The sequence below is a fragment of the Orbus sasakiae genome (assembly GCF_039542345.1).
GTDB lineage: Bacteria > Pseudomonadota > Gammaproteobacteria > Enterobacterales > Orbaceae > Orbus > Orbus sasakiae.
In genome coordinates this window covers 1,787,818-1,845,488 of record NZ_BAABHY010000001.1, presented here as the reverse complement: position 1 = coordinate 1,845,488, position 57,671 = coordinate 1,787,818, and the positions used below count along the sequence as shown (strand labels likewise).

Here is a 57,671-nt window from a genome sequence, read left to right as displayed (position 1 = left end):
CAATTGCTGTAAATCTTTGGTCGCTTCAATATGTGATTCCGCGGTTAAATAATTGGTTAAACCGTAGCGGTAATTGCCACTCATTGCCAATTGGTTATAACGAAAATTTTCGACAGTGTATTTTTGCCGAATAAACCCAGCACTTAAGCTATAATCGACTAACCCTTTTTTTAATAAACTACTTGTCACATATAACGGAACGGTCGTTGAAACTTGACGCCCCAAAACATCAGTTGTGACAATCGTTGCTTCGCCGGCACCATTAATAAAAGGCACATTGTTTAATGTAAATGGTCCAGAATTGAGTGATGAACTTTCGACATTATAGCCATTAACCAATAAATCCACCGTTGATGGTAAATTATTCTCACCCGATAGGCTTGGTAGCGGATAGGTAATGATGTCAGGTCGAATTGCAAAATTTTGTGAAATTTGCAAACCACCCAAGCGAACTGGGTTACTCCAAGATAAGGTACGTGTTACAAAATCACCCGTTTCAAATGTTAGCATGTTTTCTTGGTCAGAATACTGCCAAGATGTATCATAGCGAAGGTAGCGATTAGCGTGTTGGTTGAATTGATGCCAATAGGATCCCGTTGATTGAATCGTGCCATAATCACTAAATATACGCAAATCTGTCCATACGGCGGTATACGCATCACCATTTTTAGGTCGACTCAAATATGTGTCATAGTTAAATAAAATACCGCTACTATTTTGAGCCGGATAGTATGTTTGTGCATCATTTAATAATGAGAGAACTTGATTAGGAAGCCAAGCTGCTGGGACAGAAAGCAGGAGTTGTTGATTTTCTTGTTGATAGACAGCTTGTAGATCTGTGATTTGGTTTATCGCAATTTTTCCATCGTTGCGCGGAGTTAATCGTTGCCAATGTTTGGCATCGATTCCTGTTATTGCTAAATCCTCGGGTAAAATATAAAAATTGGGTGGAATATAATCAATTGCAGCAATATGAGTAGTTGGAAAATGATTAATGACCAGTTCTAAATATAATTCCATTCCACTATCAACAGGATTATCTGATAGATCGATTGGTTGGGCATACACAAGCGGTATTGATGATTGCCACGTCGCCAGTGTAAGCACTAAAAAAAGCAATACTGTTTGCAATATCGTTTTGATTAACGTCATAACAATTCATTCAATGTTTAGCGAATCGACTGATACTACCGTTTTTTTACGGTATATGATTTTTGTCCATTAATCGTCATGGTGAGCTGGCTTGGTTCATTTAATGTGTTGTTCACTTTTAATCGGATGACCGAATGAGGTAAAACATACGTTGATAGCAGGCCGGCTGTTTTTTGATTCATATCAATATGGCTTAGGTGTAAATGTGTGTTACCTTGATTATTAAACTCTAACCACTTATTTCCTTTGCTATTAACAAAGCGCCAGCTCAAATCATTTTGTACATTTTCGTCAATCACGTTGTGTTTTAATCCTGCACCATAGATAAATAGAGGTAGGGAATAACGCATTTGGAAATTGACGCCTTGCTGTCCTTTCGGCTGAGTGGGTATTTCATCTAAAACCAAACGATAGGTTAGCTCTTCATTAGCCAGTGCGGTTTTTTTATTTATAATTCTAACAATTTGTTGGCTTCCAGAGGCAATGGTCATCATGGGTGGGCTACCAATGACATTTTGTTGTGGGAGCAGTTGTTCTTCACCATTAACCTGAGTCCATTGGTAAATTCGCATTTGTAATACCACGGGTTGATTACCACGATTTTCTAAACGCAAGATAACCGACTTTTCATTTTGTTCCATGACCAAATTTGTCGGCCAAATGACAATCGAAGCATTCAGTGATTGGCTGATAAAAAGGAGATGAAATAAACATCCCCATTTTATTAATTTCAATACATAGATTTTCCACGTCGTTACGTGATTAAAAAAATTGTGAAACATCGCATTTACTCCATCTTATCATTACCATGAAATGACCACCGTTAAAGTATCCGTGTAGTTACCCGGTGGTTGACTGTTATTGAGCTTAACGGCTGCATACACAGGCAAGGTAATATTATTACCACTGCTTGACGTGATTAATGTTATGGGTTGATCAATACCAATCGGATTATTTAAAGCCACATCTGAATACAGTTGATAAGGTTGCCGATAGCCGCCGGAACGACTCATATTACGACTGCCATCATAATAGAGACCGCGGTCAATACTGATTGTTAGATTTATGTTAGGTGTGCAGTTTAGGCTAATTGTTGAATCTAGCACTAAAGCACTGATCACCGTCTTTGAAGATAAACTTGCGACTTGACCAAAATTAATATCGCCCAACTTACTGGTGGTTGCCCCTGCAATTTGGCATCCTGGTAAAATAGCGGCTTGAACTAAGATTGGGCAACCGGCGGGTGAATTGGATAATTGACAATTTGTGGCACAATAGGCTGGTACTGCCAGTATTAGCAATACCAGTAAGCAATGACTTTTTATATAAAATGTTAAGCCATATTTTCTCATTGGCGCACTCAAAACATTGAAATACTTAGAAATCAATTTTTAGGGTGATAGTGTCTGTATATAAACCGACTGCTAATCCATTTGCCCCAACGGCTTTTGCATAGATCGCGACGGTTTCAGTTGAGCCATCATTGCGACTTGAAAAAAAGGCATCGTTAGGGTTTATCACACTAGTATAGCCAGAATCTTTATAAAGAGAGTAATTGATATAACTTGAACCATTTTTCATGGCATGATTATACGAAGATGTTGCACTTGCATCGTTGGCTCCGCTAATTAGCGTCATCGTTGGTGTACTACTTGAACCCGCATTACATTGAATGGTTAGCAATGAACCTCCGCTACTTTTGACGGTGGCACCTGCTGTATCAAATAAGCTGATTTGTGAACCAAAGTCTAAATTACCAAACGATCCACCATTCGATACTTGACCACCGTTAATTAAGCATGAGCCCGTAACATTCATTGTGACACCAACAGTCCCATTTACACTATCTGCAGCTAATGCCTGATGAGAGGTCATTGCAAATATACTAAACATTGCTATTGGTAAAACCGGTTTTTTTAAAAATTTCATGACGTTCCCCCATCAAGGACAAAAACTGTTTTACTAGGATAAAAATAATTAATTTTATGTGATTAATTATTATCAAATACACTATACCATGTATTACATAGTTTCAAGTATTAAACAGTTTTTAAAAATCAATTAGTTACACATTGGATTTGATTTAACGTAATGATTTGTAATGATATTTTAAGTTGTTAATATAATTTAATAAAAAGCACAATCTCATCTATAGGCTTTACCTATTTTAGTCAATAAAAAGACACAATGCTTACAGTGTCAGCATTGTGTCAATGTCTGATAAATTATCAGATGGACAAAATGAGCGATCAGCGGTTGATTGAACGAGCTATGCGTGCATAGGTGTGTCTTACCCCTCGAATTGCAACACTATACGTGAAAATGTTTTCTGGTAACGCAATCCCCATATAGCCAGTATCTCCAATATGATGTAAATCGGCTCCCGCCATTTTACTCATTAATGCAATTTGCCGGATTGTTTCTTTATCAGCGCCTTCTTGTGAAGTACCGATTGCGGTCATGGCTAAACAATTTTTATGGTGTATTGCCTGAACTAAATCAGACACTTTATCTAAACTCATACCTGGTATTGTCCCTGGTGCTGGAACAAGAATAATGTCAGCACCATTCTCAATAAATTGATGGATCTGTTGCTGGTTAATGATTGCATCACCATGTTCTTGCACGATCCCTGCACTGTGCATCTTGCCTGCGATAATGATCAATTCATTACCAACTGCTTGCTTGATGTCTTTAATTGCATGGTTGATTGCACTATTACTCACACCATTATTGGGGTTGCCCGTTATGACAACGAAACGGCCGCCCATTTCAACCAGTTTTTTCGCATTTTCTGCATTTGCCAAACGACCTTGCGTCATTTTCCAAATATCCTCATGCTGCAAATCAACGAGTGGATCGACTGCTTCAAGATTAATGCCAACCACACGACCGGTTAATGTCTGTAATGTTTTAATAATATGTTGGGGTTTGATATTAGCGGGTAAGCCTAGTAATACTGGGTTGATAACATCAAACATGTTGACTAATAATAAGTCGGCGCCTTGTGACGCAGCAAGCTCAGCATTGGTAATTGTGTTAAGGAGTGGACTGGTGATTGCAATTGTCTCGCTCAGCAAGACTCTTCCTTCACTGGCTTTAATTGCATAGATAAGATCATGTTTATTCATCTTTACTAAATCTGATGCATTACAATCAAGATAGCGTTTTAGCATATAAGTTCCTCAATATTGAATAATGTATAAACCAATTATATACCAATAAGATTAAATTTAGATCATATTAATGAAAATTTACTTTAGTCAAAACAAGATTAAAGATACAATATTGAGCTATATGTTATGGTAATAGAGCTAATGTAATTAAATATGACCAAAAAAATCAATTTGTTACAAATCGATTATTCCTCACCACAACCAATTTATATGCAGTTGATTACACAAATAAAATCAGCAATTTTGCAAGGGGAATGGTTAGCCGGTGAAGCCATACCTACTGAACGTGATTTAGCAAAATCGCTAGGTATTTCTCGAGGGACGGTACGAAAAGCATTACAGGAATTAATTACAGAGGGGTTGATTATTCAAGCACAAGGTTCAGGAACATTTATTGCGCCGAAACTTGTACCATCATTGCTTACATTGCAAAGTTTTAATGAGATTGCCAAAACACAAGATTATCAGCCCCAACATCATGTGTTAACCAATATTACACGTGTGCCCACGGCAATTGAAGCGCAGGTGCTGGGCATCGCTTTGACACAAGATATTTGTGAAATCGTACGTGTGCAATCAATCAATCAGGTGGTTGTGTCACTGCAAAAAGCAGTGCTGTCATTGCCCGACTCTTGCATCAATATGGCTGATCAAACTTCACTTTATCAGTATTTAGATGCGATCGGTTATACGGTGGCATATGCGACACAGTCATTTCGTGGTGCGGTTGCTGATGATTACTTAGCTTCACATCTTCATGTGGCGATAGGAACGCCTTTATTATTCGTCATCCGTAAAGGCTTTACACAACAAAATGTGGCGATTGAATATACTTATTCGTGGTATATCAATGATTATTGTGATTTCACGATTGAATTAAAAACGGATACAGCGCACTTTCATTAAGCTAGCGAGAATGGATTAACATTCTCGGCTATTTTTATTGATTAACGATTGACATCAACAATGATACGTCCGCGGATTTTTCCTTGCATTAATTGTGGAATTGTCGTGATGACATCACTCAGCGAAATTTCGGTTGAGATTTTATCAAGTAACGAGCTATCAAGTAAGTCAGATAAACGTTGCCATGCATCAATTCTATCAGCATAACAACGCATGACACTATCAATCCCGGCTAATGTGATGCCTCGTAGAATGAAGGGCGCAACGCTACTATTGAAATCCATACCTTGCGCAAGTCCGCATGCAGCGACGGTTCCACCATAGATTGTACTCGCGCAAGCATTCGCTAATGTATGACTACCCACACTATCAATGACGCCAGCCCAGCGCTCTTTTTGTAATGGTTTGCCTGGACTTGATAGTTCATTCCGATCTATGATTTCATTTGCCCCAAGTTGCATTAAATAGTCATGTTCTTGCACTCTACCAGTTGAAGCCGTGACTTGGTAACCCAGCTTAGCCAAAATTGCAATAGCAAAACTTCCAACACCACCATTTGCTCCTGTTACCAAAATTTTACCCGATTGAGGTGTTATGCCGTTTTTTTCCAATGCCATCACTGCAAGCATTGCGGTATAACCGGCTGTCCCAATCGCCATCGTCTGTTTTTCAGTAAATTTGACTGGCATCGGGATTAACCATTGACTATCAACGCTTGCAAATTGAGCAAGCCCACCCCAATGTCGTTCTCCAACCCCCCAACCATTAAGTAAAACGTTATCGCCTACTTTGTACTGAGCCGATTGACTTTGGATAATCGTACCGACAAAATCAATACCTGGAACCATTGGGAAGGACCTCACAACTGGACCTTTTCCACTAATAGCAAGTCCATCTTTATAATTTAATGAGGAATAACTGATCTTAACAGTCACATCACCAGAAGGAAGTTGTGTTTGGTTAAGTTGTGACAATTTGGCTTGGTATGTTTGATTATCATTGCTAATCAATATTGCTTTAAACATGCTGGCATCCTTTTATATGATGGGAATAAATGATATTGCAAGACCCATAAATCATAGCGCTGTTGGTGATAAAAAGACAGTATTTCATGTTGAATCGCTGATCATCACCACATGACGTTACTAATAACCAGCTTATCATTGCTATTTTATGACGCCGCCAATAAAAATTTTGAACTAGATCACAAAATTGATAGAAAGTTATTTTTATCATGATCTGACTTTTGCCAAATATTTCCGCTTGGTTTTTCCGTTTGCAAGTAAAAAACACTTTTAAATATCTTAACAGACTATTTGGTATTTTTTATCATAATTATTTGTTATTTATTGTTTTTTATATGATACTATAATCAAATCCTGTGCTTTATACCGCGTTAATCCATTTTATCCCCAGTATAAAAACTGAACTTTATTAAAAAATTTCCTCTTGGTAGCGGAAAAAATCGCTATCAACATTGATTATTGGTTGAATTACGCTTATGACATCAATAAAGGCAAAAGAGAAATCGTAACTATGACACAAGCGCAATTTCGAATGATCGAAGACAACTTAGATCCCGAAGTAATTACTGAAAAAACCATTGATATTATTAATACATGGTTAATTGAAGAGCAAATTAAACAAAATGATGTGCAAAAAGCCATGATGTTGTCTCATGTCAAAGCAATGGTTAACCGTTCTAAAACATTAGAACAATTACCAGAAGTCGATCCAAGTATGTTTGATGAATTATCACAAGAGTCAATGGCGCTTGCGCGTCGAACCGTTGCGCTGTTTGATAATCTACCAATTGAAGAAGCTTACTTATTAGCAGTTCATTATGAAGTTGCTAGAGCGAATGAAGAATAATTATTTTTAATGATGATAAAAGGAGTAAATGTTATGTCTGAAGTTGTTATTGTAATCGGCGATAGAATGGGTAAAGGCCAAAAAGTTGCAGCAGGAATTGATTCAGTTGCAGGTTGTCGTGCCATTGTTGTTCCTGGAATGGCAGCGGATATGAAATTAGGTGATGTTATGCACAAAGAAAATGCAGATCTTGGTATTTCTTTTTGTGGTAGCGGTGGTGCTGGCGCATTAACAGCAAAAAATAAATATGGTTATTCTGAGCGTCACGGTATGCGTTCACCAGAAGAAGGTGAAACCGCAATTGCTGATGGATGTAAAGTATTAGGGTTTGGCTTCATGGATACAGAAGAACTTGGTCGTCGTATTGCTACCGCATACCTTAAGAAAAATCCACGCTAATAACAACAAAATAATAGAGTAGGATTAAATGAAAAATAATCAACAAATGACAGTTAGAGTAAAAGGCGCTGGCAATTCAAAGCAAAAGGCTTTCGCAACTGCTTTAGGTCAAGTTCAGCGTGAAGTACTCAAAAATAGCAGCAATATTATTTTGCGCATTGAACCACTGGATGTCAGTGTTGTTTCAGCGTTTGCAGATATCTCGACTGAAAAATTTCTATTTTTCTTTTTACCACGTAAAAAAGAATTTTATGAAATCACATTAGATGTAGTGATTGATGTGACATTTGTTGATATGAGTAATATTGAGTTTATCTCTAAATAATTTAAATAAGAGAGTTTTTATGGAAATTTTAATTATAGCTTTAAAGTCTATTATCATTGGTGGACTTTGTGGCTTTGGTGTTGGCGCAGGGGCAGCAAGAATGTTTCACGCACCAACTTCTCAAGGAATGGGGGCATTTCGTACATTAGGTGAACTTAACTCGTGTGAAGGTGACCCAGCAGCGCACTTCTCATTTGGTTTAGGTTTCTTCTTTAATGCGTGGGCATCATCAGTTGCAACCGGTGCATTTACACAAGACGTTGATCACCGAATCATTCCAAACTGGGGTGCAGCACTTCTTATGTTTAAAAACCGGAATGTTGCAGAAACGTTACATGATCCCCGTAAAATGGCGATTGCATGTACCATTATCGGTATGATCGTCGTGTTATTTTTAAACACAACAACTTCTGCTATTCCTGATTCATTAAAAACAACAGCAACAGCGGTACTTGTTCCCGCTGCAAACTTATTGGTTGCAATGGTGATGCCTGTCATTTTCTGGCTTGCAGCATTAGACGCAGGTCGTCGTAGTGGATTTTGGGGCACATTGTTCGGTGGTTTAGCGCAATTAATCATGGGTAATGCGGTACCTGGTTTAGTATTAGGTATTTTGATCGGTAAAGGCGTTGATGACAGCGGTTGGAACCGAGTGATGAAAGTGATGTTAGTTGCAGTGATTGTTTTATTTGTCCTAAGCGGATATTTCCGTGGATTTGATATGAAAGTGATCAATTCTTTTAGAGACGGCCTTGCATATTGGTTTAAATAGTAGCATTACAGAATAATTAGGACAGAGATTATGAATACAGAAACAGTAGTGAATAAAAGTTTTTGGTTTGCCGACTGGTCATTCCCAATTCTATGCGGAATTTTATCAGCAGGTATTTTTGCCGGGACTCACACATTTTATGTGTATGGTGTTGGTGCATTTAATGAAATCGCTTTCGTTGCGATGTTAAAGTCAGGTATGTCAACAGGTGATTACGGTGCTATTGCAGCATTTGGTGCAAGTTTCCTTTTTGCGCGAGTAATTGAAGGTTCATTGGTCGGTATTTTAGATATTGGTGGTGCGCTACAAACGGGTATTGGCCTCGGTGTACCAGCGTTACTTCTCGCTGGTGGTTATACGTTCCCTGTTGAAAACTTTATTGCTGCAATAGTGACCGGTTTAATTCTTGGTGTTGCAATTGGTTTGATCATTATCATGATCCGTAAATTTACCATCAACAGTGGTGGTGGTTCTACTTTCGGTGCGGATGTGATGATGGGTGCTGGTAATGCATCAGGCCGTTTCTTAGGGCCAATGATTATTTTATCTGCAATGGCTGCATCGATTCCTATCGGATTAGGGTCTTTACTCGGCGCATTACTATTCTATGTTTGGCGCAAACCAATTACTGGTGGTGCTATTTTAGGTGCAATGGCGTTTGGTGGAATTTTCCCTATCGTTTAGTCATCTAAGACATGGTGATTTATAACAAGACAACTGGGTATTGATTCAGTTGTCTTATCAAAAGCAGAGACATGATTATGTATGATTTAATCCTAAAAAATGCCAAGCTTATTGACGGTAGCATTGTTGATATTGCAATAGAAGCAGGCAAAATTGCTGAACTTGGTCAGATTGATGCTGCGGCTCAAAAAACAATTGATTTAAAAGGTCTGCATTACGTTAGTGCAGGGTGGATTGATTCTCATACCCATTGTTTTGCTCGATCACCTATATATCATGATGAACCTGATTTAATCGGTGTTCATGCAGGTGTTACTGCCGTTGTCGATGCCGGTAGTGTTGGGGCTTTAGATGCTGATGAGTTTTATCATCTCGCACAACAGTCAAAGACAAATGTGTATTCATTCTTAAATATTTCTAAAATTGGTCTTATCAGACAAAGTGAATTGTCCGATATGAATGACATTGATGTGCCATTATTTGATCAAGCTTTAGCAAAATATCCTGATTTTATTATTGGTATCAAAGTAAGAATGAGTCGCAGTGTGGTGGGTGAGAATGGTATCAAACCTCTTGTTCAAGCAAAAGAGATGCAAAAGAAAAGTGGTTTACCTTTAATGATTCATGTTGGTAATAATCCACCAGAACTTGATGAAGTTGCGGATTTACTGACAAAAGGTGACATTATTACTCACTGTTTTAATGGCAAACCTAACAAAATTTTTGATAAAGAAAATAACTTACGTGACTCAATCAAACGTGCTATTGAACGTGGTGTTATTTTAGATATTGGACATGGTGGTGAAAGCTTCAGCTTTGCTGTCGCTGAGCGAGCAAAATGTCTGGATATCTACCCTAATACGATTAGCTCAGATATTTATTCAAAAAATCGTCTGCAAGGGCCTGTATTTAGTCTTGCAAATGTGATGACTAAATTTATCTGTCTGGGATACAGCCTTAAACGTATTATTGATAGCGTTACTTGCAATGCAGCTGAGATTTTACACCTTAAAAATAAAGGTGAATTAGCAGTCGGGTACGATGCAGATATTACTATTTTTGATTTAAAACAAGAAAAAATAGCATTATCAGATGCTGAAGGTGAAGTTCGGGAAAGTAACGAACGGTTTGTACCATTAGCGTGTATTGTTTCAGGTCAAACAGAAATAACAGAAGAAGGACGTAAAAATGGGCTCAATGACTAACGATGATGTCTATTCAAAATATAATCTAAAAAAGGTAATTAATGCCTCTGGTCGTATGACTATTTTAGGTGTATCAACGCCAAGACCACAAGTTACTGAAACGGTTGCTCATGGTTTAAATGAATATTTTGAGATGAAAGATTTAGTTGATAAAACTGGTCAATATATTGCTAAACTTCTTAATGCAGAGAATGCGGCTGTAATTTCATGTGCTTCAGCAGGGATTGTGCAATCTGTAGCCGCGTTTATTGTTAAAGATGACAAAGAACTGCTTTATGATCTGCACTCATCAGATAAATATGTACCACGTGAAATTATTTTACCAAAAGGTCACAACGTGAATTTTGGTGCACCAGTAGGCACCATGGTGTCATTAGGTGGGGGCGTTGTTGTTGAAGCAGGCTATGCTAATGAGTGTAAGCCTGAACATATTGAAGCAATGATCAATGCAGATACCGCGGCGATTTTATATGTTAAGTCACATCACTGTGTCCAAAAAAGCATATTATCGGTCAGCGAAACAGCAGCAATTGCTAAAAAGCATGGCATTCCATTAATTGTTGATGCTGCAGCTGAAGAAGATCTCCAAGCTTATTACAATATGGGTGCTGACATTGTCATTTACAGCGGTGCAAAAGCCATTGAAGGCCCAACGAGTGGTCTGGTTGTTGGTCGCCATCAAGCGATTGAATGGGTCAAACAACAATCTAATGGTATTGGTCGCCCAATGAAAGTTGGTAAAGAAGGCATTTTGGGCCTGACGAAAGCAATCGAATTGTATATGACTGAGCCTGCAGGTGAAACGGGTCAACAAATGGTTGATAAAATGACACCATTTATTAATCAACTCAATGCATTAAATGGTATTTCAGCAAAAGTTGTTTGGGATGGCGCAGGCCGAGACATTGCACGTGCTGAAATCAGTTTTGATGAAAAAGTGATTGGCAAAAATGCAGTCGAGATGATCAAGTTGATGAAACAGGGCGATACAGCGGTTTATTTCCGTGAATATAAAGCCAATGAAGGTAAAGTCGATGCCGATGTGCGTAGTGTTTCAGCCGCGCAATTAGATGTAATTTATCACAAGATTAAAGCGATTATCGAAGTATAGTCGTCGAAAGGAGTAAAAGAATGTCAAAATGTTTACCTAATTATTTACATGACCGCGTATGTTTAAACGTCCTTGCTAACTCAATTGAGAATGCAAAAGAAGTCTATGATGCGGCACAAACTTATGTTGTTGTTGGCGTATTATCAAAAAATTACCCAGACAATCAATCTGCCATTGAAGACATGAAAAAATATGCATTAGCGATTGATAATGCGATTTCAGTTGGTCTTGGTGCTGGTGATCCAAATCAATCAAAAATGGTATCTGAAATTTCTGCTGTATTACAACCACAACATGTGAATCAAGTCTTTACAGGTGTTGCAACAAGCCGTGCATTATTGGGCCAAAACGATACCGTCATCAACGGTTTAGTGTCACCAACGGGTAAAGTGGGCTTAGTTAAAATTTCAACAGGTCCATTAAGTTCTAAAGCACCAGATGGTGTGGTGCCAGTTGAAACGGCGATTGAGCTATTAAAAGATATGGGCGGTAGCTCAATTAAATACTTCCCAATGGGTGGCTTAAAACATAAAGATGAATTTGAGTATGTTGCTAAATGCTGTGCAGAACTTGATTTTTATCTTGAACCAACCGGCGGTATTGATTTAGATAACTACGAAGCAATTTTGAAAATTGCCTTAGATGCAGGGGTGAAAAAAGTGATTCCTCACATTTACACTTCAATCATTGACCCGGTGTCAGGAAAAACCCGACCGGAAGATGTGAAAACCCTATTATCTATCACAGAAAAACTACTTAAATAGGTCAATTTGATGGCATTATTTCCTTATCAACGTCTTGCATATCTTTATGATGCAATTAAAAATGAAACCCTACCTCAGCAAGAGTTAGCGAATCGTTTTGATGTGTCTGCAAGAACGATTCGGACTGATGTCATCACGCTTAACGAAATTTTAAGTTTATATGGTGCCCAGATTGATTATAAAAAAAATGTGGGTTACCAATTAGTGATTTTCGATAGCCAACGTTATGAAACGTTGCCACTTGAAGAAAACCAACTTAAACCACTGCCAAGAAGTAGCCGTGAGCGAGTTCTTGATCTCTTGATCCGCTTTTTAACTCAAGTCAAAGCCGTTAAACTGGATGATATTGCGGACAGTTGGTTTATTAGTCGTAGCACAATCCAAAGTGACATTGCCGAAGTTAAAGATTATTTAGATAAATACGGTTTGTTGTTAGAAAAAAAACCGTATCAAGGCATGCGATTATTGGGTGAAGAGCCTGCGATTCGCACCTGTTTGACAGATATTTTATGGCAGATTTATACGGCTGAAGATCATCGCACAATGGCACGGCTTCAACAAACCGTTTTGCATGATATTGATTTACATTATTTAGAAAAAATCCTGCAAAATCAATTTGAACGTTTTGATTTGAAACTTACCGCAGAAGGTCAGGGTTATCTGTTATATAGCTGCGCAGTTTCCATTTCACGTATTACGATGGGGCAAGAGTTGATTCAGTATCAAACGGATCAATTAGACAGTAACATTATTGCTGCCGCTGCTGAAATTGCCGAAGGATTTGCTTATTTCCTCGGTTCATCGCTGTCAGAAGCTGAGTTTAATTACCTTTGTGTTCAAATTGCGTCCCGTTCTCGGGGCGATGCATCATCGTTATCCAATGCAATACAAGAAAAAAGCGATGGTTTAATTGAACATATTTTAAATTACATCAATGACCATTATAAATATGATATGCGTCATGATGAAAAATTGAAGAAAGATCTGTTTGTGCATATTTCATCTATGCTATCTCGTGTTAAGTATCAAATTCATTCAACAAACCCATTACTTAACGAAATCAAACAATACTATCCATTTGCCTACGATATTACGTTGTCTGCGGTAAATAACACTGAAAAGTATACGGAATTTACATTAACTGAGGATGAAATCAGTTATCTTGCAGTACATATTGGCGTAGCATTAGAAAGAAACTACAGTGTTGAATATGAAAGGCACCCTAGAGTGCTTTTAGTTAGTGAATTGGGTAACTCAACACTGCGTATGATTGAATCAAAAATCAAACGTGATTTTCCGCAAATACAAATTTCTCGACCTTTGTCTTATCGGGAGTATGAGCAGCTTAGTTCTGTTGAAGAGGATTTTATTGTCACAACGGTTAGGCTGACCGAAAAAGATAAACCGATTGTGAAAATTGCGCCTTTTCCAACACCTTATCAATTAGAACAATTAGGGCGTTTAGCGATGGTTGATCGCACGATGCCATATATTTTAGAGCGTTTTTTTGATGAACGTTTGTTCATGGTAATTAATAAACCGATCACTCAGCAAGAGCTGTTTAAAATGGTGTGTAAAAAACTGGAAGCCGGCGGATATGTTGATCCTGATTTTTACCCTTCTTTAATTGAGCGTGAAGCGATTGTTTCAACATTATTAGGTGAAAATATTGCGATTCCCCATTCTGTTGGTTTATTAGCTAAAAAAACCAAAGTGGTCACCATATTGGCACCACAGGGCATCGTCTGGGATAAAAACAAAAATGAAGTTGCCAACGTTATCTTTTTATTAGCCATCAGTAAAGATGAGTATGAAGATGCGATGAGTATCTATAATTTGTTTGTTAATTTCGTGAAAGAAAAATCCACTAAACGTTTATTAAACAGCCGAACTTTTAGTGAATTCCAAGCAATTGTCAAAGACAGCTTCGGGCGAATTTCATAAGATTGACATCCTAATTTTAAAGTCACCTTTTATGGTATAAAAAGCACCATTTTGATGATGGTGCTTAATGTCATTACAGTCATTTAAATAAAAATGGTAATAACACTACCCACCACAATTAATGCTAATCCAACTAATGTACTTTTTAATTCTTTTGGCGTTTTTCGTTCTTTTAGAATAACTAAACTACCGATTGTAGCAACCACCACATTTAACTGTGTAATGATAAACGCCGTTGCCACCCCAGTGAGTTTCGCCGCAAAAATATAAGCTAATGCTGATAAGCTAAATATAATACCCACTACGGCCGTTTGCCATGTTTTGCTTTCAGTAATGGATTTAGGATGTTTAAATAAAATATAGACTAATGCGCCTAAAAAGATACCTAACATTTGTGGAAAGAAAATGGATAGGGCGGGGGCATTAACCATTTTCGGTAAAACATTATAAATCCAATAACCTGCGCTGGTATAAAATAATATCATTACACCGAGTTTTAATGACCGCACATCTGCTTTCTTTTCACTCACTGATGTCATGGCTACACCAATAATCAGTAAAATAATCGCGGCTAATCCGATCAGTTTAAATGTCAAGCCAGGCCATTCATTAAAGGCAATGACACTAATTATCGATGTACCAATAAGTTGCAGTGCAGTACTGACGGGAATGGTTTTTGAAACACCCATAATATCTAATGCATGGTATTGACCTGTTTGACCAATAACCCAAAATACACCAGAAGCTAAACTGATTAAAAATATGGTTAAGGAGATACTATCAGGGGAGGACGAAAATTGGACAATTAAACCAACAATAATTGCGCCAATACCTGTTCCTAGTATTTGATTTGTAGGCTTACCACCTAATTTTTTCAATATAAGCGGCTGTATACCCCAACCCAATGCAGGTAACAGTGCAATTAAAATTTCCATTTATAAACCCTTTTGTTCTCGATAACATGCTGATGAGATAACCCACCAGCTCGTAATGTTTAACCACGCCCACCTTGGAATGATGGGTAGAGCGTCATTCCCCCATCAACAAATAATGTTATCCCCGTTACATAACTCGATTGGTCTGATGCTAACCAAGCTGCAACAGCAGCAACTTCAGCGGGATCACCAATCCGTTGCATTGGTACCATGCTGGTGGTCATTTCTAATTGTTTTGGATCAGCAAATTTTTTGGCATTAATTGGCGTGTTAATCGCACCAGGGCCGATACTATTGACTCGAATATTATGCGGCGCATATTCCATCGCGATTGTTTGGGTAAATAATTTCACGCCGCCTTTTGATGCTGCATAATGCGCAAAAGTCGGCCATGGAATTTGTTCATGGACGGAGGACATATTAATAATATTGCCTTTTTTACCATTTTTAACAAAATAATTGAGTGCAGTACGTGAACCTAAAAAGACGCCAGTTAAATTGATGTTAATGACTTTTTCCCACTCAGCAAGCGGAAGCTCATGAGTATTGTATTGGTTTTCCATTCCGGCATTGTTAACCCAAATATCAAGACCTCCAAATGTGTTGATGGCTTGTTCAAGCAAATGCAGATTACCGTCTTCACTTCCGACATCCGCTTTGACTGCAATTGCATTACCGCCGGCTTTTTTTATGAGATTAACGGCTTCTTCTGCGCCGCTTGCATCTGAATTATAGTTAACAACAACGTTCATTTTTTCTTCACCAAAGCGATAACATATCGCATTACCGATACCTTTTGAACCGCCAGTTATCACTGCAACTTTATTTTGTAATTCAGGATACATAATAAAACTTCTTTTCGTGTTGTATAAAACCATTATGTTATAAACGAAGACTTGAAATTAAAGTCGATCAACTTCACATGCAGGGTTATAACATCAATTTTGCCTAATGATAAAACCAAAAAATAGTTTAACATCATTTAGTTATAGTCAAAACTAAAGATAAAATTAAAATACTAATAAGAAATAGTCAACCTATTTGAGATATAGTAAGAGATGAACTTTAATTAAAATAAGTGGTCGGTAACACACAAAAAAGGGCAATAAAATTGTTGCAACGATGTCATGGATAAGAATAATCTAAACGGCGATATCGACCAATTGAGCATTGACTATTTTGGCAAGATCCTGAGGGGCTATTTCTATTTCAAGTCCACGTCGACCACCAGAAACAAACATGGTCTTAAATTGTGTGGCACTCATATCAATCAATGTCGGGAGCTGTTTTTTTTGGCCAAGCGGGCTAATGCCACCGACTAAATAGCCTGTGATTTTTTGGGCAAGGGTTGGGTCAGCTAAGTCCACTTTTTTGCTATGCAGTGCTTTAGCTGCTTTTTTTAAATCTAAGTGATCATCAACCGGTATCACGCACACCGCTAATTCCTTGCTGTTACCATTAAGGCTTATTACAAGCGTTTTGAATACTTGCTCTGCCACCACATTCAAGCTAGGATCCAGCTTTTCAACAGCCTCTTTGCCAAATTGTGTTTCATGTGGATCGTGTTCATATTGGTGAATATTGAACACGATTTTTAATTTTTTTAATAAATTAATTGCGGGCGTCATAAGGTAACATATTGTTAGATAATGAATAAAGACGATAGAGATAACATACCGTCAGGAAGCTTAACAACAATTTAAATACACTAAAAATCGTTTCCACAATAAAATTATTATCCGCTAACATGCCTGCCATTGCTTTTAATAAAAATGATGCCAAGAGCCAAATTGCAACCATAGGTAGTATTAAGCGCATTTCACGTCTCAAAAAATGCAGCGTGATTTTCAATTTATAGATAAAACCTGCATAGGGCATCGGATCAATAATCACAGCAAGAAAAACAATATACGCGGCCATATAGAATACAGCGGCTAACATGCCAAGCGGCGCAGCAATCGGTGCTAATACCGATGCAACCAGTGATAAAATAATAAAACCAGGTATCGCCAACAGCATAAAAAATAGAATTTGTGGGGCTATTTTTATCAGGCTTTGTAACAGATTATTTAACGAGAATTGCTGTGCTGAAATGGTATAAATCGTGGCAAGGACGCAACTCATTGCAATCAAGTTAGTGACTAAAAATACCAAACCGACTTTAAATAAAAAACTCATTGCAACGGGAACCAGTTGTTGCTTTTGTTGTTCGGAAAGTGAATTGAGTGTATTTGTTAGCGCTTCAGCAGATAATTCACCATATTGTTGTATTGTCTGTTCGAGTATGGATTTAATTGGACTAATCGTTTCAATACTTGGGGAAAGAAGCACATTAATCATTTGCGTGATGATCGATAAAATCACAACAATAGTGACGATTATAGTAAAGTTATTACTTATAAAATTACGAGCATCAGATAATACCGAAGAAAACGACAACAAAACAAACTCCTTTTTGAATAAATGGTAACCGAATTGACATGATTAATGCCAATTCGGTTTAGTGTAGTATCGTTATTGTAATAACGAAATATCAGCAACTTTTAAGAATAAGCTTTGTAATTTACTCAATAATGCGAGTCGATTGAGTCTAACTTGCTGATCATCGGCCATGACCATCACGGCAACAAAAAAGTTATCAACGGGCTCTTTTAATGAGGCGAGTTCAATCAGTGCTTCTTGATATCGTCCTTGATTGAAGTAAGGTTCGAGCTTATCCGTCAACACGGCAATCTGTTTCGCCAATTCTCCTTCAGCACCATCCTCAAGTAATGAGGCATTGACTTTTTCTGGAATAGCAATTCCCGCTTTAGATAAAATATTCGATACACGCTTATTGGCTTCAGCTAATGATACCGCAGCAGGTAAGGTTCTAAAGTGAGTAACGGCTTTAACGCGGGCATCAAAATCAGCCGGTTTTGTTGGATTGCGGGCAAGGACAGATTGAATGGTATCGATTGCAAAGCCTTGTTCTTGATACCATGCACGGAAACGTCCCTGCATAAAGCTCACAATGTCTTCAACCACATTTTTATTGGTTAACTTATCGCCATACAATGAAACCGCATGGTGAGTTAAGTCAACTAAATCAATGGATAATGATTTTTCAACAATAATGCGTAAAATACCAATCGCAGCGCGGCGTAATGCAAACGGGTCTTTATCGCCTTTCGGATGTTGACCAATGCCAAAAATCCCTGCTAGCGTATCCATTTTCTCGGCAATCGATACGGCACTGGCAACCAATGTGCTTGGCAGCGCATCTCCAGAAAAACGCGGTTTATACTGTTCTTCAATGGCGATGGCAACATCAATGTCTTCGTTATCTTTTATTGCTAAGTAACGCCCCATAATGCCTTGAGTTTCTGGAAACTCAAACACTGTATTGGTCACTAAATCACATTTCGATAATAAACCAGCACGTTTAGCCTGTTTGACATCACAATGGATGTGATGCGCAATAAAGCCAGCTAACTCTTCAAGACGTAATACTTTATCTTTTACGGTCCCCAGTTGTTGCTGGAATAACACCGTTTCAAGGCGTGGTAAGCGATCGGCTAATGTTTGTTTCAAATCGGTTTTATAAAAGAATTCTGCGTCAGCCAGACGTGGTCGAACCACTTTTTCATTACCCGAAATGACCACTTGTGGGTCTTTGGACTCAATATTGGCCACAAAAATAAAATTAGGCAGCAATTTGGCTTGTTTATCGTAGACTGGAAAATATTTTTGATCGCCTTTCATGGTATAAACCAGTGCTTCTGCCGGCACATCAAGGAATTTTTCTTCAAATTTTGCTGTTAATACAACGGGCCATTCGACTAATGAAGTCACTTCTTCCAGTAGGCTTTCAGTTAAGTCTGCTTTACCACCCAATTTTTCGGCTGCCAGTTCGGCTTGCTGTTTGATGATTGATTTACGTTTATCATAGTCTGCAATCACTTTACCACGTTGTTCTAAAATTTGTGGATACTGATCAGCACTATCAATCGTAAATTCTTGTTCACCCATAAAACGGTGACCTCGAATGACACGATCTGATTCAATGTCTAAAATTGTGCCAGGGACAACATCATCACCATAAAGCATGGTGAGCGTATGACTTGGACGAACAAATTCTACTTGTTTTGCTGCCCAGCGCATTGGTTTTGGAATAGGTAGCTTGCTAAGTGCCGTTTTAACCATCTCACACAATAAGTTAACAACAGGTTGCCCTTGTTGATTTAACGTATAAGATAGCCACTCACCTTTATCGGTTTGTACACGATCGGCTTGATCAACGGTAATTCCGCAACCGCGAGCCCAGCCTTCAGCGGCTTTAGTGGGATTACCATTTGCATCAAATGCGGCACTGACTGCCGGACCACGTTTAACGATTTGGGTATCGGGTTGGGTATCATTTAGGTTTAGCACTTTTAAAGCTAAGCGACGTGGTGAAGCATACCAAATCACTTCACCATGTTTGAGATTGGCATTATCAAGCTGTTCAATAAAATTCGCCGCAAAGCTTTCAGCAAAGGTACGCAGTGATTTTGGTGGTAACTCTTCAGTACCCAGTTCAACTAAAAATGTGTTTTGCATGATATTCATTCCTTACTTTGACGCAGTTTCATTTTGACGTTGGCACATAGGGAATCCTAAGGCTTCGCGCGATGCATAATAAGCTTCAGCCACCATTTTGGTTAATGTTCTGATTCTTAAAATATAGCGTTGGCGCTCAGTAACTGAAATGGCTTTACGCGCATCAAGTAAGTTAAAACAATGTGCTGCTTTTAAAATTCGTTCATAAGCCGGTAGTGGTAATGGTTTTTCCAGCTCAAGTAAGTAACGCGCTTCTTTTTCATGTTGATCAAAACAATAAAATAGAAAATCGGTATTGGCATACTCAAAATTATACGTTGATTGTTCGACTTCATTTTGATGGAAAACATCCCCATAGGTTGTTTTACCAAATACGCCATCACTCCAGATAAGATCGTAGACGCTATCAACACCTTGGATATACATAGCTAAACGTTCAAGGCCATAAGTGATTTCACCTGTGACGGGTTTACATTCGAGTCCGCCAACTTGTTGAAAGTAAGTAAACTGCGTGACTTCCATACCGTTAAGCCAAACTTCCCAACCTAGTCCCCAAGCACCAAGTGTTGGGTTTTCCCAGTTGTCTTCGACAAAACGAATATCATTAACTGTTGGATCTAAGCCTAATTCTTTTAATGAACCCAAGTAGAGTTCTTGAATATTTTCAGGAGACGGCTTTAAAATAACTTGAAATTGATAATAATGCTGTAATCGGTTCGGGTTTTCACCATAACGTCCGTCCGTTGGACGACGTGATGGCTGCACGTAAGCAGCATTAATCGGTTCAGGCCCGAGTGCTCGTAGACACGTCATTGGGTGAGAAGTCCCCGCACCAACTTCCATATCAAGAGGCTGAATAACGGTACAGCCTTGATTCGCCCAATAATCCTGTAATGTCAGAATTAACCCTTGAAAGGTTTTTACATTAAACTTTTGCATGATGTTATCTTTTTATCAAGTTGTATAAAATGATTTAAATAATTGGCTATTTTATACTGTTTATTAATCATTGTGGAAGTGTTAATCTTAACAAATTATGGCTAAATTTACTAAGAATACATTCATCTAAATCAGGAAAAAAGTATGGCGAAACAATTAATACGTTGTGGCTGGGTGAATAATGATCCGTTATATATTGATTATCACGATAATGAATGGGGTAAACCGCAACATGATAGCTTAAAATTGTTTGAAAAAATTTGCCTTGAAGGGCAGCAGGCAGGCTTATCATGGATCACCGTACTGAAAAAGCGAGCCGAGTATCGACGTTGTTTCTTTAATTTTGACCCTCAAAAAATTATCACAATAAATCAAAATGATATTGAGGTATTAATGCAAAATACGGGTTTAATCCGTAATCGATTAAAATTAAATGCAATTGTGAAAAATGCACAGGCCTATTTAGTTATGCAAGAAAACGGTGAAGATTTTGCACAGTTTATATGGTCTTTTGTCGATGGACAGACAGTGATTAATCATTACCAAAACCTATCACAAGTACCCGCAAGTACGGCGGTTTCAGATCAGATGTCAAAAGCGCTCAAAAAACGCGGCTTTACCTTCGTCGGTTCAACAATTTGCTATGCTTTTATGCAATCAATGGGATTAGTCGATGATCATTTTGTCGATTGTTTTTGCCGGAGTCATTCATGATGAAAATTGGGCAATTAGCTAACGCTGCTGGATGCACGACTGAAACCATTCGTTTTTATGAAAAAATCGGTTTATTTCCGCAAGCTGATCGAACCGAGAGTAATTATCGTGTTTACAGTAAAAAGCATTTGGATCGTTTGATATTTATCCGTAACTGCCGTGCACTTGAAATGAGTCATAATGAGATTAGAACTTTGATTATGATTGCTGATGATCCAGCTAATCGATCTGAACATGAAAGTGCACATGCTTTATTACAAAGTCACTTACAGCATATTGATGAACGTATTGAAGAGCTAAAGTCACTTCGCTCACAATTAGTTGAGCTGCAAAACCATTGCCACCCAACCGATGATACTTGTGGAATATTACAAGAACTTGCAGAAATGGAAGTTGACGTTAAACCCGCTAAAAGTCATGTCTAATATTCTGTAAATAAGACATGTTAATAAAATAATAATAAAAGTATTGAAAACAAGGAAAGATAATGAGTAGGATACTTGAACATAACAATAACTTAAATAAGCTTCAATTTAGCCAAAATGCAACAGTGACGCCAACTGCCACATGTTTATATATCGGTGTTAGTTTTTTTAGCGCCTTTTTATTCCCTAACCATGCAGTAGCCACACTGTTAGCAACGACTGCACACACCATTCAAGGTGAGGCACCTTATTTACAATTAACTGATGGTACGTTAGTCACGACAACAGAACAATTAGTCAGCTTTAGTATGCCTGATGGTAAAGGTGGGATGGTTTATATCGGGCCTTCTCAAACCGATACGATTATTGCACCTAAAGGAATGAAATACAACGATGTGCAGGCATTAGTGCTGGCTGATGGTAAAGCAAACAGTCTCTCTGCATCGTTGCAAATTGACCCAGATGGCGATCTCGGTACGCCAAGTGGTACTATTACGGCTAGCTGGATTACTGACAGTAAACAAGTGACGAATCTGGCGCTACCCTTATCGGTATGTGGTGGTCCTTATTTACTCTATATTCGTGCTGATGATGTAAAAGCCCAAACACGTTTTGGTGATCCTAGCACGACAACTTACGGCAGTTATCCGGGAAAAACCTACCGATTTATGGCAAGTGGTCCAAATATCTGCTATATCAAGCCTGCAAGCACTGAGGTGTATACAGGACGAAATTCGACGGAAACTAAATATCCTTATCAATCAGCGGCAAATCCGGGCGGCTATAATCCAACTGTGTGGGACTATGATAACAGCTTACCAACAAAGCGTGCCCATCTTGGTTTTTCATATTCAAAAATGGGGATTGCGGGTGTTACATTCCCAACCGTTGCATTTGAAAATGCGGCATTTAGTTTAATTGGTTCGGGCAGTGATCAAAGTATTTATCGCTGTAGTACCAATAGTCCATATGTCACCTTATCAGGTAGCGCAAGTAGCGAGTTAGGTCAAAACTGTATGGTGACTTATGGTGCAACCAAGCCGACCTCATCGATAATAATTAATATGGAATACACATTAGATAGTGGCTCAACTTGGCAACCAGTTGATCGTTATACGATTGCACCGCCAATAAAATGGGCAACGTCGCCTAAAAGCATGCTCGCGTATAACACCGCAAGTGATTTTAGTGGTACCTACCTTGCAGCAATTGCGTGTGGGGCAGATGAAAATTTAGCAGGTTCGGCTAATCAAAGTATTGCATCGCGTTATCTGTTTAAACGTGATGAGTTTACAAATAGTCCCATTGCGAATGAACCTTTACCGACCACCTCACGTGGTGGCGCCTATTCTCGCGATGTTGATAGTACATTCATGGGGGAGTGGGGAAATGTGTATACTTATGCTAATTCGCCTTGGACTGCAAGAGAGTATTATTGGACTGCAGATAAAGCCGATGATACCAATCAATTTTATGTTGTTAAAGGATCGGTGGGCTATAGCAATCCAACGACGAATGTCTTAGCCGTGATTTGTCGTGGATAATAATAATTAGTGCAAGGATAATGAAATCATGCATCACATGCTTAGTACGCATGCGATGCATCAGCATTACGCTTCTTTAGCGCGCCAGCCAAATTTTGCGAGTGGCCAGAATCCAACCAGAGCAGCCAAAATGGCGACAAACGAGATATAAATACCTGCGCCCATATAGAAATATTCACCTAAAATATGATTTGGGTTAAGTAAATATAAGGTTAATGTTGGTGTAATGGCACTAAACACCGCATAAGCAAGATTATAAGAAAATGATAATCCTGAATAGCGAATTGATGGTGGAAACGCGCGAGTACCAACGATTGGTGTCGTTGCAATTGCACCAGTAAATAAACCGAATAAGCCATAATTAAAATACAGCATTGATAGGCTCATATCGGGTGTTAACGAGGCATAAAAATACAAACTGGTAACGGCCAATCCACCCCATGCAATCATCATATTGACGGTTGTACCGATCTTATCTTCTAACCAACCAAATAAAATACAGCCAACGGTTAACATTAACGCAACAACACAGCCCGCAACACGGCAATCAATTGGCTGCACATGATACATACCACCAAGAATTTTACCTGGTGTAATCAAGACGCCGACCATAATCGTGGTTGATAGTGACCATGTGACTAATGCCACTAGTAAGCATGCCATTTTGTGATTTTTGATAACGGAGACAACGGGAATACTTTTCTCGAGTGCTTTACGTGCCGCTAATTCTTTGAAAATAGGCGTTTCCGATAAGAAACGACGTAAATAAACAGAGATAACACCAAAGATACCACCAATAATAAACGGGATACGCCATGCAAAATCTAAAACTTCACCACGGCTAAAGAACATATCGATCACAATAGTGATTAAGAAACCAAGTAAGATACCACCAGTAATACCAGATGTTAACGTACCGACACCAAAACCATAACGTTGTTTTGGTGTATGTTCTGCAATAAATACCCAAGCGCCAGGCATTTCACCACCAATTGCGGCACCTTGTAACATGCGCATTAATAAAAGTAAAATGGGTGCTAGCATCCCAATAGAGCTATACGTAGGTAAGATACCAATAATGAATGTTGGCAAAGCCATCATTGCAACACTGAGGGTAAACATTTGTTTACGTCCAACTTTATCACCAAAATGCGCCATAATGATTCCACCGACAGGTCTAATTAAATAACCTGCGGCAAAAATTCCCCATGCAAATAGCTCTTTTGTAAAAGGACTCAGTGAATCAGGGAAAAACAGTGGGGCAACAATCAGATCAACATATAATGCATAGATAACAAAATCATAAAACTCAAGGGTTCCCCCTAGTGATGAAAGCACTAAGGTTTTTAAATCTTTTCGATTCAATGGTCGAGCACTCGGCCGCCATTCTGCTGTCATGTCAGAATTACTCATGAAAATACCTTATTTATTCGATTGTATTATTAACTGACTTATCCGGTTGAGAGGGATTAATAGGATTTCATATCAACTTTTATGAAAAATTTATGCAAATAATGACTCAAAAAAAGGATAAGGTGGATGATTATGGCACAAAAAAATGCATTTCCACATAGCTAAGACAAAATTTAATATTATAAAATTTAATATAACTGATTTTTATGGTCATGATATGATTATACCTATTGAATAAACGGTGATATAAACAGATAACATGAATTTAGATACTATTGTTGCACAAGCGACACCACCCGGCCGGGGTGGTGTGGGCATTTTACGTATTTCGGGTAATCAGGCAAAGGCAGTCGCTCAAACAATATTGGGTAAAGTACCCAAAGCCCGTTATGCACAATATTTACCTTTTTTAAATGAAGATGGTTCGGTATTAGATCAAGGTATTGCATTATTCTTTCCTAATCCGCATTCATTCACTGGTGAAGATGTCCTTGAATTACAAGGCCATGGTGGGCCTGTTATTCTTGATTTACTGTTAAAACGTATTTTAACTGTTGCCCATGTTCGCATTGCAAAACCGGGTGAGTTTTCTGAACGTGCTTTTTTAAATGACAAGCTGGATCTTGCACAAGCAGAAGCGATCGCTGACTTAATTGATGCCAGTTCTGAACAGGCTGCAAAATCGGCAATGTCTTCATTGCAAGGGGTATTTTCTAACAAAGTTAATCATTTAGTTAATCAGTTAATTCATTTACGGATTTTTGTTGAAGCCGCAATTGATTTTCCAGAAGAAGAGATCGATTTTCTTTCTGATGGTAAAATTGAAGCACAACTTAATGATGTCGTCGCACAATTGAATGATGTTCGCAAAGAAGCCAAACAAGGATCATTATTGCGTGAAGGGATGAAAGTGGTGATTGCAGGGCGGCCCAATGCGGGTAAGTCAAGCTTACTTAATGCGTTAGCTGGACGCGATGCTGCGATCGTAACAGATATTGCCGGCACCACGCGCGATGTATTGCGCGAGCATATTCATATTGATGGCATGCCACTACATATTATCGATACGGCCGGATTACGTGAAGCCAGTGATGAAGTTGAACGTATCGGCATTGAACGTGCTTGGTGTGAAATTGAACAAGCAGATCGCGTACTGTTTATGGTTGATGGCACGACAACGGATGAAACCGATCCGGAAAAATTGTGGCCTGATTTTATGCAGCGTTTACCCTCTAACGTCCCGGTGACAGTGATCCGTAACAAAGTTGATTTAACGGCAGAAACACTTGGTTACAGTGAAGTCAATCATTACTCACTTATCCGACTTTCCGCAAGAACTAATGCGGGCATTGAGTTACTACGTGAACATTTAAAAGAAACGATGGGATTTTCAGCGACGTCAGAAGGTGGATTTTTAGCTCGTCGGCGCCATTTACAAGCGTTAGAAACAGCGGCTAAGCACTTGGCACTAGGTCAAGAGCAATTAACGGTTTACCATGCCGGAGAATTATTAGCGGAAGAACTTCGCCTTGCGCAAGATGCCTTATCTCAAATCACCGGTGCTTTCACCTCCGATGATTTACTGGGTAAGATTTTTGGTTCATTTTGTATTGGTAAGTAATTACTGATATCAACCCGTTGTTAATGATTAAGATGCCCTTTATCGGGCATTTTTTATGCGGTGGCTCAAGGTTGACCTTTTTCGAGACATCAATCAACAACATTTAATTTATAGCGTGTTTTACACTTCATATAATCTTCATAAAGCGACATTATTCTGCCATCATTTTATACAACAACGATAACACAACAATGAAAACAATTATCTATTACTTACGCCGTTTAGTCATCGCCATCATACTGTATTTTATTTTTTGCAATGTCATTATTTACCTCTATTCACTTAAAGAGCCACAAGCAGGGGCGGATACCATGGTGATTTTAGGTGCACAGGTGATAGGTGATCCAGCTAGGCCAAATATCACTTTACAAGAAAGATTAGACACGGCGTTGATCTATTTACAGCAAAATCCTGATACTGTTGTGATTGTCTGTGGTGGGCAGGGTAAAGATGAATCAGCAACCGAAGCCAGTGTGATGAAAAACTATCTGATTGAACATGGTATAAAGGCCACACAAATTTACGAAGAAGATCAATCCACACGTACCGCGCAACAATTTCGTTATGCCAATAATCTTTATCCATTGGGTAAAACAGTTGTGGTAACGAATGAATTTCATATGCTACGTTCAATTATGTTAGCAAAGCGCTCAGGATTTCATGATGTATCGGCGTTATCCGCAAATACCCACTTTGATAATAAAGATAAATATAATGGTGTATGGCGGGAACCGCTGGCTTTGATCAATTCGTATTTATTTGATCATCAACGTTAAGTGTGTACTCGCAGATCGCATAATATGGTGTTTTTACACTATAATTATAGGTTATGACAATAATTTAACGAAAAATGCAGTTGGCAATCTGATATCAGTGGCTTGATAAATATAAATCAATATAATTGGTTGAAATTAGCGAATATGAGCTTATAGTATCTTGATAATGTTTTTTCATATCTAGGAAATCTTAATGTCATCCGTCGCTGCGCTAGAGTTAGTTGCGCTCAAAAAAACCTATAAAAATGGTGTTGAAGCATTAAAAGGTATCAATTTAACCGTCCAAGCAGGTGATTTTTATGCCTTACTTGGCCCCAATGGTGCGGGCAAATCGACCACCATTGGCATTATCAGTTCACTTGTCACAAAAACATCGGGCCAGGTCCAGATTTTTGGTCATGATTTAGATCACGATGTCGTGAATGCAAAACGCCAGTTAGGCCTTGTGCCACAAGAATTTAATTTTAATCCTTTTGAAACTGTTTTTCAGATTGTTGCCAATCAAGGTGGTTACTATGGGTTACCACGTAAGCTCGCGATGGAGCGTGCGGAAAAATACTTGCGTATTTTAGAGTTGTGGGATAAACGCAATAGCCGAGCGCGTATGTTGTCAGGGGGAATGAAGCGTCGTTTAATGATCGCAAGGGCATTAGTCCACGAACCTCGTTTACTGATTTTAGATGAACCCACTGCTGGGGTTGATATTGAAGTTCGCCGCTCAATGTGGGAATTTCTACGGCAAATTAATCAGCAAGGCATTACCATTATTTTAACAACGCACTATTTGGAAGAGGCCGAAATGTTATGTCGAAATATTGGTATCATCCAACATGGCGAATTAATCGCTAATACCTCAATGAAAGCGTTATTAGCGAATTCTAAATCAGAAACGATTGTGTTTGATTATGTACCAGTAGATAAACAGCCGACGCTACCCGATTATTACTTTAAAATGAATGAACCAGGATCGTTTGAAGTTGAAGTGAATAAAGGGCAAGGATTAAACCACCTATTTTCATTATTTGCAGAACAGGGCATTAATATCGTCAGTATGCATAATAAAACCAACCGCTTGGAAGAGTTATTTATCGATCTTGTTCATGAGTCACAAGGGCAAGGAGGTGAAAATGAATAGTTTATATTGGATTGCGTTAAAAAGTCTTTGGCGTAAAGAAGTGACGCGTTTTCTGCGTATTTGGGTTCAAACATTAATTCCACCTGTTGTCACCATGTCGCTCTATTTTGTTATTTTTGGTAATTTGATTGGTTCACGCGTAGGGGAGATGGGTGGCTTTAGTTATATGCAGTTTATTGTACCGGGCTTAATTATGATGTCGGTCATTACTAACTCATATACGAATGTCTGTTCGTCATTTTTTAGCGCTAAATTTCAACATAATATTGAAGAACTGTTAGTGGCGCCGGTACCCACCCACATTATTATTTGGGGATATGTGGGCGGCGGCGTAGCGAGAGGGATCTGTACTGGCATATTAGTGACAATTATCTCAATGTTATTTGTGAGTTACGATGTGCACTCTTGGGCGATCATTGTATGTACGTTATTGTTAACATCAATATTGTTTTCGTTAGCCGGTCTATTAAATGCGGTTTTTGCAAAGTCTTTTGATGACATTAGTATTATTCCGACTTTTGTGTTAACTCCATTAACCTATTTAGGTGGTGTGTTTTACTCGTTAACCTTATTACCACAAGTGTGGCAATGGATCTCAAAACTTAATCCGATTGTTTATATGATTAATGGTTTTCGCTATGGATTTTTAGGTATTTCAGACGTCTCTTTAACGGTCACATTTTCAATGTTAATTTTGTTTGTGGTTGTGATGTACGCGATTGCTTGGAAAATTATCGAAAGTGGTCGAGGATTAAGAAGTTAAATCAATGTAAAATCAGCAGGCTAACCTGCTGATTGCCTATGCGATTATTGTGCACCTGCAATGGCTTGTTTTGCCAGTTCAGTAATTTTTGCAAAATCCCCTTTCGCTATCGCATCAGTCGGGATAAACCATGTCCCACCAACACAAAGTACATTACTTAATGCAAGGTACTCACGATAGTTTTGCGGATTAACACCACCAGTTGGGCAAAACTTCATATAACCACATGGACCCGCAAAGGCTTTGAGTGCTGCTACGCCACCATTAATTTCTGCTGGGAAGAATTTTAATGCGGTCAGACCGTACTCTTGAGCAGTTAATAATTCTGATATTGTGGCGATACCGGGTATGACTGGAACCGGTCCCGAAACGGCTGCTTTTAAAATCGAATCAGTAATACCTGGAGTAATAATAAATTCAACGCCTGCATCTGTGACTTGCTTAAGTTGTTCAACTGTGGTCACTGTTCCTGCGCCGACAACAGCTTCTGGGACTTCTTTAATGATCTTCTTAATGGCGTCAAGCGCACAGGGTGTTCTTAACGTGACTTCCAACACTTTTACTCCGCCAGCAATCAATGCTTTTGCAAGCGGTACCGCTTCTTCAATTCGTTCGATAACTATAACAGGCACAACAGGGCCAATAGTTAAAATGTCTTCAGCACTTCTTTTCCAGTTTTTCATAGTCTCTACTCGTTTTAAAATGTGAATAAAAATCGGTCTCTCACATTATATATAAATATCACGCATTAAATAAGACCATTTGTGACAAAAATAGGCACCGACCGGTGCCTATTCATATGCGTTTTTTATGATGTAACCGTTTGTTGATTATCAGGCTCTTTTTTTTCTCGAATAAATGTCCATAAGACAATAGCCCCAATAATGTCAAAAAAAGCAAGGGCAATAAAGAATGGTCCAAAACCAACGATGCCGACAAAAGCACCGATAAACAGGTTAAAGATTAATTGACCAGTCCAAGCACAAGCACCTGCCATGCCTACTGCGGTGGCGACTTCATTTTTCTTAAATAAGTCACCACCAAGTGTCGAGGCGACCGTTGAAAGTAATTGGTGTGAAAACCCGCCCAAACTAATTAGGAACACGGCAAGATAAGGATTTTCAACAATACTGACTAAACCTATCGTCATCATAATTACCGCACCAATCGTAAAGGTGATCAGTCTCGAATTAATTAATGAAATGCCACGATCATTAAAGAATTTAGCAACAAAACCACTGGCTAAACAACCTAAGTCAGCCATTAAGAACGGTAACCAAACAAACATTGCGATCTCTTTTAGGCTAAAATGCAAGGTTTCAACAAAGAAAATAGGTACCCAGAAGTTAATGGTTCCCCAAGCGGGATCGGCTAAGAAACGCGCAATACCGATTCCCCAAAAGTTTCGTTGTGTCAAAATAACTTTAAATGACACTTTTTCTTTTTTACCCGTATCTAAATACTTTTCTTGTCCAGACTCAATATATTGGCGCTCTTGCTCTGATAGATATTTAGAATCTTTTGGATCGCGATAGAAGATAAACCATACCACTGCTGCAACCAGTGCTAATGCACCCGATACCACAAAAGCAAATTGCCAACTGTGAAAAATAATACACCAGGCAATTAACGGCGGCGCAAGCATCGCACCAAAAGAGGTGCCCATATTAAAGACACCTGCGGCAATACCACGTTCTTTTGCTGGAAACCACGTTGATGCGGTTTTGATACCTGCAGGGATGGCTGATGCTTCACTAAAGCCCATGATAGCGCGCATAACTGCTAAACCTTGCCATGTCCCTGTTAGGGCATGCCCCATGGTGGCGAGCCCCCAAATGACTGCACAGATAGCAAAGCCTGCTCTTAAACCTATGGTATCAATAAAAAATCCCATAATCGGTTGCCCGAGTGTATAGGCAAATTGGAATGCGCTGACAATCCACGAATACTGCTCTTTTGTAATCCCTGTGGTTTCTAAAATTGTTGGCGCAGCAACCCCTAATGCAGTTCTATCTAAATAGTTAATGATGGTAATTGCACAAACCAGTAAAATCATATACCAACGAAAGTGTTTAATTTTTTTCATATTGACTTATTCCTGTGTATTTTATGTTTTATTGTTCAAGCACACCGATTTTTTATTGTTTATCATTTTTGGATTAACCCGTGCGCTTGATGCATTTATATCATCGATCATTGAGCGCTATACTGTGTGTGAAAAATAGCGATGAGCATTGTTGTAGCAAATATCACTAACCATCTTCCCAACGAGTGAGTAGTCGCTAGGAATTTCACCATTTTCAATCCAGTGACCGACCATATTGCATAGAATGCGTCGAAAGTATTCGTGGCGAGTAAATGATAAAAAGCTCCGTGAATCGGTGAGCATACCGACAAATAACGAGAGTAATCCCATTTGTGATAGCTGCATAATTTGGCGCTCCATACCATCTTTTTGATCGTTGAACCACCAACCCGAGCCAAATTGAATCTTGCCGGCAATACCGCCACCTTGGAAGTTACCGATCATGGTGGCTAATACTTCGTTATCGCGTGGGTTTAAACAGTACAAGATGGTTTTAGGAAGTTGGTCGGTCAAATCCAATTGACCTAACAATGCTGAAAGCGGTTCGGCGATAGGGCGATCACCGATTGAATCGAATCCACTATCTGGCCCTAATAGCTTAAACATTCTTTGATTATTATTACGTAGCGCACCAAGATGAAGTTGCATGACCCAATTGCGTTTATGGTATTGTTGACCCAGCCAGATCAATACGGCTGTTGAAAATTCTGCGATTTCTTCTTCACTTAATGTTTGATTATTCAGTCGCTTAGTCAATATATTATCGAGCGTTTTTTCACTCGGTACTGCAGCGTAGCGTAAAATTTCAATGCCATGATCAGAAGCTTGGCAACCATGGCGTTGAAAGTGATCAAGCTGTTTTGTTAATGCGGTTAATAAATCGTCAAAACGGACAATGTTAATATCAGTGACTTGGCCTAATTGTTGAATGTAATCATTAAAGCTGGCTAACTCAATTTTAAAGACTTTGTCGGGACGCCAACTAGGCCTAACAGCCGTTTTGAAGGTTGCATCTGCCGCGATTTGTTGGTGGTATTGTAATGAATCAATCGGATCATCGGTTGTCCCAATTGCTTTGACGTTCATTTCGGCTAAAATGCCACGCGTAGAAAATTGTGGAGTGGCCAGTTTTTGATTTGCTTCATGCCAGATATGATCCGCGGTTTTGTCATTAAAAACGATATTTTTAAAACCAAAAGGGCGTCGTAATTCAAGATGAGTCCAATGGTAGACGGGATTACCTAAGGTTAAAGGCACGGTTTTTGCCCAAGCTTGGTATTTTTCATAATCGCTTGCTCCACCCGTAATAAAATGTTCATCTATACCGGCTGTACGTAATACTCGCCATTTATAATGATCACCCGCTAACCAAATTTCAGCTAAATTGCCAAAATTTTTATTTTCGGCGATATCTTTTGGTGGCAGATGACAATGATAATCGTAAATCGGTTGCTGTTGTGCATACTCGAAATATAAACGTTGAGCAGCATCCGTTTGTAATAAGAAATTGTCATCAAGAAACTGTTTCATCATTCAATTCCCCTTAATTAAAGCGTTAAGTGTTTAATGGTGTGTTTTGCACCCTGTGTCATTAAAGCCAGATAATGCTGAGTAACAGTTTGCTTAAATAGGTGGTCATTTGATAAATCGTCACCAAAAACACGGGTTAAACTGAGTAAGTGATTAACGCGTTCCTCGCCATCTTTACTCGTATTGATTTGCTGTTTGATCTCATCGAGCATCGGATCCCTAACCTCGATCGGTTGATTGTTATCATCAAATCCACTGACATAACGCATCCAACCGGCAACGCCTAATGCTAATAGTGAGTAATCCGAATGATGTTTAATATGCCAACGAATTGAGTCGAGAAGCCGTTGTGGTAATTTTTGTGTCCCATCCATCGCGATTTGCCATGTTTTATGTTTTAGTGATGGGTTACTAAAGCGTTCTATTAATTTATCGGCATAACGGTGTAAATCGACATGAGCAGGGACATTTAAAGTGGGTGCTTGTTGCTTTATCATTAATGTTTTAGTGGCATTTTTGTAATCATTATCATTCATGCAGTCATTAATGTGTTGGTAACCCGCTAAGTAGCCCAAATAGGCCAAAAATGAGTGGCTACCATTGAGCATGCGTAATTTCATTTCTTCATATGGCACGACGTTATCAACAAATTCAGCGCCAACTTCATCCCAATTAGGACGCTGTGTAACAAAATTATCCTCAATAACCCATTGGATAAAAGGTTCACAGGCAATGCCACAAGGATCATACATTCCGCCCAATTCCTGCTGTATTTCAGTCAGTGTTTCGTCAGTTGCGGCAGGGACTATACGATCAACCATTGTACATGGGAAGGTTGTATTGGCTTCAATCCACTGTGCTAATTTGGGGTCACGTGCTTTTGCTAAATCCAATATGGCTTTTTTAAGTACATGACCATTTTCTGGAATGTTATCGCAAGATAGGGCTGTAAATGATGAAATGCCTCGCTGCATTCTTCTGGCAAGGGCTTCCACAATAACACCTGGCGCTGATTTAGGTTCACATGGATTGGCAAGGTCAGCTTCAATTAAAGCATTATTGAGATCCAGTCCTCTACCGCCGGGGAGCATGCAATACCCTTTTTCGGTAACAGTTAATGATACAATTTCAACAATTGGACTTGCCATTCTTTCAAGTATCAATTCAATACCATCAACGGTCGCCAGTAGTGATTCTTTTACACTACCAATAATAAAAAGCGCTTTTGATTGCGCGCCTTTTTCCAGCACACTATAGAGGTGATGTTGTTTACGAATATCTTCAATCAGCTGCTCACCACCCACAATGTTGACTTCACAAATTGCCCAGTCGCTTTTGCCACTATTGAGTAATCGATCTGTAAGTAAAGCTTGATGAGCGCGATGAAATGCACCAAACCCTAAATGAACGATACGCGCTTGCATGCGCTCCCTATCATATGTAGGGCGATTTGTTACTGATTGAGGTAAGTCAGAAATATTAAGCATGTTCTTCACCTTGTCATGTGTTTCATATCTATCCTATTTTGGTTGGACATATTTTCATTTATATGTGATGTTTTCATCTCAATTTTTTATTAAATGTGATTTAAATCACATAAATTGGTTTATTTCTACTTAATCTTTGACAAGGATCATGTTTTAAATTTAAATATTGGTATACCAATTTAATGGGTAACGAAGAAATTTGTTAGATATCATTATAAAATGCTCTGATAGCGCCGATAATTAACGTATAATTTGTGTCATTAATCGGTTTATCACGAAGGTTATATTGGCATGCTTGCACCTAATCGCCTCTATCAAGAAATTGGCAACGAATTAAAATTTTTATTAAAAATCGGTACTTACAAAATTGGCGATAGATTACCGCCAGAAAGGGATATCGCCGAAACATATAATGTAAGTCGAACCGTCGTTCGTGAAGCATTAATTATGCTTGAACTGGAAAATCTTGTGACAGTAAAAAAAGGTTCTGGTGTTTATGTGATTGGTTTACCAGATGACGAATTATCTGAACACGATAAGCAACTTGAAGACAGTGATTTTGGACCTTTTGAACTTTTACAGGCTCGACAGTTAATTGAAAGTAATATTGCGGCATTTGCTGCGACGCAAATTGTAAAATCAGAAGTACTGGAATTACGTGCCATTTTAGAACAAGAACGCCAAATCTTGGCAGACGGTATTTTAGATGATTACAGTGCTGATGAAATGTTTCATATTGCGATAGCAAGAGCAACAAAAAATTCTGTATTAGAAAGCTTATTGACGGATTTTTGGCAAAAACGGTATGCCAGTAAAATGTGGAATAAATTGCATAGCCGTATTCAAGATCATAGTTACCGTAAAAAATGGCTTTTTGATCATGAAAAGATTTTACATGCACTACAAATCCGAGATGCAAAAGCAGCGCGTCAGGCAATGTGGCAGCATTTAGAAAATGTGAAACAGACTCTTATGACTGTTTCAGACAGTGAAGATCCAAACTTTGATGGTTATTTATTTGATTCGATACCGGTCGGCATTATTGTTAACGAATAGTACCTACGCATAGTCTGTTTCTTCACCTCAAATAGGAATAGTTAAAAGCAACATTGAGGAGACCTAAATGGAACAAACAATGCGATGGTTCGGAACCAATGATCCGGTATCATTAGATGATATTCGACAAGCGGGCGCAACTGGAATTGTGACTGCACTTCATCATATTCCAAATGGTGAGGTTTGGTCAGTTGAAGAAATTTTACAACGCAAAAAAATCATTGAACAGAAAGGATTAACCTGGTCTGTGGTCGAAAGTATTCCCGTTCATGAAGAGATTAAAACCCATTCAGGTCAGTTCGAACAATATATCAAAAACTACCAACAGTCGATTCGTAACTTAGCGACTTGTGGTATCGATACTGTCTGTTATAACTTTATGCCAGTGCTTGATTGGACAAGAACTGATCTGGCTTACTCATTACCAGATGGGTCAAAAGCTTTGCGTTTTGATCAAATTGAATTTGCTGCATTTGATATTTTTATCTTGCAGCGGCCCCATGCTGAACAAGATTATTCCAGTACAGATGTGGCTGAAGCCAAACACTATTTTTTAACCGCAAGTGATGAGCAAAAAGCCAAACTTGTAAAAAATATTATTGCAGGATTACCAGGGGCTGAAGAGGGCTACTCTCTTGAACAGTTCAGAGCACATCTTGCAAGTTATGATGGGATTGACAAAGCTCAATTACGTCAAAACTATGCCTATTTTTTAAAAGCGATTGTCCCGGTTGCTGAAGAGGTTGGGGTGGTATTAACCGTTCATCCAGATGATCCTCCGCGGCCTATTTTAGGTTTACCGCGTATTGTATCAACGATTGACGATATGCAATGGATAAAAGATACCGTTGATAGTTTGCATAATGGCTTTTGTTTTTGTACAGGATCATATGGAGTACGTAGCGATAATGATTTAGCTAAAATGGTGACCACATTTGCTGATCGTGTTTATTTTATTCATTTACGTGCAACAGTCCGTGAAGGAAATCCATTATCGTTCCACGAGGGGGATCATTTGGCGGGTGATGTTGATATGTATGCAGTAATTAAAGCGTTAGTTACTGAAGAAGAACGTCGTAAAAAACACGGTATTAAACGAGCCATACCTGTTCGACCTGATCATGGGCATCAAATGTTAGATGATTTGAAGAAAACCACTAATCCTGGCTATTCGGCAATCGGACGTTTACGCGGATTAGCTGAAATTCGTGGCGTTGAATACGCGATTCGACGTGCTTTTTTTAGTCACGAACAGTAATGTTACTATCATATTGTGCTCATTTTTGATGGGCACATCATGCCATCATAGTCATTGATGGGGGAAACTAACTGGCTTTAAAACTATGTAATCGGTTCATTGCAGCTTCTGGACTTTGTTTTACTAGGATCTCAGAGCAACGTGCTGCTTCATCAATGGCTTGATCAATCCGATCTTGCTCAGATTGAGGCGGTTTATTTAGGACAAAGCCAACGACTTTATTTTTGTCGCCCGGGTGACCAATACCGATGCGTAAACGGTAAAAATTAGGGTTATTACCCAATTTATTAATAATGTCTTTTAAACCATTATGTCCACCATGACCACCACCTAACTTCAGCTTAGCAATACCTGGATTTAAATCCAATTCATCATGAGCAACTAAGATTTCTTCAGGTTTAATTTGATAGAACGTCGCCATGGCTTGTACCGCTTTGCCACTTAAATTCATATAAGTAGTCGGGACCAATAGGCGAATATCATGCCCATCGATGTTAATCCGTGCCGTGTAACCAAAAAATTTTGGCTCATTTTTTAGCGATTGATTGAAGCGTTCAGCCAATAAATCCACATACCAAGCACCAGCATTATGGCGCGTCTGTGCGTATTCATTTCCGGGATTGGCAAGACCAACGATAAGTTTGATTGATGTCATAGTGATATAAAATTAAGACCAATAACGAATTATTGGTCTTATTAAGTAACGGTTAATGCTTAGTAATGAAACATAGCAGAAATTGACTCTTCATTGCTGATTCGTCTAATGGCTTCTGCAAGCATTCCTGATAATGTTAATTGACGAACATTTTTTAACGCTCTGACTTCTGCACTAAGTGGAATGGTATCGCACACAACGACTTCATCAATTTTTGAATGTTTGATATTTTCAACCGCTTTACCAGAGAAGATAGGATGCGTTGCATAGGCAAATACGCGTTTTGCTCCACGTGCTTTAAGGGCATCCGCTGCTTTACATAAGGTACCGGCTGTATCAATCATATCGTCAACTAAAATACAGTCACGATCAGCAACATCACCAATAATATTCATCACTTCAGCTTCATTAGCTCGTTGACGACGTTTATCAATGATTGCCATATCTGTATCATTTAGTAATTTTGCAATGGCTCTTGCACGTACCACACCACCAATATCTGGCGACACAACGATAGGACGTTCAAAGTCTCTTTGCAACATATCTTCCAAAATAATCGGGCTACCAAACACGTTATCAACTGGAACATCAAAGAAACCTTGAATTTGTTCTGCGTGAAGATCAACGGTTAACACTCTGTCTACACCAACTGTTGATAAAAAGTCAGCAACAACTTTTGCAGTAATTGGCACACGAGCAGAACGTACACGACGATCTTGTCTTGCATAACCAAAATAAGGGATAACGGCAGTAATACGACCCGCTGATGCTCGGCGCATCGCATCGATCATTACCAAAAGTTCCATCAAATTATCATTGGTTGGCGCACAAGTCGACTGGATAATAAAAACGTCTTCACCACGGACATTTTCATTAATTTGGACATTCACTTCTCCATCGCTAAAACGACCTACAACAATATCACCTAGCGATGTGTAAAGACGATTTGCTACATGTTTTGCTAGCTCAGGTGTTGCATTACCAGCAAAAAGCTTCATATCAGGCACGAGTAAACCTCAAGCATGTATATAATGATTACTTATCTGTAATCGGTTAAATCGGAACTCCAATTATATAATTAATTAGGGATAATCCTCAACTATAATGTGGAAATTTATTATAACTATTTTATTTTTATAAAGAATTTTTTAATAATTAAGACTGATTATAAAATAACACGTTTTAATTCAAGTCGTTGATTAAAGTTTGCTTTTGTGGCTGAGTGGCAATTTAGCGTTAGTCTTTATAGCCGATTAGCATTTCACGTTTTTTCCCGTAGCCTTTACGTTTTGATACACTAAAACCAGCATTTAATAAGTGTCGTTTTACCTGACCTGCTGCAGTAAATGTTGCAAATGTTGCTTGTTTATTGGTGTGTTTATACAGTTCACTAAATAGCTCATTTGACCACATTGCCGGATTTTTGGCTGGCGAAAAGCCATCAAAAAACCAAGCATCAATGCCACTTTTAAAATGATTAAGATGTGAAGTAAATTCTGAAATATCAGCAAATAAAACATGTAATCGTACTGAATTAAATTGGTATGCTGTACTCGGCCATTGTTGTTGAAGTTGATGAGCGAGTTCCATTAACAGTGGTTGTTTAATAATGGCATGATGAATTGATATTAATTCGTTTGTTGATAACGGATATTTTTCAATACTAATAAATTGCAGTTGTTGTAAAGGATGAGTTGGATTGTGTTGTCTAAATTGTAAAAATTGTTGCCAAGCGATTAAGAAATTAAGTCCTGAACCAAATCCCGTTTCCCCAATGGTAAATAAGTGGCCTTCGTGAGCTAAAAAACGCTCATTTAAGTGGTTACCGTCAATAAATACATACTGTGTTTCTGCAATAGCATCATCATTGCTGAAATAGACATCATCAAAATGTGTCGAAATGGGTGTGTTGTTTTCATTCCAAACAATATTGTCTGTCTTCATTTAACTGTTTCTCTAATTCGTATAGTTGCATATAATAGCTGATAATAATTTGAGAGGTAAATTATGATTTTTCTTTTTAGAATGGTTTTTGGGATTATCTTAGCCATATTGATTTGTATTTTTGGGGTGATTTTTTGTTTATTCAGTCCTCGTAACCCAAATCATGTTGCGCGTTTTGCTCATATTTTTGGGAGTGTCCTGACACCATTATTTGGTTTGAAACTGGTATTACGGCAATACCCTGATATCAATAAAGCCGGTAATTGCGTTTTTATTGCTAATCACCAAAATAACTATGATATTTTGGTTGCTGGGCAGATTGTTCAACCCGGCACGGTCACGGTGGGGAAAAAAAGTTTAGTATGGATTCCTTTTTTTGGTCCTCTCTATTGGCTTAGTGGTAATATTTTATTAGATCGGGATAATAAATCAAAAGCACGAGATACCCTATCGCAAGTTGTTAATGAGATTAAAACAAAAGCGTTGTCGATTTGGATGTTCCCTGAGGGAACACGTAGCCGAGGACGTGGTTTACTCCCTTTTAAAACGGGTGCATTTCGCGCTGCAATTGCAGCTGGCGTACCTGTCGTGCCAATCTGCGTATCGAATACGAACAATATTAAATTAAACCGTTTTAATAATGGTCATATGATCGTTGAAATGCTTGAGCCGATTGATACAAAGGATATGAAAAAAGAAGATGCAAAAGCATTGATGGAACGTTGTTATCAATTAATGTCGGATAAGATTGCTCAATTAGATCAAGAAGCGGCGATATTAGACAAAAAGAAAGCATAAGATGATGAATGCAGATCGTAATTTTGACGATATTACCGGTAAATTTTCAAAAAATATCTACGGAACAACGAAGGGTAAAATTCGAGAAGTCATTGTCTGGCAAGACATTGAAAATATTTTAAATCGATGGCCAAGTCATCAGAAGCTGACGATTTTAGATGCCGGTGGCGGTCAGGGGCAAATAGCGTATAAACTTGCGGCCCTTGGACATGATGTGACCATGTGTGATATTTCGCAGCAAATGCTCGATATTGCAAAACATAATGCCGAATCAGCGGGTCTCTCTTTACACTATTATCACTGTTCAATTCAACAGCTTGCACAATGTGTTGATCATCCATTTGATATTGTCATTTGTCATGCTGTTTTAGAATGGGTTAATGATCCTCAGCACGTTTTAGCCACGCTTAAAGCGCACCTCAAACCCAATGGATACTTATCATTGATGTTTTATAATTATCATGGTTTATTATTTAGAACAGTGACATTAGGTAATTTTGGCTATGTACAGGCTGGCTTAACAAAACGTAAAAAGAAAACCTTGTCTCCTGATTATCCACGGATGCCAAATGATGTTTACCAATGGTTGAATGATCTGAATTTTACGATTACTCAAAAAACGGGTATTCGTGTATTTCATGATTATTTAATTGATAAACAAAAGCAGCAAACCCGTTTTGATGAACTGCTTGAAATGGAAAAACAGTTTTGCCGACAAGAACCTTATATTCATTTAGCCAGATATATCCATATTACAGCTAAACTATAGTATCGATTGAATTAATGAATCAACGAGCAGGTTTGCCATTTCGGTATTATGCCATTGAGTCATTTATATAAAATGATTACTCGAAAATAAGCCTTTAAATCGGTATGATATAAAGTAATTAATCGAGTATTTTTAAAAGAAGGTAAATAATATGATCGTAGTAACAGGTGGGGCGGGCTTTATTGGTTGTAATATTGTTAAAGGATTAAATGCGCTAGGCCGTAAAGATATTCTAGTGGTTGATGACTTAACTGATGGCACAAAATTTACTAACCTTGTGGATCTTGATATTGCCGATTATATGGATAAAGATGAATTTATTGCGCTAATTGTGTCGGGTGAAGATCTGGATATTGACGTGATTTTCCATCAAGGTGCTTGTTCATCGACCACTGAGTGGGATGGTAAGTTTATGATGGAGAATAATTACAGTTATTCAAAAGATTTACTTCACTATTGTCTTGATTTCAACATTCCATTTATCTACGCTTCATCTGCGGCAACTTACGGTGGGCGTAGTGATAACTTTATCGAAGAACGCCAATATGAAAAACCGTTAAATGTTTATGGTTATTCTAAGTTTTTATTCGATCAATATGTCCGTGAAATTTTACCAGAAGCAAAATCACAAGTTTGTGGTTTCCGCTATTTTAACGTTTATGGGCCAAAAGAGAATCATAAAGGTAGTATGGCAAGTGTGGCATATCATTTAAATAGTCAAATCAGTCAAGGTGAAAAACCGAAATTATTTGAAGGTAGTGATAACTTTAAACGTGATTTTATTTATGTTGAAGATGTGGTTGCGGTCAATTTATGGTTCTGGCAAAATCAAAAATCAGGTATTTTTAATTGTGGAACAGGTCGTGCTGAGTCTTTCCAAGCTGTTGCTGATGCAGTGCTTGCATATCATCAAACTGGACAAATCGAATACATTCCGTTCCCTGAGCATTTAAAAGGTCGTTATCAATCGTTTACTCAGGCCGATTTAACTAAATTTAGGCAAGCAGGTTGCCCTATTGAATTTAAAACAGTTGCACAAGGCACTACCGAATATATGAAATGGTTGAATAATCAATAAGTGACTGTTTGACTTTTCATAACTGGGAATTTTTATGAAAACATTGATTATTGGACCATCTTGGGTGGGTGACATGATGATGTCACAAAGCCTTTATCGTACATTGAAAATGACTCATCCTGAGATAGAAATTGACGTAATGGCACCGGCATGGTGTCGTGCGTTATTAAATAAAATGCCAGAGGTCAATCAAACCATTGCAATGCCAATTGGTCATGGTCGACTCGCATTATCAGAACGGTATCAGTTGGGTAAACAATTACGCAGTGACAGTTATGATCATGCCATTGTCTTACCGAATTCATTTAAATCTGCCTTAATTCCTTTTTTTGCCAAAATACCATTGCGCACAGGCTGGAAAGGTGAAGCGCGTTATGGTTTATTAAATGATCGACGTACGCTTGATAAATACGCTTTTCCTTTGATGGTTGAGCGTTACATTGCGCTAGCCTATCCAAAAGGTGATATTCAAGCCGCAACGGATTTACCACAGCCCTTATTATACCCACAACTGGTTGTTGACTCATTAGAAGCGCGTGAAACAAAAGCTGAATTTGATTTACCGGATGATTTGCCGTTGATTGGTTTTTGCCCTGGTGCTGAATTTGGCCCAGCTAAACGTTGGCCTGATTACCATTATGCCGCTTTAGCAGATATGCTAGCAAAACAAGAAGCGAAGATCGTGATTTTTGGCTCAGAAAAAGATCGCGCGGTAGGGGAATCGATTATCAGTAAAATGGCATTTGCAGATAAGTGTATTAATCTGGCAGGATTAACATCGCTAGAGAAAGCCGTTAATTTAATTTCATGTTGTAAAGCCGTTGTGACTAATGACTCAGGATTGATGCATATTGCTGCTGCGCTAGACAGGCCACTCATTGCGCTTTATGGGCCAAGTAGTCCTGATTTTACGCCGCCTTTATCTGAGAAGGCAGAAGTGATACGTTTAATTAGTGGTTATCATAAAGTTCGTAAGGGTGATGCACAAGAGGGCTATCATCAAAGTTTAATCGATATTAAACCTGAGCTTGTTTTTGATAAGCTAATGACTCTGTTGAACCGATTGCAAAAAAGTTCAGAAAAGGAATCTGCTAAATGACACTGAGAGTGCTGATAGTTAAGACGTCTTCGATGGGAGATGTTTTACATACTTTACCAGCCTTAACGGATGCATGTCAGGCTTTAGGAGATGTCCGTTTTGATTGGGTAGTAGAAGAAAACTTTGCTCAGATTCCGTCTTGGCATTTTGCCGTTGATCGTGTGATCCCTGTTGCAATTCGACGTTGGCGAAAAAATTGGTTTTCTAATGCAATAAGGCAAGAACGAAAAGCTTTCATTCGGCAGTTAAGATTGCAGCAATATGATTATGTGATTGATGCTCAAGGGCTGATTAAAAGTGCCTTTTTGATTACACGTAAAGCTGACGGCGTGAAACATGGCTTAGATAAACGCAGTGCTCGTGAGCCTATAGCCAGTTGGTTTTACGATGTGAAACATTATGTTGCTAAAGATCTGCATGCGGTAGAACGTATTAGACAGCTATTTGCTAAAAGTCTACAGTATTCACTCAGTCGTGACGTTGGTGATTATGCTATTGCCAAACACTTTGTTACTCATTTGCCACAAGATCACGGTCAGTATCTGGTTTTTTTACATTCCACTACGCGTGATAATAAGCATTGGACTGAAGATGCATGGCGTGAATTAATCGCATTAGTTGAATCCACTGGATTGAAAGTAAAACTCCCTTGGGGAAGTCAGCTCGAGCATGAACGTTCATTGCGTTTAGCTCAAGGATTTAGTCATGTCGATGTTTTACCTAAATTGTCGCTAGCTGAAGTCGCCTCAGTCTTAGCTGGTGCAAAAGCGGTTGTATCGGTTGATACAGGATTAAGTCACTTAGCTGCCGCATTAGATAAGCCTAACATAACCCTATATGGTCCAACTGATCCGCAATTGATTGGCGGATATGGTTCAAATCAAAATAGTTTGATTTCAGCACAAAAAAATATGCAATCTATCCTTGCTGATGATGTTTTCTGTCAATTATCATCATTAATTCACGGTTAATCATCTAGATTGGTTAGTGTGATCATTTTTAGGTTTATCTTTTGCTAAAAAAATCCCGATAATCAATACGGATTATCGGGAAAGAACTACAGTAGGAATACAACTCGAGATGAATAGTAGCAAAATCGATTAAGCATATCAATAGTTTATACACGAATTCGTAGTGGTTTTTTGTAAAGTAAAATATAAAAAACAAAGAATTACCGATTTGAACAGGGTTCATCATGGTATAAAGAATTGGTGTTGTTCGTATAAAAGTCAAAAAAAAAGCCCAATAAGAAAATTCATACTGGGCAACATGATGAAAATAAGGGAATAGGAAGTTCCCGAAAAACATAATAGCAAAATCGATTCAGTTTTTATAATCGGTTTAATGTATCCATTCGATAGCCTAAAATTTGCTTTTGCCATGCAGAATCAAGACTTTATCATTTGTCCCCAATCGGTTTTTACAAAAGTAATAAATTTAAAATTATAAGCATGATTTCTTTACTTTTTTAGTGATTGAAAGCGGAATATATTTTCTTACGTCTCACTGGCTTGGTGAACGGAGGTAATTACGTAGACAAACATAAAAGTTCAGGCGATGAATTGATTCTTACTTATTTCACTGTGAGATTAATTTTTTGAGCTAGTTAACAGATTTTCATTTTATCAATTGATAAAAACTTAACGGGTTATTTAGAATGAAAAGGTTGGTGAATATTCAATGGACTACTTTTTACCTGTTAAATAAGGAAACGCAATGTTTTTAAAAACAAAATTATTATTATGCTGTGCATTAATCTGTTCTTTTATACCCTATAGCTCAGCGGAGCAAGTTGAAGTCTCAATTTTAGCGACTTCTGATGTACATGGCCGGATGGTACCTTGGGATTACGGTACTGATACCGAAAATTTTTCGGGCTCATATTCACAGATTTCATCATTTATTAACCACTATAAAGTGGATCATCCTAATGTCATCGTTGTTGATGCTGGTGATATCATTCAGGATAACCAAATTGAGCTATTCTATAATGTGGATAAACATCCTGCTATCGAAGCACTGAATGCCATGCATTATGATGTCATTGCGTTAGGTAATCATGAGTTCAATTTTGGGATACCTGCGCTCAATCATATTTTAGCGGGTTTTAAAGGGCAGGTTTTGGCTGCAAACATTTATTACAAAGCCGATAGTAAGCGTTATTTCCCTGCTGCCACAATTATTGAACAATCTGGCATTAAAATCGGTATTATTGGCGTAACCACACCGTTTGTCCCTGAATTTGAAGCGAAAACAGGTCATGTTGATCACATGCTATTTACCATGCCGATTCCTGAAATTAAAGCGCAAGTTGAACAACTGCAAAAACAATCCGTTGATGCGATTGTGCTGGTTGCACATATGGGGCTTGAAAATGAAAACAATAAGCCCGGCACTGGCGTTGTGGATATTGCGAAACAGGTCAATGGGATCGATGTGATTATTGCCGGCCACAATCACCAAAATATTAGCCAAGAAATTATTAATAATACCGTGATTACAGAGCCACATCGTTATGGTACTGTCGTTTCTGTGATTAATTTGACCTTTGATGTGAAGCAGGATCAAGTAAGTTTAATCAATAAACAATCAACCACTCAATCAGTGCAGTCTTATCCAGCCGATCCTCAAATAGTAAAAATTTATGAGCCTTATCATAATAAATTGCGTAGTATAGCTAATGAGATTATTGGCAAAACAGATCAAGATTTAGTACCACATTCCCCCGTCAAAGGACTACCCGCCGTCTATATGGTTGATACAGGTTTAACAGCATTATTTAATAATGCGCAGCTATATTATAGTGATGCCGATGTGGTTTCTATTTTAATCAATAATCAAAATGTCATGTTAGACAAAGGCAATATTACCCGTAAAGATATAGCTAACAGTTACCAATATACCGCTGGTGAAACGAGCATATATCCAATTAGTGGTAAAGATCTTAAAGATTATATGGAATGGTCTGCCGGTTATTTTGCGCAGCTTTCACCTGGCGATACACAGTACCATTATGACCCAATAAGACGTGCTTCAAAATACATGACTTATGACATGTTCGGTGGGGTAAAATATCATATTGATTTACGAGAGCCCGTTGGTCAGCGAATAAAACATCTGACATTGACCGATGGCACGGTTATTACTGAAGACATGACCATTAAAATGGGAATGAATGCTTATCGTTATGAAATGCTCGTGAAAGAAGGGGGGCCATTAGCAGGTAGACGCATTGAACCTATTTGGAATTCTAGAACGGCGTTTGGCAGTGAAGCTGGGACGATTCGTAACATGGTGATCAAATATATTGTGGAAGCTAAACACGGAGATATAACCGATGAGTCAAAGCATAATTGGCAAGTCGTTGGAATTGATGATAAATAATGTTATTTGATAAAAGTGGCTGGGGTACAAGGATTCGAACCTTGGAGTGGCGGAATCAGAATCCGCTGCCTTACCGCTTGGCTATACCCCAACGCTAAATATTTACCACATTTATGCTATGCGAATAATGACAGTTAAATCGCATTATTTAGGAAAATTTTTTGAATTTATACATTTACACGTTCAGTTGTATCTGCCTTTCGGCAACAATATTAGTTAATTTTACTATTATTGACAACTTGAACTGTAAAAAGATGGCTGGGGTACCAGGATTCGAACCTGGGAGTGGCGGGATCAAAACCCGCTGCCTTACCGCTTGGCTATACCCCAATTAAGGAATAAATTAAGATTAAATGGTGCGGGTGGAGAGACTTGAACTCACACACCTTGCGGCGCCAGAACCTAAATCTGGTGCGTCTACCAATTTCGCCACACCCGCACGGATACTTCTTTAATCTTAATGGTGGCTACGACGGGATTCGAACCTGTGACCCCATCATTATGAGTGATGTGCTCTAACCAGCTGAGCTACGTAGCCATTCATTCGCAACGTCATAACCAACACTGCGAGGCGCATTATGCTTGTCTTAAACTAAATCGTCAACACTTTTTTTTCGATAAATTAAAATTTTTGATTGATTGTTTATGATGTAATCAAAAATTAGTGTTTTTCCAATCATCCAAGGCTTTTATTCGACGATTTAGTAATTCTTGTTGAATTGCTGAACCTTGAATTCCTGATTTAATGATTTCCTGAATCGATACGGATTTGGCAATAAAATAAGCATTTTGTAAAAAAATTGCTTGAGGATACGGTTTATCTTCAAAACCTTGCCGCCCACGAAAATCTGCTAAACTGCTCAAAATCAGTTTTTCGAGATGATCTGGGTTACGCCATACATCAATATGATTAAGGAGTAATACAATATCCATTGAGGGTTGTGTTTCAATATGGTGTACTTCGTCATGATAGCGGCAGACAAATGTGGCAACTTTTTTATAGTGATTAGGCACTCTTAATCTTTCGCTAAGCTGCGCAAGTAATTCAACCCCATGCTCTCCATGCTGCCTGTGGTGAGGCCACTGTGCGGGTGGTGTCAGTCCTTTACCAACATCATGGCATAGCACAGCAAAGCGAACATCTAATGCTGTTGTGAGTTTTGCTGATTGTTTTAATGCTAATAACGTATGGATACCGCAATCAATTTCAGGATGCCATTTTGGCGGTTGTGGAATACCAAATAAACGGTCCAATTCAGGAAAAAGTATACTTAGAGCCCCACAATGTCTAAGTACCTCAAAATAGATTTGTGGATCATCTGTTGCTAAGGCTTTTTCTGTCTCTTTCCAAACTCGTTCGGCGGTTAAATAGTCAATTTCACCCAATTTAACAATATTCGTCATCAATAACAGTGTTTCGGGGGCAATTGTAAATCCTAAATGATGAAAGCGGGCTGCAAATCTTGCAACACGCAATACCCGAAGAGGATCTTCTTGGAAAGCTGGAGAAACATGCCTGAGCAGTTTGTTATTGAGATCATCAATGCCACCAAAGGGATCAATGAAATTATTTTGATCATCCATGGCAATCGCATTGATGGTTAAATCCCGGCGTTCTAAATCTTGTTCAAGGGTGATGGTATTATTAAAGTCACAAACAAAACCAGCGTAACCTTGACCTGATTTACGTTCTGTTCGAGCTAAAGCATATTCTTCTTTTGTTTTTGGGTGCAAAAAAACAGGAAAATCATTACCGACTTGGGTATACCCTTGAGCTAAAAGTTCTTGTGGTGTCGCGCCGACAATGACCCAATCTGAATCAGTAATGGGATGTTTAAGTAGAAAGTCTCTAACGGCACCACCAACAAGATACTTTTTCATCAAAACTAACTCATCCAACGATCTTTTTTACGTCGACGAGGAATGACTAACGGTAAAATTAAACCTAAGATTAAGCCAATTCCTGCCACTAATCCACCGCGTGTAAACCACGTTAACATTAAACTTTGGCGTCTTTCATCGAGTTGATTATTCAGTGACTCAATCTGTGATACTTGTTCTTTGGTTTGCGTTTGCAAGACGTTATTTTGCTTTTCAAGCTCTGCGATCTTTTGGTTGGCAATCGTTAATTGACTCGTATAATCATCAATTAAGGTCTGTTTATCTTGTGTTGCACTGCTCTCTTTTTCTTGCAAAATAGCAATTTGCTGTTCAAGCGCAGGAAGTTGCTCTTTTAAACTCGGTGAGTTAGTCAACAATTCTGATTCAACCCATGATATACGATTACGATCATCCTTGATACGGGTGTATTTACCATCGCTACTGGTTTCTAACTCAGTGACTTTGTCACCTGATTTTAATGAGCCAATTAAGCCATATTGTGTTCCAGGACCGCGTCTTAAATACACTGAAAGATCATCAGTAATGTATTTATCTGCCGCAAAAGCAGCAAAACTAATCATGGCAAGTGAAGCAAGGAACAGGATAAATACCAGTAATAATTTCTTTTTATACATATTGTTATTTCTTTTTTATTTCATGACCTAAGAAGGGCGATTATATCATAAAAAATGTGTATGACAGAGTTTGTTATTGCTGGTGTTAAGAATCTATTCTCAATATTCAATAAATTTGTTATCTTAACCTCAAATTTTTCTAAGAGTTTTTGCGATGTCACATTCTACAGATCAAAAAAATCATGCGCATTTTAGTCACATTAATGCTCAAGGTGAGGCTCATATGGTTGATGTTACTCACAAAAAAGAAACCATGCGAGAAGCGATTGCTGAAGCATTTGTCTCTATGCATCCCCATACTTTAGCAATGATTCTTGATGGAAAACATCACAAAGGCGATGTGTTTGCGACAGCAAGAATTGCGGGTATTCAAGCGGCTAAACGCACATGGGAACTGATTCCTCTTTGCCACCCTTTAATGCTGACTAAAATTGAAATTAAGATTGAACCTGATGAGGCGCATTCTCAAGTCAGAATCGAATCTCTTTGCCGGTTATCTGGTCAAACAGGGGTTGAAATGGAAGCGTTGGTTGCTGCATCAACAGCGGCCTTAACAATTTATGATATGTGTAAAGCAGTTCAAAAAGATATGGTGATTTCACAAGTCAGATTGCTATCAAAAACCGGTGGTAAATCAGGAGATTTTAAAGTTAGCTATGATTAAAATATTATTTTTTGCACAAACCCGTGAATTAATTGGTGAATCAGCCATCACGCTTGATATTTCACCAATGACTGTTGCTGAGTTAATTAACTTACTCAGTCAAAGAGGCGATAAATGGTTTTATGCGTTAAGTGAAAAAAAACCATTGTGCGCAGTCAATAAACAATTGGTTGATGAAAGTTACATCGTGACTCACCATGACGAAGTGGCATTTTTTCCACCGGTAACAGGCGGCTAACAATATGAATGATAAAAGTATTATTATTGTTGATGGGCTTTCAATTGATATTGATAAATATTATCAATGGTTATCTCAATCGGCTGAAGATGGTGCAATTGTCAGTTTTACCGGAAAAGTCAGGTCTGTTGCTAATCAAACGTCTGCCTTGTATCTTGAACACTATCAAGGTATGACTGAAGCTGTTTTACAAAAAATCATCGATGCAGCGCGCCATCGTTGGTCTCTCAATCGGGTTGTCATCATTCATCGTGTGGGTGAAATTTTGGCAAATGATAATATTGTGTATGTTGGTGTGAGCAGTACCCATCGAAAAGATTCTTTTGCCGCAGCAGAATTCATTATGGATGTCTTAAAAAATGAAGCACCATTTTGGAAAAAAGAAAAAACCGTACACAGCGATAGTTGGGTTGAAGCGAAAAAATCCGATAAAGATGCCTTGAAAAAATGGTATTAAAGCCCAATTTAGTTATAATAATAAAAGTAATAAACATTTTTTTACAATCCCCTTTAATAAGAGGTTATTAGATGAATAATTATTCTCCAAACGGTTCAATTATTGAACAAGCTGGCAGTCGAGTCCAAACCTATATGAGTCATGTATATGGCTGGATGAGTGTTGGTCTTTTACTAACAGGTTTAGTTGCTTGGTATGCATCAGGCAATATGGCTTTATTAAGTTTACTGTACAAAGGAATGTGGGTTCTATTAATTGCACAATTAGGTTTGGTGTTTGTTCTTTCAGGTATGATTAACCGTTTATCTGGTACTGTTGCAACAGCACTGTTTATGCTTTATTCGGTATTAATGGGACTGACGTTTTCTATTTATTTCCTTGTGTATACAGGTGAATCCATTGCAAGCACATTCTTTATTACGACAGGTATGTTTGCTGCTTTGAGTATTTTTGGTTATACAACTAAACGGGACTTATCTGGTTTAGGTCGTTTTCTATTTATGGGACTCATTGGTATTGTTTTAGCATCACTCGTTAATATTTTCTTAAAAAGTGAACCACTAATGTGGGCCATTACCTATATCGGTGTTTTTGTCTTTGCTGGTTTAACCGCTTATGATACTCAAAAATTAAAAGAATTTGGTGAACAACTATCAACGGATAACAGCAGTGAGTTTAGACGTTACGCTATTCTTGGTGCATTAACGTTATACCTTGATTTCATCAACTTATTTATTATGTTGTTACGAATTCTTGGCGATCGTCGATAATGTAGTGTGTGTTATTTGAACAATAAAAAAGGGCTAACAAGCCCTTTTTTATTGTTTGTCGAATAAGGTATTAATTACCTAAAGCATTATCCGCTTGTCGATTTTCAATCAATTCAATTTTATAACCATCTGGATCTTCAACAAACGCAATAACCGTGGTACCACCTTTAACAGGTCCAGCTTCACGTGTTACCTTACCACCAGCTTGTTTGATATCATGACACGTTTTTGCAACATCATCGACACCAATCGCGATATGGCCAAATGCATTACCATGATCGTAACTTTCCGTACCCCAGTTATACGTTAACTCAATGACTGCTGCTTGGCTTTCATTATCATAGCCAACAAATGCTAATGAATATTGATATTCAGGGTTTTCACTAGCACGAAGTAATTTCATACCCATGACTTTAGTATAAAAATCGACAGAGCGTTTTAAATTACCAACTCGAATCATTGTATGTAATATTCGCATGTTTATATCCTTATTGATGTATTTAACGAGGTGACGCGTTGATTTGTTTACCATTGGTGACTAAGCGGACTTGTTGACCGACCTGAAATTGGTTTGCCGTGGCTTTTTGAACTAACACGATGGTTGAACCACTTTCTTGTCTAATTTCGAGTTCAACAGCATTTGTTTGACTCGCTGCATCTTGAATTTCACCGCCAACAAGGGCACCACCTATTGCACCACCAGCGATAGCCAGTTTATTTCCTGTCCCACCACCAATCGTGTTCCCGATGAAACCACCAAGCACTGCACCTGCAAGTGAACCGACTACATTATTAGAAGAACCATTTGATGCATTAGTTTGAATTTTCACTGGGCGAACAGATAATACCGTACCATAACTCACATGCTGTACTTGTTTCGCTTGATCTGCGGTATAAACGTCGCCAGAATAGATATCACTATTTTGACAGCCCGCGGCTAAAGTTGCTAAGCAGGCTAATACGATTATTTTTTTCATATGTTTCATCCTCTTGAATACCGAGTTATCACTATTTTATTATTTTTAATATAAAATATTAAGCATTTAGCCATTATCTTATCAAATCTTTATAAATATGATCGTTATTTTATTGTAAATAATCAGTGATTAGGCATTTATAGATAAAATGTGTTAAATATGAATAAAATAGATTCTGGCAGTATGCCAAGCGCGTAATAAGATAACAATCAGCTTTTTATTATTTTAATAATTGGTGATACAATTTAGTCATACTATTTGTAGGTAATAAATAACAAGGTGCTATAGTGAAATCTTCATTAATCAAAATGATTTTTGGTATTATGGTGATGTTGATTCTTGGTGGCTGTGATCATTCTGTTTCATCGACAAATCAGCTAAAAAATGAAACAGATAATGGTGCATTAATGCAGACTTCTGTTGAGTCAGACGGCTGCGATGACAATGATGTTACAATCCCGACTTCACCATTACAATCAATAAAAGCCCAAGGTTGTCCTATTAACGAGCCATAAAACATTATACGTTTTGTTATTTTGATAAAAATAAAGGAATATTGCGTGAAAACAATCGAAATTGATGATGAATTATATCAGTATATTGCCAGTAAAACCGAACACATTGGTGAAAGTGCTTCAACAATACTTAGGCGCTTACTGGCTGTTGATATGAAAAGTGAAACGGGAGTTGTCGTCTCCCAACCACTTGATTCCTCAGCATTGATTACACTGGTTAATAGTGATGATTTTCTATCAGAAAAGAAATTGGTTAACCGTTTTTTATCGATTCTTTCTACGCTCTATTTATGTAACCAAAGTTTATTTTCTGTTGCGGCCGCCTCTTTGCATGGAAGTAAAAGACGCTATTTAGCTAAAGATGAACAAACGTTATTACGTTCAGGTAATAACACTAAACCTAAGCAAATACCATCAACTCCTTATATGGTTATCACGAACAGCAATACTGCTCGAAAAATTTATATTATTGAATTGTTAATGCGTAATATGCAGATATCAGAGCAGATTATTGATCTTGTTAAAAAACAATTTATTGCAAAATAATCATTAAGCTAGAAGGAAGACATTCGATGACGATTTCAAGAGCAGGACAATTAGCGGATACGCACGATCTGATTGATATTGATAGCTTGTTAAATAATTATTATAAAATCAAACCCGATTACAATGAACCAAGCCAGCTGGTGATTTTTGGAACATCAGGACACCGTGGTTGTGCTAATAAAGGGACATTTAATGAAAATCACATCGTTGCTGTCGCACAGGCGATTGTTGATTATCGCAAGTCACAAAATATCAATGGACCATGTTTTATTGGTAAAGATACGCATGCTTTGTCTGAACCAGCCTTGAAATCAGTATTAGAAGTGTTTAGTGCTAACCAAGTACACAGTATTATTGCGCGCAATTGGGGATATACGCCAACACCAGTAATTTCACATGCAATTATCAATTATAATCAAAGCAACCCAGATAGACTCGCTGACGGGGTCGTCATTACACCTTCACATAATCCACCAGAAGATGGCGGTATTAAATACAATGTCATCAATGGCGGGCCTGCGGATACAGCGATTACCTCGATTATTGAAGCAAGAGCTAATACACTATTAAAAAATAATTTGATTGGTGTTAAAAGGCTGTCATTAGCGCAAGCAATGAACTCTGGTTATATTACGGTTAAAGAATATGAAACCGATTATATCAATGATTTAACACAGATTATCGATTTTGAAGTGATTGCGGCAGCAGGACTGAATATCGGCGTTGATCCTCTTGGTGGCGCGGGGATTTCATATTGGTCAAGAATTGCTGAACAATATGGATTGAATTTGAATATAGTGAATAAAAAAGTCGATTCAACCTTCAGCTTTATGCATTTGGATCATGATAGTGTGATTCGTATGGATTGCTCGAGTGCTTATGCAATGGAAGGTGTTCTGCGGTTAAAAGATAAGTTTGATCTTGCTTTTGGTAATGATACCGATTTTGATCGGCATGGCATCGTGACACCGGCTGGATTGATGAAACCCAATGCCTACCTTGCAGCCTGCGTGAGTTATTTATTTAAACATAGACCGCAGTGGAATACGCATACCGCGATTGGTAAAACATTAGTGACCAGCTCAATGATTGATCGGGTTGCTGCTGATTTGAATAAATCTTTATTAGAGTTTCCAGTCGGTTTCAAATGGTATGCAGAAGGTTTATTTAATGGTTCGATAGGTTTTGCAGGTGAAGAGAGCGCGGGCGCTTCTTTCTTAAGGAAAAATGGTCAAGTTTGGACAACCGACAAAGATGGCATTATTTTATGTTTGTTAGCGGCTGAAATGACAGCCAAAATCGGTAAAAACCCGCAAAATCAGTATGATGAACTAGAACAAAAATTTGGTAAGTCTTATTATGGTCGTATTCAGGCACCGGCAAGTTACGTTGAAAAACAAAAATTAGCTAAACTTGATGCTAATCAATTGACGACGGATTGTCTGGCTGGTGAAAAAATACAGCAATGCTTGACGCAAGCGCCTGCAAATCATGCTGCAATAGGCGGGTTAAAAGTCGTCACAAAAAATGGCTGGTTTGCTGCACGCGCATCAGGGACTGAAGATGCCTACAAAATTTATGCTGAAAGTTTTATTGATGATGAACATTTACACACAATTCAACAAGAAGCCCAGCATCTGGTATCACAAGCCATCAAATAAGATTTTCCCAAGTCTCAGTGTTTAATCATAAAAAACGCTGAGACCATTTCTATAATTAATTGAATTTTATAAATAAAACATCATTTATCAGTTGTGTTTTTCCCATTTTTAACAAAGGGTATATCCTATCAGTCTTATCGATGGAATCATCTTTGCTGCCGCTCGACAAATTTATTTATCAGTGATATAACGGTATGGATAGTTATCAATAACTATATTTTAAATAAGGAGTTAAGTATGAGTGGTGCTAAGTTTGAAGTGAAAAAAACAAAGAATGGTCAGTTTCATTTTGTATTAAAAGCAAGCAACGGGCAGGTAATACTTCAAAGTGAAACTTATACGAGAAAAGCCAATTGTAAAAATGGGATCGCATCGGTAATTAAAAACGCAGTCCTTGATAAAGCATATGACGTCCACCCTAAATATTTTAATTTAAAATCAGTTGCTAATGGGCAAGTGGTGGCAACCAGTGAACAATACAACTCAACAACTGCTCGGGATAATGGTATTGCCTCCGTTAAAAAGAATGCACCGACTGCAGAACTTGTTGATTTAACCTTATAATCTTTTTATGCCATATGCAATCAGATAAACCTGCCAAATAATGGCGGGTTTTTTTATGATGTTTCTTTCGTTTTCCAGCACACAAAGGTATAGGGTTTGTAGGGTTTTTTATGGTACACTTTCAGCTAAATTAATGTATGAAAATACAAATCAATATTTACTCTAGGCAATCAAAATATTGATTATTATTTCTTATAACATATTGGTAATAATAAAAAAAGTGGTTATGTGTTAAATGAAAAAGAGTATTATTTATTGTTGTGCTATCGCAGTCAGTGTTTTATTTGCAAGTCAAGTATGCTCAGCAAAACTGACTCAGCAACAAATTAATTTGTTGTTAGAAAACGATGATATTCAGATTTTTACCCCCTCTTCAGCGACCGTGAAAAAGGCGAGTGTATCAATCGAAAAAAGCACTGATGCAAGCCAAGGCAAGACCATTGTTGAGTACGATAAAAAAGGTTTATTAATTAACTATTATTCGGCATCTGTGATTGGGTTTACAACCGAAGAACAAAGTACCATGATTACAACGTTAATGCGCACTGAAGATAATAAGTGGCAGCGCAAACAGACTATGGGTAGTTATGAAATAGATAACAGTACCTATGCCTTAAAAGGCGATAACATCAATATTACTTTATTACCTTCGTATAATTTTGATGAACAACGCCAAATCGCTCAACATGTTGAAACGATAGAAAATAGCCAACAATTGCGTGTCTTTTTTAGTTATGCAAAACCGATGCATAATGAAAAATTAAATATTGAATATAAGTTTGCTGATAATGGCCAATTAAATTCATTTAATTTTGAAAATGTTGATGAAAATCTCTATGGTTATACATCAATCATTAAAATGTCGTTAACTTATGATGAAACGCAAAAGTTAAAAGAGGCGAGTGAGTTTTCGCATTATCAATTTATGAACGAACCGGCTGATGAAGTGACAACGCGTATTGTGTATAGTGATTTTGATCAGTATGGGAATTGGTTGAAAAAAACAGAATATTTTGATAATGAACAGGTTATTTATAAACGAGTCATCGAGTATTGGGATCCCAGCTAACAGGCGATAATCATGTCAAATCCGGATATTTTACTCACGCTAAAATACAGTAATGCACTTTTTGCTGATGCTCGGCGTATAGCGTTACTAAAGGCGATTCATCAAACCGGTAGCCTAAGTCAGGCAGCTAAGCAAATTGGCATCAGTTATAAAACGGCTTGGGATGCGATTAATGACATTAATCGTTTATCCGATAAACCTTTTTTTATTACCGCAACAGGCGGAAAAGGTGGTGGTGGTACAACATTAAGCGATTATGCAATCCGTTTTATTGATCTTTATGATTTGTTAACTAAAATGCAAACTGATGCGTTTGGTATTCTTAAAAATGAAGCCATTCCACTTAATGATGTTTTAAAAGTGGCTGCGAAGGTTTCATTACAAACAAGTGCTCGAAACCAACTATATGGTGTCATTGAATCGATTGATCTTAATGAGATCAGTGCACGTGTATCGGTATTGCTGCAAGACCAACAGACCAAAATTTGTGTTTATGTGACGCATGCAAGTGTTACACGATTAAAGCTTAGTGTTGGTAAAGATATTGTGTTACTTATCAAGGCTCCTCAAATTGAATTATCCGCTTGCGGTAAATATAATCATTATTCGGTGAATATCAATAAAGTCAGCTTTGATCAACATTGGTGTGAACTTGAGCTGTTACTTAATTCAGGTGTCAAACTCTATGCTTCCCGACCTATTTGTGAACTCGATACTTCACAAATAGAACAGGGTAAAATATTGGATATTTATATCAATCCAGAAAATATTATGATTGCCACTTTGGTTTAATCTGATGAAATTTTAGAGACGTTATAAAAGATCAATTAATTTCGGATTATCATTGACGAGATCGTAAATGGTATATTTTTCAAGTTCTTTTAAGAAAGCCTCTTTCGCGTCGACGAGGTATTTTTTCAAACGACATGCCGGGCTGATGTGACAAAAAGAAATACTACAATTTAATATTTCTAAAGGCTCAAGTGCTCTAATGACTAAACCAACATTAATGAGTTCTGCGGGACGCTTGAGTTTAATGCCACCATGTTTACCTTGTATCGTTTCTACATAACCAAGTTGCCCAAGTTTATGGACAACTTTTACAAGGTGGTTTCTTGAAATGTTATAATGCTCACTAACCGTTGTGATATTGGTTAGCTCATCTTCTTTAAGCGCCGATAAATAAATAAGCACACGAATACCGTAATCGGTAAAACTTGATAACTGCACTTTTTCTCCGCATTATTGAGATGATTAAAGGGCGTACATTATAGTAAAATCACCAATAAATCAACTTAACCTTACTTAAAATAGGGAAACTCGCACATCTGTTTTAACCTTACTTGAACAGGCCAACCGATAACCTTGTTCGATTTCTTGTGGCGTCAATGTGG

61 protein-coding genes and 4 tRNA genes (2 of these 65 only partly in view) are annotated in these 57,671 nt (G+C 38.1%); 35 read left to right on the top strand and 30 right to left on the bottom strand.

Annotation, left to right across the window (positions count from 1 at the left end):
- From ABEA36_RS08185 to ABEA36_RS08165, 5 genes are all read right to left on the bottom strand, one after another.
- Nucleotides 1–1,152, bottom strand: partial view of a fimbria/pilus outer membrane usher protein gene (locus ABEA36_RS08185; protein WP_345490722.1) — the beginning only. It extends 1,221 nt beyond the left edge of the window; only the first 1,152 of its 2,373 coding nucleotides appear in the window; it begins with the start codon at nt 1,150–1,152; its stop codon lies beyond the left edge, outside the window.
- A gap of 35 nt (nt 1,153–1,187) precedes the next feature.
- A complete protein-coding gene (locus tag ABEA36_RS08180; protein ID WP_345490718.1) occupies nt 1,188–1,934 on the bottom strand; it encodes a fimbrial biogenesis chaperone in 747 nt (248 codons plus the stop codon).
- 21 nt (nt 1,935–1,955) lie between these two features.
- Nucleotides 1,956–2,504, bottom strand: a complete 549-nt coding sequence (locus ABEA36_RS08175) for a Csu type fimbrial protein (protein ID WP_345490716.1) — start codon at nt 2,502–2,504, stop codon at nt 1,956–1,958.
- Between the two features lie 25 nt (nt 2,505–2,529).
- The gene (locus ABEA36_RS08170; RefSeq protein ID WP_345490714.1) at nt 2,530–3,081 is read right to left on the bottom strand and encodes a Csu type fimbrial protein; all 552 of its coding nucleotides are present in this window, start codon (nt 3,079–3,081) and stop codon (nt 2,530–2,532) included.
- Nucleotides 3,082–3,401: 320 nt separating this feature from the next.
- Nucleotides 3,402–4,328, bottom strand: coding sequence for a DUF7916 family protein (locus ABEA36_RS08165; protein ID WP_345490712.1), 927 nt, complete (start codon nt 4,326–4,328; stop codon nt 3,402–3,404).
- A 153-nt stretch (nt 4,329–4,481) separates the two neighbouring features.
- Here ABEA36_RS08165 and ABEA36_RS08160 point away from each other — a divergent pair, with 153 nt between their 5' ends.
- A complete protein-coding gene (locus tag ABEA36_RS08160; protein ID WP_345490710.1) occupies nt 4,482–5,234 on the top strand; it encodes a GntR family transcriptional regulator in 753 nt (250 codons plus the stop codon).
- Between the two features lie 41 nt (nt 5,235–5,275).
- Here the strand turns inward: ABEA36_RS08160 and acuI are convergent, their stop codons facing one another.
- Complete coding sequence (gene acuI, locus ABEA36_RS08155; protein WP_345490708.1) at nt 5,276–6,259, bottom strand: acrylyl-CoA reductase (NADPH); 984 nt, start codon at nt 6,257–6,259, stop codon at nt 5,276–5,278.
- A gap of 511 nt (nt 6,260–6,770) precedes the next feature.
- Here acuI and ABEA36_RS08150 point away from each other — a divergent pair.
- The 9 genes from ABEA36_RS08150 (at nt 6,771) to ABEA36_RS08110 (ending at nt 14,310) form a co-directional block, all read left to right on the top strand.
- Nucleotides 6,771–7,106 (top strand): transcriptional antiterminator, encoded by a 336-nt coding sequence (locus ABEA36_RS08150; RefSeq protein WP_345490706.1) that lies wholly within the window; start codon nt 6,771–6,773, stop codon nt 7,104–7,106.
- A gap of 33 nt (nt 7,107–7,139) precedes the next feature.
- Nucleotides 7,140–7,505: an SFCGS family glycine-rich protein gene (locus tag ABEA36_RS08145; RefSeq protein ID WP_345490704.1), complete on the top strand. Its 366-nt coding sequence runs from the start codon at nt 7,140–7,142 to the stop codon at nt 7,503–7,505.
- A 28-nt stretch (nt 7,506–7,533) separates the two neighbouring features.
- Nucleotides 7,534–7,830: a DUF4312 family protein gene (locus ABEA36_RS08140; protein WP_345490701.1), complete on the top strand. Its 297-nt coding sequence runs from the start codon at nt 7,534–7,536 to the stop codon at nt 7,828–7,830.
- Nucleotides 7,831–7,849: 19 nt separating this feature from the next.
- Nucleotides 7,850–8,602: a DUF4311 domain-containing protein gene (locus ABEA36_RS08135; protein ID WP_345490699.1), complete on the top strand. Its 753-nt coding sequence runs from the start codon at nt 7,850–7,852 to the stop codon at nt 8,600–8,602.
- A 30-nt stretch (nt 8,603–8,632) separates the two neighbouring features.
- Nucleotides 8,633–9,286, top strand: coding sequence for a DUF4310 family protein (locus tag ABEA36_RS08130; RefSeq protein WP_345490697.1), 654 nt, complete (start codon nt 8,633–8,635; stop codon nt 9,284–9,286).
- Nucleotides 9,287–9,363: 77 nt separating this feature from the next.
- Entirely contained in the window at nt 9,364–10,491 is a 1,128-nt protein-coding gene (locus ABEA36_RS08125; protein ID WP_345490695.1) for an amidohydrolase/deacetylase family metallohydrolase, read from the top strand.
- The gene (locus ABEA36_RS08120; protein ID WP_345490939.1) at nt 10,484–11,602 is read left to right on the top strand and encodes a DgaE family pyridoxal phosphate-dependent ammonia lyase; all 1,119 of its coding nucleotides are present in this window, start codon (nt 10,484–10,486) and stop codon (nt 11,600–11,602) included. Before ABEA36_RS08125 ends, ABEA36_RS08120 begins: the two co-directional genes overlap by 8 nt.
- A gap of 20 nt (nt 11,603–11,622) precedes the next feature.
- Entirely contained in the window at nt 11,623–12,366 is a 744-nt protein-coding gene (dagF, locus tag ABEA36_RS08115; protein ID WP_345490693.1) for a 2-dehydro-3-deoxy-phosphogluconate aldolase, read from the top strand.
- Between the two features lie 9 nt (nt 12,367–12,375).
- Entirely contained in the window at nt 12,376–14,310 is a 1,935-nt protein-coding gene (locus ABEA36_RS08110) for a BglG family transcription antiterminator (protein WP_345490690.1), read from the top strand.
- Between the two features lie 83 nt (nt 14,311–14,393).
- On the opposite strand, the gene ABEA36_RS08105 is transcribed toward ABEA36_RS08110, so the two are convergent.
- The 6 genes from ABEA36_RS08105 to glyQ form a co-directional block, all read right to left on the bottom strand.
- Nucleotides 14,394–15,245, bottom strand: coding sequence for a GRP family sugar transporter (locus ABEA36_RS08105; RefSeq protein ID WP_345490688.1), 852 nt, complete (start codon nt 15,243–15,245; stop codon nt 14,394–14,396).
- 59 nt (nt 15,246–15,304) lie between these two features.
- Nucleotides 15,305–16,090, bottom strand: coding sequence for a glucose-1-dehydrogenase (locus ABEA36_RS08100; RefSeq protein WP_345490686.1), 786 nt, complete (start codon nt 16,088–16,090; stop codon nt 15,305–15,307).
- A gap of 297 nt (nt 16,091–16,387) precedes the next feature.
- The gene (gene ybaK, locus ABEA36_RS08095) at nt 16,388–16,873 is read right to left on the bottom strand and encodes a Cys-tRNA(Pro) deacylase (RefSeq protein WP_345490684.1); all 486 of its coding nucleotides are present in this window, start codon (nt 16,871–16,873) and stop codon (nt 16,388–16,390) included.
- Nucleotides 16,857–17,687, bottom strand: a complete 831-nt coding sequence (locus ABEA36_RS08090) for a YciC family protein (RefSeq protein WP_345490682.1) — start codon at nt 17,685–17,687, stop codon at nt 16,857–16,859. Before ABEA36_RS08090 ends, ybaK begins: the two co-directional genes overlap by 17 nt.
- Before the next feature lie 72 nt (nt 17,688–17,759).
- Nucleotides 17,760–19,829 (bottom strand): glycine--tRNA ligase subunit beta, encoded by a 2,070-nt coding sequence (gene glyS / locus ABEA36_RS08085; RefSeq protein ID WP_345490937.1) that lies wholly within the window; start codon nt 19,827–19,829, stop codon nt 17,760–17,762.
- Between the two features lie 9 nt (nt 19,830–19,838).
- The gene (gene glyQ / locus ABEA36_RS08080) at nt 19,839–20,765 is read right to left on the bottom strand and encodes a glycine--tRNA ligase subunit alpha (RefSeq protein WP_345490680.1); all 927 of its coding nucleotides are present in this window, start codon (nt 20,763–20,765) and stop codon (nt 19,839–19,841) included.
- Nucleotides 20,766–20,909: 144 nt separating this feature from the next.
- Here glyQ and ABEA36_RS08075 point away from each other — a divergent pair, with 144 nt between their 5' ends.
- From ABEA36_RS08075 to ABEA36_RS08065, 3 genes are all read left to right on the top strand, one after another.
- Nucleotides 20,910–21,479 carry a DNA-3-methyladenine glycosylase I gene (locus ABEA36_RS08075; protein ID WP_345490678.1) on the top strand — a complete coding sequence of 190 codons (570 nt, stop codon included), beginning with the start codon at nt 20,910–20,912 and terminating at the stop codon, nt 21,477–21,479.
- Nucleotides 21,479–21,904, top strand: coding sequence for a MerR family transcriptional regulator (locus ABEA36_RS08070; RefSeq protein ID WP_345490935.1), 426 nt, complete (start codon nt 21,479–21,481; stop codon nt 21,902–21,904). Before ABEA36_RS08075 ends, ABEA36_RS08070 begins: the two co-directional genes overlap by 1 nt.
- A gap of 62 nt (nt 21,905–21,966) precedes the next feature.
- Nucleotides 21,967–23,448 (top strand): hypothetical protein, encoded by a 1,482-nt coding sequence (locus ABEA36_RS08065; RefSeq protein WP_345490676.1) that lies wholly within the window; start codon nt 21,967–21,969, stop codon nt 23,446–23,448.
- Between the two features lie 66 nt (nt 23,449–23,514).
- On the opposite strand, the gene ABEA36_RS08060 is transcribed toward ABEA36_RS08065, so the two are convergent.
- A complete protein-coding gene (locus tag ABEA36_RS08060) occupies nt 23,515–24,861 on the bottom strand; it encodes an MFS transporter (RefSeq protein ID WP_425571881.1) in 1,347 nt (448 codons plus the stop codon).
- Between the two features lie 259 nt (nt 24,862–25,120).
- Between ABEA36_RS08060 and mnmE the strand changes: the two genes are divergently transcribed.
- From mnmE to ABEA36_RS08040, 4 genes are all read left to right on the top strand, one after another.
- Nucleotides 25,121–26,482: a tRNA uridine-5-carboxymethylaminomethyl(34) synthesis GTPase MnmE gene (gene mnmE / locus ABEA36_RS08055; protein ID WP_345490674.1), complete on the top strand. Its 1,362-nt coding sequence runs from the start codon at nt 25,121–25,123 to the stop codon at nt 26,480–26,482.
- A 191-nt stretch (nt 26,483–26,673) separates the two neighbouring features.
- Nucleotides 26,674–27,258 carry a YdcF family protein gene (locus ABEA36_RS08050; protein WP_345490672.1) on the top strand — a complete coding sequence of 195 codons (585 nt, stop codon included), beginning with the start codon at nt 26,674–26,676 and terminating at the stop codon, nt 27,256–27,258.
- A 193-nt stretch (nt 27,259–27,451) separates the two neighbouring features.
- Nucleotides 27,452–28,393 carry an ABC transporter ATP-binding protein gene (locus ABEA36_RS08045; RefSeq protein WP_345490670.1) on the top strand — a complete coding sequence of 314 codons (942 nt, stop codon included), beginning with the start codon at nt 27,452–27,454 and terminating at the stop codon, nt 28,391–28,393.
- Nucleotides 28,386–29,156 (top strand): ABC transporter permease, encoded by a 771-nt coding sequence (locus ABEA36_RS08040; RefSeq protein WP_345490668.1) that lies wholly within the window; start codon nt 28,386–28,388, stop codon nt 29,154–29,156. The genes ABEA36_RS08045 and ABEA36_RS08040 overlap by 8 nt, the downstream gene beginning before the upstream one ends.
- Before the next feature lie 44 nt (nt 29,157–29,200).
- Here ABEA36_RS08040 and ABEA36_RS08035 read toward each other — a convergent pair whose 3' ends face one another.
- The 4 genes from ABEA36_RS08035 to ABEA36_RS08020 all read right to left on the bottom strand — a co-directional run bounded on the left by ABEA36_RS08035 (nt 29,201) and on the right by ABEA36_RS08020 (nt 34,259).
- Entirely contained in the window at nt 29,201–29,839 is a 639-nt protein-coding gene (locus tag ABEA36_RS08035; protein WP_345490666.1) for a bifunctional 4-hydroxy-2-oxoglutarate aldolase/2-dehydro-3-deoxy-phosphogluconate aldolase, read from the bottom strand.
- 125 nt (nt 29,840–29,964) lie between these two features.
- A complete protein-coding gene (locus tag ABEA36_RS08030; RefSeq protein ID WP_345490664.1) occupies nt 29,965–31,242 on the bottom strand; it encodes an MFS transporter in 1,278 nt (425 codons plus the stop codon).
- A 117-nt stretch (nt 31,243–31,359) separates the two neighbouring features.
- Nucleotides 31,360–32,772 carry a glucuronate isomerase gene (gene uxaC / locus ABEA36_RS08025; RefSeq protein WP_345490931.1) on the bottom strand — a complete coding sequence of 471 codons (1,413 nt, stop codon included), beginning with the start codon at nt 32,770–32,772 and terminating at the stop codon, nt 31,360–31,362.
- 17 nt (nt 32,773–32,789) lie between these two features.
- Entirely contained in the window at nt 32,790–34,259 is a 1,470-nt protein-coding gene (locus tag ABEA36_RS08020; RefSeq protein ID WP_345490662.1) for a mannitol dehydrogenase family protein, read from the bottom strand.
- Nucleotides 34,260–34,550: 291 nt separating this feature from the next.
- Here ABEA36_RS08020 and ABEA36_RS08015 point away from each other — a divergent pair, with 291 nt between their 5' ends.
- The gene (locus ABEA36_RS08015) at nt 34,551–35,315 is read left to right on the top strand and encodes a GntR family transcriptional regulator (RefSeq protein ID WP_345490660.1); all 765 of its coding nucleotides are present in this window, start codon (nt 34,551–34,553) and stop codon (nt 35,313–35,315) included.
- A 67-nt stretch (nt 35,316–35,382) separates the two neighbouring features.
- The gene (uxuA, locus tag ABEA36_RS08010) at nt 35,383–36,573 is read left to right on the top strand and encodes a mannonate dehydratase (protein WP_345490658.1); all 1,191 of its coding nucleotides are present in this window, start codon (nt 35,383–35,385) and stop codon (nt 36,571–36,573) included.
- A gap of 67 nt (nt 36,574–36,640) precedes the next feature.
- Here the strand turns inward: uxuA and pth are convergent, their stop codons facing one another.
- The 3 genes from pth to mnmC2 form a co-directional block, all read right to left on the bottom strand.
- Nucleotides 36,641–37,228 (bottom strand): aminoacyl-tRNA hydrolase, encoded by a 588-nt coding sequence (gene pth / locus ABEA36_RS08005; RefSeq protein ID WP_345490656.1) that lies wholly within the window; start codon nt 37,226–37,228, stop codon nt 36,641–36,643.
- Between the two features lie 59 nt (nt 37,229–37,287).
- The gene (locus ABEA36_RS08000; protein ID WP_345490653.1) at nt 37,288–38,235 is read right to left on the bottom strand and encodes a ribose-phosphate pyrophosphokinase; all 948 of its coding nucleotides are present in this window, start codon (nt 38,233–38,235) and stop codon (nt 37,288–37,290) included.
- A gap of 229 nt (nt 38,236–38,464) precedes the next feature.
- Entirely contained in the window at nt 38,465–39,172 is a 708-nt protein-coding gene (mnmC2, locus tag ABEA36_RS07995; protein ID WP_345490651.1) for a tRNA (5-methylaminomethyl-2-thiouridine)(34)-methyltransferase MnmC2, read from the bottom strand.
- 63 nt (nt 39,173–39,235) lie between these two features.
- On the opposite strand from mnmC2, the gene ABEA36_RS07990 reads away from it, so the two are divergent.
- The 6 genes from ABEA36_RS07990 to ABEA36_RS07965 all read left to right on the top strand — a co-directional run bounded on the left by ABEA36_RS07990 (nt 39,236) and on the right by ABEA36_RS07965 (nt 46,300).
- Entirely contained in the window at nt 39,236–39,970 is a 735-nt protein-coding gene (locus tag ABEA36_RS07990) for a 1-acylglycerol-3-phosphate O-acyltransferase (protein WP_345490649.1), read from the top strand.
- Nucleotides 39,971–39,974: 4 nt separating this feature from the next.
- Nucleotides 39,975–40,739, top strand: a complete 765-nt coding sequence (gene cmoM, locus ABEA36_RS07985) for a tRNA uridine 5-oxyacetic acid(34) methyltransferase CmoM (protein ID WP_345490929.1) — start codon at nt 39,975–39,977, stop codon at nt 40,737–40,739.
- A 151-nt stretch (nt 40,740–40,890) separates the two neighbouring features.
- Nucleotides 40,891–41,817: an ADP-glyceromanno-heptose 6-epimerase gene (gene rfaD / locus ABEA36_RS07980; RefSeq protein WP_345490647.1), complete on the top strand. Its 927-nt coding sequence runs from the start codon at nt 40,891–40,893 to the stop codon at nt 41,815–41,817.
- 34 nt (nt 41,818–41,851) lie between these two features.
- On the top strand, nt 41,852–42,916 hold the full coding sequence (rfaF, locus tag ABEA36_RS07975; protein WP_345490645.1) for an ADP-heptose--LPS heptosyltransferase RfaF: 1,065 nt from the start codon (nt 41,852–41,854) through the stop codon (nt 42,914–42,916).
- A 2-nt stretch (nt 42,917–42,918) separates the two neighbouring features.
- The gene (rfaC, locus tag ABEA36_RS07970) at nt 42,919–43,887 is read left to right on the top strand and encodes a lipopolysaccharide heptosyltransferase RfaC (protein WP_345490927.1); all 969 of its coding nucleotides are present in this window, start codon (nt 42,919–42,921) and stop codon (nt 43,885–43,887) included.
- A 745-nt stretch (nt 43,888–44,632) separates the two neighbouring features.
- The gene (locus ABEA36_RS07965) at nt 44,633–46,300 is read left to right on the top strand and encodes a bifunctional metallophosphatase/5'-nucleotidase (protein ID WP_345490643.1); all 1,668 of its coding nucleotides are present in this window, start codon (nt 44,633–44,635) and stop codon (nt 46,298–46,300) included.
- A gap of 16 nt (nt 46,301–46,316) precedes the next feature.
- Here ABEA36_RS07965 and ABEA36_RS07960 read toward each other — a convergent pair.
- The 6 genes from ABEA36_RS07960 to ABEA36_RS07935 form a co-directional block, all read right to left on the bottom strand.
- Nucleotides 46,317–46,391, bottom strand: a tRNA-Gln gene (locus ABEA36_RS07960).
- A gap of 164 nt (nt 46,392–46,555) precedes the next feature.
- Nucleotides 46,556–46,630: transfer RNA gene (locus tag ABEA36_RS07955), tRNA-Gln, on the bottom strand.
- 24 nt (nt 46,631–46,654) lie between these two features.
- A tRNA-Leu gene (locus ABEA36_RS07950) sits at nt 46,655–46,739 on the bottom strand.
- 22 nt (nt 46,740–46,761) lie between these two features.
- Nucleotides 46,762–46,838, bottom strand: a tRNA-Met gene (locus ABEA36_RS07945).
- Between the two features lie 116 nt (nt 46,839–46,954).
- Nucleotides 46,955–48,181: a multifunctional CCA addition/repair protein gene (locus tag ABEA36_RS07940; RefSeq protein WP_345490641.1), complete on the bottom strand. Its 1,227-nt coding sequence runs from the start codon at nt 48,179–48,181 to the stop codon at nt 46,955–46,957.
- Nucleotides 48,182–48,186: 5 nt separating this feature from the next.
- Nucleotides 48,187–48,816 (bottom strand): TIGR04211 family SH3 domain-containing protein, encoded by a 630-nt coding sequence (locus ABEA36_RS07935; protein ID WP_345490639.1) that lies wholly within the window; start codon nt 48,814–48,816, stop codon nt 48,187–48,189.
- Nucleotides 48,817–48,970: 154 nt separating this feature from the next.
- Here ABEA36_RS07935 and moaC point away from each other — a divergent pair, with 154 nt between their 5' ends.
- The 4 genes from moaC to ABEA36_RS07915 all read left to right on the top strand — a co-directional run bounded on the left by moaC (nt 48,971) and on the right by ABEA36_RS07915 (nt 50,945).
- Nucleotides 48,971–49,480, top strand: coding sequence for a cyclic pyranopterin monophosphate synthase MoaC (gene moaC, locus ABEA36_RS07930; RefSeq protein ID WP_345490637.1), 510 nt, complete (start codon nt 48,971–48,973; stop codon nt 49,478–49,480).
- Entirely contained in the window at nt 49,473–49,718 is a 246-nt protein-coding gene (moaD, locus tag ABEA36_RS07925) for a molybdopterin converting factor subunit 1 (RefSeq protein ID WP_345490635.1), read from the top strand. The genes moaC and moaD overlap by 8 nt, the downstream gene beginning before the upstream one ends.
- Nucleotides 49,719–49,722: 4 nt before the next feature.
- Nucleotides 49,723–50,175, top strand: a complete 453-nt coding sequence (gene moaE, locus ABEA36_RS07920) for a molybdopterin synthase catalytic subunit MoaE (protein WP_345490632.1) — start codon at nt 49,723–49,725, stop codon at nt 50,173–50,175.
- Nucleotides 50,176–50,246: 71 nt separating this feature from the next.
- Nucleotides 50,247–50,945 (top strand): Bax inhibitor-1/YccA family protein, encoded by a 699-nt coding sequence (locus ABEA36_RS07915; protein ID WP_345490628.1) that lies wholly within the window; start codon nt 50,247–50,249, stop codon nt 50,943–50,945.
- 70 nt (nt 50,946–51,015) lie between these two features.
- Here ABEA36_RS07915 and gloA read toward each other — a convergent pair whose 3' ends face one another.
- Nucleotides 51,016–51,423 carry a lactoylglutathione lyase gene (gene gloA / locus ABEA36_RS07910; protein ID WP_345490626.1) on the bottom strand — a complete coding sequence of 136 codons (408 nt, stop codon included), beginning with the start codon at nt 51,421–51,423 and terminating at the stop codon, nt 51,016–51,018.
- Nucleotides 51,424–51,445: 22 nt separating this feature from the next.
- On the bottom strand, nt 51,446–51,922 hold the full coding sequence (locus ABEA36_RS07905; protein ID WP_345490624.1) for an outer membrane lipoprotein: 477 nt from the start codon (nt 51,920–51,922) through the stop codon (nt 51,446–51,448).
- Between the two features lie 287 nt (nt 51,923–52,209).
- Between ABEA36_RS07905 and ABEA36_RS07900 the strand changes: the two genes are divergently transcribed.
- From ABEA36_RS07900 to ABEA36_RS07875, 6 genes are all read left to right on the top strand, one after another.
- The gene (locus ABEA36_RS07900) at nt 52,210–52,437 is read left to right on the top strand and encodes a hypothetical protein (protein WP_345490622.1); all 228 of its coding nucleotides are present in this window, start codon (nt 52,210–52,212) and stop codon (nt 52,435–52,437) included.
- A 45-nt stretch (nt 52,438–52,482) separates the two neighbouring features.
- Nucleotides 52,483–52,983, top strand: coding sequence for a replication initiation regulator SeqA (locus ABEA36_RS07895; protein WP_345490620.1), 501 nt, complete (start codon nt 52,483–52,485; stop codon nt 52,981–52,983).
- Nucleotides 52,984–53,009: 26 nt separating this feature from the next.
- A complete protein-coding gene (gene pgm / locus ABEA36_RS07890; RefSeq protein ID WP_345490618.1) occupies nt 53,010–54,644 on the top strand; it encodes a phosphoglucomutase (alpha-D-glucose-1,6-bisphosphate-dependent) in 1,635 nt (544 codons plus the stop codon).
- 237 nt (nt 54,645–54,881) lie between these two features.
- The gene (locus tag ABEA36_RS07885) at nt 54,882–55,208 is read left to right on the top strand and encodes a YegP family protein (RefSeq protein ID WP_345490616.1); all 327 of its coding nucleotides are present in this window, start codon (nt 54,882–54,884) and stop codon (nt 55,206–55,208) included.
- A 235-nt stretch (nt 55,209–55,443) separates the two neighbouring features.
- Complete coding sequence (locus ABEA36_RS07880) at nt 55,444–56,277, top strand: hypothetical protein (protein WP_345490614.1); 834 nt, start codon at nt 55,444–55,446, stop codon at nt 56,275–56,277.
- 12 nt (nt 56,278–56,289) lie between these two features.
- Nucleotides 56,290–57,069 carry a TOBE domain-containing protein gene (locus ABEA36_RS07875; protein ID WP_345490612.1) on the top strand — a complete coding sequence of 260 codons (780 nt, stop codon included), beginning with the start codon at nt 56,290–56,292 and terminating at the stop codon, nt 57,067–57,069.
- Between the two features lie 21 nt (nt 57,070–57,090).
- On the opposite strand, the gene nsrR is transcribed toward ABEA36_RS07875, so the two are convergent.
- Together nsrR and ABEA36_RS07865 are read right to left on the bottom strand one after the other, a co-directional pair.
- Nucleotides 57,091–57,507, bottom strand: a complete 417-nt coding sequence (gene nsrR, locus ABEA36_RS07870) for a nitric oxide-sensing transcriptional repressor NsrR (protein WP_345490610.1) — start codon at nt 57,505–57,507, stop codon at nt 57,091–57,093.
- 75 nt (nt 57,508–57,582) lie between these two features.
- Nucleotides 57,583–57,671, bottom strand: partial view of a flavin reductase family protein gene (locus ABEA36_RS07865; RefSeq protein WP_345490608.1) — the 3' portion only. 937 nt of this gene lie beyond the right edge of the window; the window shows 89 of its 1,026 coding nt (coding positions 938–1,026); its start codon lies beyond the right edge, outside the window; the stop codon is at nt 57,583–57,585.

Coding starts and splice junctions, on each gene's coding strand:
- ABEA36_RS08180 (WP_345490718.1), bottom strand. CDS start 1,934: ATGTTTCACAATTTTTTTAATCACGTAACGACGTGGAAAATCTATGTA.
- ABEA36_RS08175 (WP_345490716.1), bottom strand. CDS start 2,504: ATGAGAAAATATGGCTTAACATTTTATATAAAAAGTCATTGCTTACTG.
- ABEA36_RS08170 (WP_345490714.1), bottom strand. CDS start 3,081: ATGAAATTTTTAAAAAAACCGGTTTTACCAATAGCAATGTTTAGTATA.
- ABEA36_RS08165 (WP_345490712.1), bottom strand. CDS start 4,328: ATGCTAAAACGCTATCTTGATTGTAATGCATCAGATTTAGTAAAGATG.
- ABEA36_RS08160 (WP_345490710.1), top strand. CDS start 4,482: ATGACCAAAAAAATCAATTTGTTACAAATCGATTATTCCTCACCACAA.
- acuI (WP_345490708.1), bottom strand. CDS start 6,259: ATGTTTAAAGCAATATTGATTAGCAATGATAATCAAACATACCAAGCC.
- ABEA36_RS08150 (WP_345490706.1), top strand. CDS start 6,771: ATGACACAAGCGCAATTTCGAATGATCGAAGACAACTTAGATCCCGAA.
- ABEA36_RS08145 (WP_345490704.1), top strand. CDS start 7,140: ATGTCTGAAGTTGTTATTGTAATCGGCGATAGAATGGGTAAAGGCCAA.
- ABEA36_RS08140 (WP_345490701.1), top strand. CDS start 7,534: ATGAAAAATAATCAACAAATGACAGTTAGAGTAAAAGGCGCTGGCAAT.
- ABEA36_RS08135 (WP_345490699.1), top strand. CDS start 7,850: ATGGAAATTTTAATTATAGCTTTAAAGTCTATTATCATTGGTGGACTT.
- ABEA36_RS08130 (WP_345490697.1), top strand. CDS start 8,633: ATGAATACAGAAACAGTAGTGAATAAAAGTTTTTGGTTTGCCGACTGG.
- ABEA36_RS08125 (WP_345490695.1), top strand. CDS start 9,364: ATGTATGATTTAATCCTAAAAAATGCCAAGCTTATTGACGGTAGCATT.
- ABEA36_RS08120 (WP_345490939.1), top strand. CDS start 10,484: ATGACTAACGATGATGTCTATTCAAAATATAATCTAAAAAAGGTAATT.
- dagF (WP_345490693.1), top strand. CDS start 11,623: ATGTCAAAATGTTTACCTAATTATTTACATGACCGCGTATGTTTAAAC.
- ABEA36_RS08110 (WP_345490690.1), top strand. CDS start 12,376: ATGGCATTATTTCCTTATCAACGTCTTGCATATCTTTATGATGCAATT.
- ABEA36_RS08105 (WP_345490688.1), bottom strand. CDS start 15,245: ATGGAAATTTTAATTGCACTGTTACCTGCATTGGGTTGGGGTATACAG.
- ABEA36_RS08100 (WP_345490686.1), bottom strand. CDS start 16,090: ATGTATCCTGAATTACAAAATAAAGTTGCAGTGATAACTGGCGGTTCA.
- ybaK (WP_345490684.1), bottom strand. CDS start 16,873: ATGACGCCCGCAATTAATTTATTAAAAAAATTAAAAATCGTGTTCAAT.
- glyQ (WP_345490680.1), bottom strand. CDS start 20,765: ATGCAAAAGTTTAATGTAAAAACCTTTCAAGGGTTAATTCTGACATTA.
- ABEA36_RS08075 (WP_345490678.1), top strand. CDS start 20,910: ATGGCGAAACAATTAATACGTTGTGGCTGGGTGAATAATGATCCGTTA.
- ABEA36_RS08070 (WP_345490935.1), top strand. CDS start 21,479: ATGAAAATTGGGCAATTAGCTAACGCTGCTGGATGCACGACTGAAACC.
- ABEA36_RS08065 (WP_345490676.1), top strand. CDS start 21,967: ATGAGTAGGATACTTGAACATAACAATAACTTAAATAAGCTTCAATTT.
- ABEA36_RS08060 (WP_425571881.1), bottom strand. CDS start 24,861: ATGAGTAATTCTGACATGACAGCAGAATGGCGGCCGAGTGCTCGACCA.
- mnmE (WP_345490674.1), top strand. CDS start 25,121: ATGAATTTAGATACTATTGTTGCACAAGCGACACCACCCGGCCGGGGT.
- ABEA36_RS08050 (WP_345490672.1), top strand. CDS start 26,674: ATGAAAACAATTATCTATTACTTACGCCGTTTAGTCATCGCCATCATA.
- ABEA36_RS08045 (WP_345490670.1), top strand. CDS start 27,452: ATGTCATCCGTCGCTGCGCTAGAGTTAGTTGCGCTCAAAAAAACCTAT.
- ABEA36_RS08040 (WP_345490668.1), top strand. CDS start 28,386: ATGAATAGTTTATATTGGATTGCGTTAAAAAGTCTTTGGCGTAAAGAA.
- ABEA36_RS08035 (WP_345490666.1), bottom strand. CDS start 29,839: ATGAAAAACTGGAAAAGAAGTGCTGAAGACATTTTAACTATTGGCCCT.
- ABEA36_RS08030 (WP_345490664.1), bottom strand. CDS start 31,242: ATGAAAAAAATTAAACACTTTCGTTGGTATATGATTTTACTGGTTTGT.
- uxaC (WP_345490931.1), bottom strand. CDS start 32,772: ATGAAACAGTTTCTTGATGACAATTTCTTATTACAAACGGATGCTGCT.
- ABEA36_RS08020 (WP_345490662.1), bottom strand. CDS start 34,259: ATGCTTAATATTTCTGACTTACCTCAATCAGTAACAAATCGCCCTACA.
- ABEA36_RS08015 (WP_345490660.1), top strand. CDS start 34,551: ATGCTTGCACCTAATCGCCTCTATCAAGAAATTGGCAACGAATTAAAA.
- uxuA (WP_345490658.1), top strand. CDS start 35,383: ATGGAACAAACAATGCGATGGTTCGGAACCAATGATCCGGTATCATTA.
- pth (WP_345490656.1), bottom strand. CDS start 37,228: ATGACATCAATCAAACTTATCGTTGGTCTTGCCAATCCCGGAAATGAA.
- mnmC2 (WP_345490651.1), bottom strand. CDS start 39,172: ATGAAGACAGACAATATTGTTTGGAATGAAAACAACACACCCATTTCG.
- ABEA36_RS07990 (WP_345490649.1), top strand. CDS start 39,236: ATGATTTTTCTTTTTAGAATGGTTTTTGGGATTATCTTAGCCATATTG.
- cmoM (WP_345490929.1), top strand. CDS start 39,975: ATGAATGCAGATCGTAATTTTGACGATATTACCGGTAAATTTTCAAAA.
- rfaD (WP_345490647.1), top strand. CDS start 40,891: ATGATCGTAGTAACAGGTGGGGCGGGCTTTATTGGTTGTAATATTGTT.
- rfaF (WP_345490645.1), top strand. CDS start 41,852: ATGAAAACATTGATTATTGGACCATCTTGGGTGGGTGACATGATGATG.
- ABEA36_RS07965 (WP_345490643.1), top strand. CDS start 44,633: ATGTTTTTAAAAACAAAATTATTATTATGCTGTGCATTAATCTGTTCT.
- ABEA36_RS07940 (WP_345490641.1), bottom strand. CDS start 48,181: ATGAAAAAGTATCTTGTTGGTGGTGCCGTTAGAGACTTTCTACTTAAA.
- ABEA36_RS07935 (WP_345490639.1), bottom strand. CDS start 48,816: ATGTATAAAAAGAAATTATTACTGGTATTTATCCTGTTCCTTGCTTCA.
- moaC (WP_345490637.1), top strand. CDS start 48,971: ATGTCACATTCTACAGATCAAAAAAATCATGCGCATTTTAGTCACATT.
- moaD (WP_345490635.1), top strand. CDS start 49,473: ATGATTAAAATATTATTTTTTGCACAAACCCGTGAATTAATTGGTGAA.
- moaE (WP_345490632.1), top strand. CDS start 49,723: ATGAATGATAAAAGTATTATTATTGTTGATGGGCTTTCAATTGATATT.
- ABEA36_RS07915 (WP_345490628.1), top strand. CDS start 50,247: ATGAATAATTATTCTCCAAACGGTTCAATTATTGAACAAGCTGGCAGT.
- gloA (WP_345490626.1), bottom strand. CDS start 51,423: ATGCGAATATTACATACAATGATTCGAGTTGGTAATTTAAAACGCTCT.
- ABEA36_RS07905 (WP_345490624.1), bottom strand. CDS start 51,922: ATGAAAAAAATAATCGTATTAGCCTGCTTAGCAACTTTAGCCGCGGGC.
- pgm (WP_345490618.1), top strand. CDS start 53,010: ATGACGATTTCAAGAGCAGGACAATTAGCGGATACGCACGATCTGATT.
- ABEA36_RS07885 (WP_345490616.1), top strand. CDS start 54,882: ATGAGTGGTGCTAAGTTTGAAGTGAAAAAAACAAAGAATGGTCAGTTT.
- ABEA36_RS07880 (WP_345490614.1), top strand. CDS start 55,444: ATGAAAAAGAGTATTATTTATTGTTGTGCTATCGCAGTCAGTGTTTTA.
- ABEA36_RS07875 (WP_345490612.1), top strand. CDS start 56,290: ATGTCAAATCCGGATATTTTACTCACGCTAAAATACAGTAATGCACTT.